Origin of the sequence: Roseobacter sp. OBYS 0001 (genome assembly GCF_019654895.1) — a bacterium.
Taxonomy (GTDB): domain Bacteria; phylum Pseudomonadota; class Alphaproteobacteria; order Rhodobacterales; family Rhodobacteraceae; genus Roseobacter; species Roseobacter litoralis.
The window spans coordinates 972,224-1,029,894 of record NZ_BPES01000001.1 but is presented as its reverse complement, the minus strand read 5'-3'; the positions used below and the strand labels follow the sequence as shown (position 1 = coordinate 1,029,894).

Sequence of the window (57,671 nt, the reverse complement as noted above, 5' to 3'; positions counted from 1 at the left end):
GTTGATTTGCTTGACCGCGAAGAAGTGAGCAAGATGATCGGCACGGACAAGTTTTATGGCGGGCTGCTGGATCAGCGCTGCGGCACGATCAATCCAATGGGGTATTGCCGTGGTCTTGCGCGCGCTGCCCTTGGGGTTGGTGCCAAGATCAGCACAGGCGTGCGCGCTACCAAACTGACCCGCGATGGTGATCTGTGGAAGGTCGAAACGAACCAAGGTGTGGTGACGGCCAAGGCGGTTGTGCTGGGCACAAACGCTTATACGGATGACCTGTGGCCGGATCTCAACCGCGTTTTCACGCCGATCCATTATTTCCAGCTGGCCACGAAACCATTAGGGCCAGAGGCAGATCATATCCTGCCCGGTAAACAGGGCCTTTGGGACACGGGCCAGATCATGTTCAACATCCGCCGTGATGCGTTCAACCGTTTGTTGGTTGGGTCTATGGGCAAGGTTATTGGCAGTAAGGATCGCGGGTTGTCACACCGTTGGGCGCGCAAACAGATTGCGCGGATTTTCCCGACACTTGGTCCTGTAGAATTCGAAGAGGCGTGGCACGGCCAGATCGCCATGACACCGGATCACCTACCGCGCATTTATGAACTTGCTACAAATCTGTTCACGCCCATCGGGTACAACGGGCGCGGCATCACCACGGGCACGATGTTCGGGGAAACCATGGCAGGTCTGTTGACCGGAATGGACCGCGCCGATCTGCCCCTGCCGATGACGGAATTCAGCACAGCTCCTTCTGCCCCGATCATGTCGCGGATTTATCAGTCTGCCTTTACTGCCAATCAAATCTGGAAAGCCATCTGAGCCATGACCCAATTGATGAACCGCGTCGGCGTTGATATTGGCGGCACCTTTACCGATGTTGCCTTGGCCCATGCTGGCGGGCTTGCGACCTGCAAGGTCTTGACCAATTACGCACTGCCCGAACAGGCCATTCTGGATGGAATACATATTGCGGCGGATAAGGCAGGGATCGCCATGGGCGACATCGGCCAAGTGATCCACGGCACGACGCTTGTCACCAACGCTCTGATCGAACGCCGTGGTGCAAAACTGGCGTTCATTACCACTGAAGGGTTTCGCGACGTCATTGAAATGCGGGCGGAAAACCGGTTTGAACAATACGATCTGAACCTGTCGTTGCCCGTCCCCATGGTCCCGCGCGAGGACCGTTTGACGCTGAATGAACGCATGGGCCCGAACGGCGAGATCCTTTTGGCGTTGGACCCTGCTGATGTTGATGCCATGGTGATAACCGTTCTGGCGGGCGACTATGAGGCCGTTGCGATTGGCCTGATGCATTCCTACGCCAACAACGCGCATGAAGTGCAGATGGCCGAGGCTTTACGTGCGGCGGCACCGGAAATGTCGATTTCATTGTCGTCCGTGATTTCACCGCAAATGCGGGAATTGCCACGGTTCAACACCGTGATCGCGAACGCCTATGTGCAACCGCAAGTGGCCGATTATCTGGGCCGTTTGGTCGACCGGCTGGGGGATGCTGGCGTCCGCGCGCCTGTGTTTATGCTGCATTCCGGTGGCGGTCTGATTTCTGTCGATGTGGCCGCAGAACAACCCGTGCGCCTGCTGGAATCCGGCCCCGCAGGTGGTGCGATTTTCGCCGCCGATTTCGCCCGCGGGCATGGGTTAGACAGCGTGTTGTCTTTTGATATGGGCGGCACTACCGCCAAGATTTGCCTGATCGAAGATGGCGCGCCCAAGACGGCAAACACATTCGAAATTGCGCGCACCTACCGGTTCAAAAAAGGGTCGGGCATGACGGTTTCGACCCCCGTGGTTGAAATGGTTGAAATCGGGGCTGGCGGCGGGTCCATTGCGTCGATTGACAGCTTGGGCCGCATTCAGGTCGGGCCGCGTTCTGCCGCGTCCGAACCGGGACCTGCGTGTTACGGACGTGGCGGTGAAAACCCGACGGTGACGGATGCGAACCTTGTGCTGGGCCGTCTTGATCCGGACAATTTCGCAGGCGGAGCGATTGCGTTGTCGGCGCAGGCCGCAAGTGACGCGATTGACGCAAAACTAGCGCAATCACTGGATATGGATGCATCCCAAGCCGCCTTTGGCGTGACTGAAATGGTCGATGAAAACATGGCCAACGCCGCACGTGTTCACACGGTCGAAAACGGGCGTGATATCGAACATTTCACTATGATCGGGTTTGGCGGTGGCGCGCCGCTGCATGCCTGTCGGTTGTGCGAAAAGCTTGGAATCAAAGAGCTGATCATTCCGCCGGGTGCCGGTGTCGGGTCGGCCATCGGGTTCCTTAAGGCGCCGTTCAGCTACGAGGCCACGCGCGGGTTGTTCCAGCGGCTTGATCAATTCAATGCCGCCGCCCTCAACACCGCCCTGAGCGAGCTTGAAGCCGAGGCCACAGCATTCGTCAGCACAGGCGCAAAAGACGCGGCGACCACAACCCGTTTGACAGCCTTCATGCGCTACGCAGGGCAGGGTTGGGAAATTCCCGTCGTGATGCCCTATAAGATATTTGTGGATGCCGATCAGGCCGAAATTCTGACAGCGTTTGAGGCGGCGTATCACACGCTGTTCGGGCGGGTCATTGACGGCCTTGGGATTGAAATCACCAACTGGTCGCTGGTTGTGGCGTCCGTTCTGCCCGACACCCCAACGGTGGATCGCCACGATACAGGCACCGCAGTTACCCCTTTGCGCATGCGTCAGTTCTTTGATGCGGCGTTGCGCAAAACCGTCGAGGCGCAAGAAGTTGGCCGCGCCGCGATTACCGCCGGACAAGCCGTAGAAGGCCCCGCGATCATCATTGAGAGCGAGACAACAACCATCGTCACATCCGGCTACCGCGCCGTGGGCCAAGGCGATGGCAGCCTGCGGTTGATCCGCAAAGGAGACAGCGCATGACCCCTTCAGCGATTGATTATCAGATCATGTGGAACCGCCTAATTGCGGTAGTCGAAGAACAGGCCACGACCCTGATCCGCACCGCGTTTTCGACGTCCGTGCGCGAAGCGGGCGATCTGTCCGCTGGATTGTTTGACCGGCAAGGCCGGATGATGGCGCAGGCCGTCACAGGTACGCCGGGGCATGTGAACGCGATGGCCGAAAGTGTCACGCATTTCGTGCGCGAAATTGGTGCTGACAACATTTTTGAGGGCGATGTGTTCATCACCAACGACCCGTGGATGGGGACGGGGCATTTGCATGACATCACCGTTGTGTCGCCCACATTTCGCGACGGTGTGCACATCGGATTTTTCGCATGTACCGCTCACGTAGTGGATATCGGTGGGCGTGGGTTCGGCCCTGATGCCAACGAAGTCTATGAAGAAGGCCTTTTGATCCCGATCATGAAATTTGCCGGGCGGGGCGATGTGTCCAAAGACCTCATCCGCATCGTGCGCGCCAATGTGCGCGAACCCGACCAGGTTGTGGGCGATCTGTATTCACTGGCCGCGTGCAACGACGCGGGCGATCGGCGTTTGCAAGTGATGATGGGCGAATTTGGCATTGCCGATCTACATGGCCTCGCGGATTTCGTGATTGAAACCAGTCGCAAAGCCACCCACGCCGCCATTGCCAAGGTGCCGGACGGGACGTTCAACCATACCATGCAGGTGGACGGATACGACGAACCCGTGTTGATGGCTGTTCAGCTCGACATCGCAGGTGACACAATCAAGGCCGATTTTGACGGCACATCCGGGATGAGCCGCTTTGGCGTCAACGTGCCCGAAGTCTACACCCGCGCCTACGCTTGTTACGGGCTGAAATGCGCGATTGCGCCGGACGTGCCCAACAACACCGGATCATTGGAGCCGTTCCAGATCACCGCACCCGAAGGCTGCATTTTGGCCGCGCGCCGCCCGGCACCTGTGTCTGTGCGTCATGTGCTGGGCCATTTGGTGCCCGATGTCGTGCTGGGTGCGTTGCATCAGGCGATGCCAAACACTGTTCCCGCCGAAGGGGCCAGTGCGCTTTGGAACATTCAAATTTCTGCGCGACCTTGTGATCCTGACGCCGGATTGCGCAATGCCGAAGTGTTGATGTTTAATTCTGGTGGCACTGGCGCGCGGCCAACGCTGGATGGATTGTCCGCCACCGCGTTCCCGTCTGGTGTATCCACCATGAGCGTTGAGGCCACCGAACATGTCGGCCTCATCACCGTCTGGCGCAAGGATTTGCGCGCTGGGTCTGGCGGTGCGGGTGCGTTGCGCGGTGGGCTTGGCCAAACCATCGAAATTGAACCGCGCGAGGGCTATGATTTCTACTTCAACGCCATGTTTGACCGCGTTGAAAACCCCGCCCGCGGGCGTGATGGCGGCGGCATGGGCGCTGCTGGTCGTGTTGAATTGACCGACGGCACGCAGTTGCGCAGCAAGGGGCGGCAGTTGATCAAAAACGGTCAACGCTTAAGGCTCGGCCTACCCGGGGGCGGCGGATATGGTGCGCCCAAAGATCGGGCACGCCATGACATCGCCGCGGATATGCGCGCCGGATTGATAACGGCCGAACAGGCCAAGACTGATTATGGATTTGAAGGATAACACATGACCGATAAACCACTCGCACTTGTCACGGGCGCCGCACAAGGCATCGGCCTTGCCTGCGCCGAAGCCTTGATGGAAGACGGCTACGATGTGATCCTGTCGGACATTAATACAGACGGGGTCAGCGCCGCTGCGCAAAAACTGGGTGCCACGGCCATTGCCTGTGACATGGGCGACCTTGCCCAGATCGAAGCGATGTTTGCCAAAATCGCCGCAGATTACGGCCCGATTAGTGCGCTGGTGAACAATGCAGGCGTCGCGATGCCCGGTGATTTTCTGTCCTACGATGTTGAAACATTCGACAAGGTCATCAACATTAACCTGCGCGGCGTATTCGTTGCGACCCAAATGGCGGCGCGTGTGATGGTCGAACACAAAATCGCGGGCGCCATCGTCAATATGTCTTCGATCAATGCACAAGTCGCCATCCCACAGATCCCTGCATATTGCGCATCAAAGGGCGGTGTCATGCAGTTGACCAAAGTCGTGGCACTGGCGCTGGCCAAAAACAACATTCGCGTCAACGCGGTTGGCCCCGGTTCCATCGATACCGAAATGATGGCGGGCGTGAATGCTAACCCCGAAGCCTTCAAAACGGCGATGTCGCGCACACCCATGGGTCGTGCAGGCAGCGCGCGTGAGATCGGTGATGTGGTGGCCTTCCTTTGCTCGAAGAAAGCCAGCTACATCACAGGCGAGACGATCTATGTCGACGGTGGCCGTCTTGGCCTGAATTACACCTGTTAGGGCTCCGCAATATGTCGCAATATCCTGAAGCCTACGCCGCGTGGCAGTCCGACCCCGTTGGGTTCTGGAATGAGGCTGGCAAGCAGATCGACTGGTTTACGCCGGCCACATCCGTGTTCAGCCCGGACAGCGGAGTCTATGGCCGTTGGTTTGACGGCGCGATATGCAACACCTGTTACAACTGCGTTGATCGCCACGTTGAAGCGGGGCATAGCGACCGTTTGGCGGTGATTTATGACAGCCCCGTCACGGGTGTCGTCGAGCGGTTTAGCTACGGCGAATTGCTTGCTCAAGTCAGCGCCTTGGCGTTCGTGTTGCGCGACCTTGGCGTGGCCAAGGGCGACCGCGTGGTCATCTATATGCCCATGGTCCCTCAGGCGATTTTTGCGATGCTGGCCTGTGCGCGGTTGGGGGCGGTGCATTCGGTCGTCTTTGGCGGTTTTGCCCCGCAAGAGTTGGTAACGCGGATTGATGATGCAGCGCCCAAGGCGATCATATCGGCGTCGTGCGGGATCGAACCGGGGCGGGTGATTGCCTACAAACCCCTGCTCGACGAAGCGATTAAGCTATCCTCCCACAAACCCGATGCCTGCGTGATCCTGCAACGCGACACGCTGACCTGCGATCTGACGGTGAGGCGTGACCATGACTACGCGCAGGTTGTCGACGCGGCGATGAACGCTGGAAATGGCACCGAATGTGTGCCCGTTCTGGCAACCGATCCGCTTTATATTTTGTACACTTCCGGCACCACGGGCCAACCCAAAGGCGTCGTGCGCGACAACGGCGGCCATATGGTCGCGTTGAAGTGGACAATGGACAATCACTACGGCGTCAACCCGGGTGAGGTGTTCTGGGCGGCGTCTGATGTGGGCTGGGTCGTTGGGCATTCCTATATTTGTTATGCGCCACTTCTGCACGGTGCTGCGACCGTCGTTTACGAAGGCAAACCGATTGGAACGCCGGATGCGGGTGCGTTCTGGCGCGTGATCCAAGACCACAGCGTTGTCGCGATGTTCACGGCCCCCACGGCGTTTCGAGCAATTAAAAAGGTGGATCCCACAGGGTCGCTGATTGCCGACTATGACCTCAGCAAATTTCGCACCTTGTTTCTGGCGGGCGAACGGTCTGATCCTGCGACGATTGAATGGGCGCAGGCCAAACTTGACCGACCCGTCATTGATCACTGGTGGCAAACCGAAACCGGTTGGCCGATGTCTGGTAATCCTGTGGGGCTGGGAACATTTCCGGTCAAGCTCGGCTCACCCGGGAAGCCGATGCCGGGATACGATATTCAGGTTCTTGATGAAGAAGGCCACGCGGTTCCTGCCGGAACGCTTGGCAGCATTGTGTGCAAATTACCGTTGCCGCCGTCGGGGTTTCCGACGCTTTGGAATGCACCGGATCGCTTCATCTCCTCCTATATGGCGGAATATCCGGGGTATTACGCAACCTCGGATGCGGGCATCCTCGACGATGACGGCTATCTTTTCATCATGGCCCGCACCGACGACATCATCAACGTCGCGGGGCACCGTTTGTCGACGGGCGCGATGGAAGAAGTGATCGGCAGCCATCCCGACATTGCCGAATGTGCTGTTGTCGGAAAGGCGGATGCGCTGAAGGGGCAAATGCCGCTCGGGTTCTTCGTGACCAATGACGGGGCCGAACGTGATGCTGCGGACCTTGAAGCCGAGCTGATCAAACTGGTCCGCGCCAAGATCGGGGCCGTCGCCGCATTCAAATGCGCGCTTGAAGTGAAACGTCTGCCCAAAACACGGTCCGGTAAAGTGCTGCGCGGCACGGTGCAAAAAATCGCCGATGGCGTGGAGTATAAGATGCCGGCCGCAATTGATGATCCTGCGATCCTTGATGAAATCTCGGTTGCTTTGCGCGCGCGAAACCTGATCGGAGAGGCAACATGATTAAGCGCCTCCACACTTCAGACCGGATGAGCAAAATCGTAAACCACAACGGCACGATCTATCTGTGTGGTCAGGTCGGCGCCGGCGATACGGTGGCAGAACAGACAGCAGATTGTTTGTCGCGGGTTGATGCTCTTTTGATCGAAGCAGGGTCTGATCGCGAAAATATGTTGCACGCAACCATCTGGCTGGCCGACATGGCCGATTTCGCTGAAATGAACGCGGTCTGGGATGCTTGGGTACCCCAAGGCCACTCACCTGCACGCGCCTGCGGCGAAGCAAAACTCGCCCGCGATGTCCTGAAAGTTGAAATTATCGTCACCGCCGCCCAAAAACCGTAACCCGACAGGAGAAAGCCATGACCCCCGCAGTTGAAATGAAGAACGTGAACAAGTTTTACGGTACTTTCCACGCATTGAAGGACGTGAACCTCACCGTCACCAAGGGCGAAAAAATCGTAGTGTGTGGTCCGTCCGGCTCAGGCAAATCCACGATGATCCGCACGATTAACCAACTTGAAGAACACCAGTCCGGCGACATCCTGATCAACGGCGAGATGATTAACGCAGATGCGCCCAACATCGAAGAAATGCGCCGCGAGGTGGGCATGTGTTTTCAGCATTTCAACTTGTTTCCGCATCTGAGTATTCTCGAAAACTGCACCCTTGCGCCGATGCTGGCTCGTAAAACGCCCCAAGCAGAAGCTGAGGACATCGCGATGGCGTTTTTGAACAAGGTGCAGATTGGCAATCAGGCCGAAAAATACCCCGGCCAACTATCTGGCGGGCAACAGCAGCGCGTGGCTATAGCCCGTGCGCTTTGCATGAAACCCGAGATTTTGCTGTTTGACGAACCCACATCGGCATTGGACCCCGAAATGATCGGCGAGGTGCTGGACGTCATGGTCACGCTGGCCGAAGAGGGCATGACGATGGTCTGCGTTACCCACGAAATGGGGTTCGCGCGGAAGGTTGCGGATCGCGTTCTGTTCATGGATGCTGGCGAAATAATCGAAGAAAATGATCCGGAGACATTCTTTACGTCGCCTTCCAACGAAAGAACACGAACGTTCCTTGATCAGGTTCTGACGCACTGACCCGTTGATCTCGACTCGAACACATCATGCATTCTTGCAGCGAAGCAAAAAGGCAAATTTGAAGACTAAGGGCAAAACGAAAAGCATGGATTACTGCGGTAACGATACTTTCCTGTTATCGTAACTACGCTGATCTTTTGTTGGTGCAGCTTCAATTTGGCAGGACGGCCATTGTGCCGCTGGCTATGGTGTTCTTTCAAAGTGCAGCGAAGGTTTGAATTTTTCAGGTCGGCAATGTGGTAATGACAAGTTTTCAAAAGGAGGCGTGACACATGAGAGTTTGTGGATGTGAAATTTCGGCGAGTGAAGTTCGGCTTGCCGTTGCCTACCATGATGATGAAGGCGGCGTGGAAATGATGCGCCTGAAGACGACACGGGTAGTGCTCGAGGATGACACATCCGAGGCCGATCTACGATCAGTATTGGCAGAACTTCAACAGTTTTCCCGAGATTACGAGATTGATGTGTTCGTGGTTAAAACTCGTGCCAAGAAAGGCCGTATGGCGGGCGGGGCGGTTTCCTTCAAGATTGAAACCTTGATCCAACTCGTCGAAGGAAGCAAAACCAAGTTCGTTAGTCCGGTGGCACTGTCTCACTACGCCAAGAAATACCTTGATGAATATCCCGAGAAGCTGCCTGTTTACTTGAAGAACGCATTTCTTTCCGGAGCTTATGCTTTGACGAAGCCGGGATTCTTAGCGTAGCCGAGATACTGAGATCCAGCCATGCCAATCCTATGTAGACGCAATCTGCACGAACGACCGGTATCGGTTTCTGGACATTCGCTGGGCTCTGCCTGAACTGACGCAACGCGGAACATTTCCGCCGTTGCCCTTCCGGCAGTTTGCTGACGCGGCATCCGCTCGCGGGCGCGGCACACTTCTGGCTGCATTGCAGCCGACGTCGCCAGAGCGGCCATTGAAAGCCGGTCTGAAGGGCGAAATTCAAACTGTCCTTTCGCCGCAACCGGGCCCGACCATCGAGGAGCGGACTTTACAGACCTTTGTCCTATGGACTTTAATGTCCGATAACCGGCAGTCAATTCTGTTTCTCCCCGGCGAAGTCGGGTACATACAGCCAGAACAACAGACCAAACTGAAGCAAGGGCCGCGTTTTGAAAAAGAACATTTTGATAGCCGGAGGCTCGTCAGGTGTCGGCAAAATACTGGCCGAACACTACGTTGCGGAGGGACACACGGTTTGCATCACGGGACGGAAGAACCCGAAATTGGCTGGTGCGCGCTTCCAACCTTTATCGGTGTCAGACCAATCGGGTGATTTGGCCCGAGACATTGACCATCTTGTCCAGGAGTTTCCGACCGTCAACACCTTGATTTATGCCGCTGGCTATCTTCAAAGGGGATTTATTGATGACCTCGATGACAAAGCGCTTCAAACAATGGTCAACGTTGGCCTTTTGGCTCCGATGATGTTGATTCAGAGGCTTAAGGCAAATACCAACACTCCTCTCAAAATTATGCTGATCACGTCAAGTTCCCAATATACACCCCGGGCACTCGAACCGGCCTATTGCGCAACAAAATCCGGGCTCGGAATGCTTGGGGCTTCGCTGGTTCGGGATAGCGATATTGGCAAAGTTCTAGTGGTTGCACCGTCAGGAATTGATACGCCTTTCTGGGCAGGCACCGACGAAGACACGTCAACGATGTTGGGTGCAGATTGGGTCGCGGAGCAGATTGTCAAATTGAGCAGCGGAGCATTCAAGTACAAATACGCCAAACTGCTTCGCTCCCCCGCGCGCTCCGAAATTGTGGAATGCATGGACAGCAATTTCCAGCCAATTTGATCGGTCGCGATACAACCAGACCTTCGAGCAAGGCGCAGCATCGGTTACTTCGGGCTCGCACTTCGCGCTCGCCGCTGCGAAGTCGTAGGTCTGTTCTAAACCGGCGAACGGCGAGTGCCGTCCGCCAACATGTCTCAGATGTCGATCTACTCAGCAATGCTCAGAGCATCTTCCAGCTCAACACCAAGGTAACGGACCGTGCTATCAACCTTTGTATGGCCGAGCAAAAGCTGCACAGCGCGAAGGTTGCCCGTTTTGCGGTAGATTTCCGCAGCCTTGGTTCGGCGAAGTGAATGTGTGCCATAGGCGCTCGGCTCTAACCCTATCGCTGTCACCCAATCTCGGACGAGCCGACCGTATTGCCGCGTTGAGATGTGTGCTCGATCGTGGAAACGGCTTGGAAACATGAACCGGCAAGCAAACATATCGGGTGATTTAACCCATGCCAGAACCGTATCTCGGGTATTTTCAGTCAGTTCGAACTGAACCGGTCGCTTGGTCTTGCTCTGGATTACCGAAACCCGTTCGCGAACGCGATCATCTTTGACCAGGTCTGTTACGGCGAGTTTGACCAGATCGCAGCCGCGAAGTTTGCTATCAATTGCAACGTTGAACAACGCAAGATCGCGGAGATAGCTCGCAAGCTCAAGGCGCACGCGGATCGCCCACACCTGTTTGGGAAGCCGCGGTCGCTTCTGGCCGATGATCCGGCCCTTGTTCCACGCTTTGCGTTTCGAGGGAACCGCAGGAAGTTGTACTCGTGGCATCATATTCCCTCCAATCCTCCCTCCAAACCCAGACATCAACACAGCGCTGACGTGGCGAGCATAACATCGGACTGAATAGCCGTTCTTGGGCCGCGCTTGCGGGCGGTATCTCTGCGCATGCATTCGGCAGCTCCGAGCCCAATTCGACGAATGCTGCGCAACGCACAAATGGCTGCCAAGCATCGATTGCGGATATTGGAGTTGGCAAAGACCCCCCTTAGCAAGCTTTGAGCGTGATCTTGGTATGCTGCCATTGCTCTCAGCTAGCCGGACATGGGCTCCGAGCACACAGCAGAACAGCGTTTGCGTTTATGTATCGTAAAATTCAGCCCAACTTGGCATCGACGAAACCAACCCATTTGGAGTACCGGGCGGATTTATAAGCGAAATACAGAAGCTGCGATCCTCGGTCAGAACTGTAGTCCCAAGAACATCACCGCCAGTGGAACAGGCGAGACGGCGATCAGGATCGTCAGGAACGTGGCGAACGGCGCGAATATCCCGCTTAATCCTGCGACGATCATGATCCCGCCACCGCCGCCAATCAGGGAGTTGCCCGGCATGTTTACCGCGACGGCCAGCGCGACATAGCGGTACTGCAAGGTCGTCGAAACAGCGCGCTTTGATTGCCCTTCCAGAAACATCGCCAGACGTTCGTCCTTTGATAGCGGGGCAGCGCGGGCCACAAGGTCAGCCGCCCGCCCTAAACGAAGGACCCGGAATAGCCTTTCCAGCATGCCGATTGGCAAGAATCTTCCAATCGTGAATGCCAGCATCATAGCTGTCACGGTGCAGACGTAGATCAAGGGAGCGATGGCGGCGCCGAACCCCGCAAGCAGCGCGACGCCGATCTCTGCACTAGGCACGAATGGCATGGAAAGAAACACGATGTAGGCACCCACGCCAATCATGATCGCTTTGTGAACCTGCTGTTCGTTGTCGGGGCGGATCTGAATATCCAAGGCGTCACGGATCATGTGAACGCCCCATGTCGCGAGAACAATCACAGCGATCAGGATACCAAAGCGCAGAACGAGGCCCGGCGGCGTCGAATTTTTTGACGACACCACCGTCATCTCAGCTCGCTAACTCCGGGGTCGAAGCCACCGCGCCAGTCGCTTGGATCTCGATCTGATTGGTCCAGTACCACCGGCGGGTTGTCCATGTGCCATCGATAACGACCTCGTCGCCCGTGACCCTGCCGTACCACACAACAGTGTGCGGGGCGTCTGGGCAAATTGCGGTGCTCGTGAAGTGAACAACGCCATCGATGGTTTTGGTTTGGTAATTGGACCAACCAAAGTTGCAATAGGTCTCGCAATCGGTCGATTGGAACGTGCCATCGCGAAAGACGATGTCATCTTCCAGCACGGCGCCGCTTGCCGGATCTTCGCCATATATTCGAAACGTCCTGCCATCGAGCACGCCGGTTGTGGCCCACGCGCCTTCTGGAACAGCAAAGTCGGGAATGTCCTCGTTCATGACCGACATCGTGGCAGCCCCGGTTCCGAGCGTCGCGATGGTGATGGCGGCGACCTGAAGAGTTTGCATCATCAGATTTTCCTTGTGAGAGAGGTTTGCGCAGCAGCGTTAAACAATCGCTGCGCGCGTTCACGGTTTCAGGGAAAGACTTGGGCCCGGATCATTTGCCATGCCGTCGGGTCCACTGCCGTATTCTACTCGACCCCGAAGACCTTTGACAGCATTGCAACGTAGGCCGGACGCGCGAGCGCCACCCCTTCTTCGAGTGCGGGATGCGGAGACAGGGTCGTTAGGTAGCCCAATTCAAGCATGGATAGGTACGCTTGATCGTCCTCTTCGTAGAACGCGATGTTGCCGCAAGGCATCATGGCCAGATTGTGCAGCCCGGCCTGAACCACATAGCCACGCATCTCATTGAAGCAGATTTTCATTCCGACGAAAGCGCCACCGGCCATGTCGAACTCACCGTTCAGAGACCATTCATCGCTCATGGCGATGAAATCGCGGAGCAGCGTGGCGGCCTCTTGCGGTGCCTGTTCCAACGGGTGGATGATGAAGTATTCGGACACCTCCGCTTGAGTGGCGGGCGCGGAGGTCAGGGCAGCAAGAGCGGCGACTGACAGGGTTTTTAGGATCGCGTTCATTTGTGTTTCTCCAATGAATTTTGGGTTTTATGTGGTGTTCACTTCGGCCGCATTGATATCGGCCCGAGGCACGGGCTAGGCGATTGCCTCAACCGCTTTGCCAGCCACGATGGATTCCATGAGGTCTGCCGCAGATGACGCACCGTCTAGGTTTCTAATGACCTTCGCCTGCTCTTCCGCGCTGCTTTTGAACGACGTATCACCCAGCACCCTACGTGCCGCCGGTGCAAGCTTGGCTGCATCGGCATCGCCGGGGAGGGCAAGCCCTACCCCCAGCTTTTCAACCAATGCGGCATTCGGCGCCTGGTCGTGCGGGAAACCGGGGATCAAAACCATCGGTACACCATGTTTGAGGGCGCGCATCATGGTGCCGTGCCCACCGTGGGTCACGCACAAGGCGGCGCGCGCAAGGATCGCGTTGTGATCGGCGTATTGAACAACATGGGCGTTGGCCGGGATCGTCAGTGCGGCGGGGTCAATTACCATGCTTGTGGTCACGACCACATGGGCCTCAAGCTCGGCGAGCCCGTCAAGCGCGGTCTGCACCTTAGCAGGGTCCTGCAATTCGGTCGTAGTGTAGCTGACCAGCACAAGCGGCATTGCATCATCTGCGGCCCAGGGCAGATCGATGGGCTGTGCAGGGGCTTCGTTGTCGAGGACGGGCCCGACATGGGTCACGTGATCCCAGCCCGGCAAGGGCGCATCATCGAGAGATGCGGAAGATGTGACAACCATCTGCGTTTGCGCCTTCCACAGCGTTTGCATGTCAGGCAGCGGCGCAAAACCGGCCGCCCCGCGCAACTCTGCCAGCTTGGTCATGATGCCCTGCCATTCATCCAGTTGACGCCACAGGAAGGTGTGACAGAACACAGATGTTGGCACGCCGAAAGAGGGCGCGATGTCCAATGCTGCCGGAAACATCGCATCGACCATGATCGCGTCTGGCTTTTCTGTGGCGACAATTTCTTTGATCTCGTCGGCTATGTCCGGCGAAGTCAGCGAACAGGCCACGCGGGTCATCGGCCCCATATCGGGGTATTTGTCGACTTGAGAATAGGCGTTCTTGAAGCCAATACCGCGAAACCCTTCGCGTTCTATGCGGGCGATCGTTTCAGGTTTGGTCGCGAACACAACCTCATGTCCGCGTTTTCGCAAGGCATGCGCTACACCAAGACTTGGGGGAAGGTTGCCGCCGCTGGAATGGCTGAGCCAAAGATATTTTTTCATGATTTCTTTTTCCTGAATGAGAGATTTGAGAGTAAAAGTTACCGTCGCGACGGCCTCGTCGAAGCTGAGAGCCTCATCCCGGCACAATATTTTCCAGACGTAGATATCGGTCGCAGCCATCAAGGCGCGGAACAGAACCGGGCGGTCTTTGGCCGGCCTGCGCTCGATGTAGGGTGCAAAGACTTGGGACACCCACTCGACGTGATACGACCGACCGAGATCAAGCGCCCCTTGAAACTGTGGTGAGCGATGCTCTTCCGCCAGTGCGTGGATCACCAGATCACCGATTTTGTCGTAGGCCGAGAACACGGTGCGCACGAAAGCGTCGAGATCTTCGATGTCGATGTTCGCGAAAGACGTAAAGTCGACTGCATCGGGGGCGACGCTCTCGAGCGTCGCGATCACCAGGCCATCTTTGCTGCCGAAGGCGCGCAGGATCGTCTGCACACTCACGCCAGCGGCCTGCGCAACATCCTCCAACCTGATCTCGTCAGTATTGGAATCAGCAAGGACCTCGGCCGTGCATTTCAGAATGAGCGCGCGGCGCGCCTCGGCCTGAGCCTTACGTTTTGAGCCGTCATATTTGCGCGTCTTTGATTTCATGTTTACTCAAGTGACATGAATTTTTTTTCGTGTCAATTTAATTCACATGAAATAGCTTTTGCGACCCCTGGGTCTTGCATGGTTGGCTTTTTGGGCGTGATGCTCGTTTAAACCCATTGCCACCTATAAGACGAGCGCTGCACACTTCGCGGCTCAGGGGTGATCTATGCCGTGACCGTGGAACACTGATCAGGTCATCGCAAATAGACATCCAAATCCAAGGTCCGCTTGGAGCCCAAAGTGCAAAATGCTGCGGAATGCATGAATGTCAGCTTTTTTCCAAAGCACCGCGCCTAACAGAAACGGTGTTCGCGATCATGGCGCGAAGCGGTGCGTTCCCTGAACCCATCCTAAAAACACCTCGCCCGGCGGCGGTGTTTCGCCGGAAATTGACCGCTCCAAGCCAGCCAAAGCAGGCGCGAAGCGCACTTGATACTCCATCGATTGATTGCCTGATATATTTTTGATGCGCTCGAATGCGGCACTCTGTTCCGCCGGGGACAACTCGGACAAGAACGCAATCATCTGCCGCCACGCATAAGCGGTGTTCTTTGTCATCTGCAATTTAGCGCGCCAATCGGTCAGCGGCGTCTGTTGGCGCCAGCAAATCCATTCGATGCATCGAAACGCCATTTCGTCAAATCTGAGGTCGCTCAGATCAAGTGCTAACAGAACCTGCGCCAAATTGTGGCTCGTGATGATTTGTTGTTGTTCGAGGATCATCCCATTCGATGCGACTGACCAGTTGCGTGTGTTCCTCAAGCCAGCACGTTGAGCGCAGGTTTCGGCAAGCCGCATGGGGTCTTGTTGATCTGGTAGGTCGAAGTAGCGCGCGTAGAGACTTCCCGCGTAGTAGGACAATCCAACCTCCGCCGCCCTCTCGAATTGCTTGGAGAAAGCCCCCATGAAGATGTCAGCCGCGATCTCATTGGTGAACGGAATATCTAAGTCTGCGAGTTTTGCTAACATCGAAAACTCCTGAATCAGGGGGTTGGGAAAGATCACGTGAGGGAAATGGGTCAAGGACAAGCGCACAAGCTCTGTCAGCGCTTGGCAAGCGCTTTCCACTGCGTCGTGCCCACCTTTCCGACGCCGCAAAAGAGCCTGTGCCCACGGGAGTTCCTCAAGCCTCACCTGCGACTCCAAATTCAACAGGAGGAGGGATCGGCGGTTGCTGAACGCACGGTAAAGGGCGCGGCAAACTCCAGTTTCGGCGTCCGTCGGAAGGTTCGATGCATAGATGCTCGACGTGATCTGGGGTAAAGCCTTGGCCAGCACCTCAGGTGCTCCGATCTGCCCGCCTTGAACAAGCTCGTCGATCGACGCCATCTTAGCCGATTGAATGCCACGTTCAAAACTTCGCGGAAGCTGGGCACCTGACGGACCACCGGCGACTTCTTCGTCCGATCCAATGGGACCGGTGACGCTGCTTGGATCGGCAATGCCTACATCGAGCGGTAACTTGCTTAGGCGCGCTGCCACGATCTTCGCGACAGCATCATGCCAGACTTTTACGTCCTGCTCTGCTTGATTTTGGCGGAACGTACGCCGCTCTTCCGCTGCACCATACTTTGACCGGTGTCGCTCAATGATTGTCTGCAAATTGTCTTTGAGATCGCCACCGGTCTTCAATGCGAGCAGTGCGCGCCTAGCCCTTTGGAACTGTCCGGTCTTCTTTTTCCAGCGTTGCGCTGTCGGTGCGTTAAGAGCCTGTTCGTAAACGGCACACCAATCATCTGCGCGCATATCCCATCCATCCGACCCGTGGTCCGCAAGAAGATCGATCAGGCGGTCGTACAGCGGAATCCAACGCGTAAGAGTGTTGTGTTGGACGACAATCTGTTCTCGAGGCACCTTTCCGCCAAGCTGGTCTCGAATATCTTGGACTGTGCGTACAAACGCTCCGTCCGTTTTTTGTGCCGCGCCAGGCGCAGGGTAGAATCTCAATCGATCAAAAAAGGGGGTGATCTCAGATAGGATCATCTCCGCAGCTTCCGGATCATGCTCCAATAGAAGACAGACCGTAAGCAGCGCCGTTTCTTCGGGCGTCTGGGCTACAAACTCGCCTGACATTGCTCGCTGATGAAGTTTTTTGAGGCCCTCGTCGGTCAGGTGCCAGTTGTTGAGCGCAAGGCGTGCGCGTGAGATGTCGGATGTTGAATGACCCAACTCTTCCAACATGGCAGTCTCGTGTGGTCTGAGTTTTCCACCGGCGGCGTATGCTGTAGTCGCAAACCCACCTCGAGCCACCTCGGGCGTCGCCCATTTCGGTATACCTGAAACAGGTGTGCGACTGCCGACAATGAGGTCGCCTGCCTTCATTGCGGCAAGAACATCGCGCCATTGTTGGATTTTCTTGCTGCTTCCAGCGCTAAGAGCTTTTGCAAGATTAAGAAATGCGTATTTTTCGCCCGGTTGCTCAGCCATTCGTATCTCTGTTGGGTCCGAGGGCGGGACTTGCACCCGCGCTCCCCGGGTTACGAGCCCGGTGCTTTGCTACTAAGCTACCTCGGATCAAAGCCAAAATTGGCATAGCCTTTTCTTTACGCTGAATTACTGGCTGCCCAAAGGAAATACTCAAAAGGAGAGACCAGTTGATTTCTTTGTGTGCCCCCAAAGCCGACATCCACTTTGAGAAATCCAATGGCAGCAAAGTCCGCACTGCCGACCTCGGGCAATGCCACAATCTCGCGGGAGCAGCGAATGGCAGGTTAGGTGAAGCTGCAGCGCGGCACTTGACTGCCTCGCCAAGGTCCGGAATGGGGCCGTCCTTGCCGGGACGGTGCTGCCTGGCAGGCGCACATGCTGCGACCGACCCAACGGCGGCACTGAGCCCATAGTCACCAATGCTGCGGTTTGAATGAACGTCCGACTACGCGACGACGATGACTGGATCGCCTGAAAACCTTACGTCTTTGTCGCAAGTGTGGTAGAATTTGCACAAAGCCAATGTCGCCGTGACAGAGGTCTAGGCCTCGGTTGCGGACCTGCGAGGCCCCCGCAATGACAACACCCAACCAAGTGACCGTCCAAGGAGAAACCGCACCGGAGTTTGCGTGCGTCAAAGCGGCATTTGAACAGAACTTCTCGCAACGGGGAGAATTGGGCGGCGCGTGTAGCGTCTATTATAAGGGCCGGAAAGTCGTCGATCTTTGGGGCGGCATCCGCGATGCCAAAAGCGGTGCACCTTGGGAACGCGATACGATGGTCATCGTCTTTTCCTTGACCAAAGGCATGTCAGCCATGACGTTGGCCCTTGCCCATTCCCGCGGGTGGCTCGACTACGATGCGCACGTGGCGGAGTATTGGCCGGAGTTCGCCCGGAACGGGAAGGCCGAGATCACTGTTCGGCAGTTGCTCTCGCATCAAGCCGGATTGCACGCGTTTCACGAAAAGATCAATCGCGACAGGATTGCCGATAAACACCAGCTTGAAGACATTCTGATGCGCGAGACCCCGCAATGGCCGTCAGGCACCCGGAACGCGTATCATTTCATGTCGTTGGGCTTCTATGAAAGCGCTTTGCTGCGCCGTGTTGATCCAGCGGGCCGCAATCTAGCACGGTTCTTTGCCGAGGAGATCGCCGCGCCGCTCGATTTGGACTTTCATATCGCTTTGCCTGAAGACGTGCCCAACGAACGCCTTGCCCCGCTTACGATGGCAGGCCTGTTCAAATCGATCCTCGGCTACCCGCTTCCGATGATCCTGACGATGCTGAACCCTTGGTCGGCGGGCTTTCGCGCCTGCATCGTCAACCCGGGCTCTGGCGTGGTGATGGACGAAGATCGGGTTTTTGCCCGTAATCTTGAGGTTCCATCGGGCGGTGGGGTTGGAACTGCGCGGGCCATTGCAAGGGCTTATGGCGTGTTCGCGACGGGCGGTGCGGAACTCGGGCTTTCGCCTGAGACGCTCGCCGAGTTGATTGCGCCTGCGATTGCCCCGACGAAAGGATTCTTCGATGAGGTCCTTCGAGATGACGCACATTATGCGCTCGGGTTCATGAAACCATTCGAAGGGCTCTCCTTCGGCCACCCCGGTGCGTTTGGCACACCTGGCGCAGGCGGTTCCCTCGGGTACGCCGATCCGGAGATTGGTCTTGGATACGGGTACGTCACGAACCGGATCGGCACGGGTGTTGATGCCGATCCACGCGATGTGGCATTGCGAGAAGCGATTGCATCGGTTACCGGCTAGGACTGATCTTTTCAGTGAACCGCATGATTGGCGCGCCATCAATTGGCAGCAACGCCCCACGATCCAAGTGCTGCGGGTGCAGGGGTCTTCGACCGATCCACATGAAAAAGCTGTCGTTCAATCGGGTGCGTCGAACGGCAACAAGAGCCCTGAGTTACGGATGCTGCAGAGCGGACAAGTGTCCGCTCTGCAGTTCCTGTGAATAATTGGCGAGCTGCTAAGAAGTGTTTGTCTGCTTAACGCCGAGAGCAAACGGCGCGCCGTCTGGATCACACAGGATGGGTTTATGGGCTTGAACTGCTTCATTCACATCCACAGAAGCTGGACGCGCCCCTTTGGTTTCAGCGGCACGGGAGGCATCGGAGACTGAAGCAACCTTGATGCACGGGACCCAAGCTGCGTTAGAACCGGTTGGCCACTTTGCGGCATGTTGGATTGCAACAAGATCGCCCCAAGGTCCGAACAGAGTGACGCAATCCTTGTCCCGCTCTGGAGAAACCTGCCATCCGAAGAGTTCGACGTAGAACGCCTGCGGGAAGTCATTCCCGTTGCTGACATACATTTCAGGGCCGAACTGCCGGCGCGGCACAGGGAAGTCGTGCCGAGACAGCGAAACCCCCACCAGAGCACCGAGCGGATCGCGGATGAGCGCATTGCGGCCTACACCTGGGACCTCGAACGGCTCCCGAACGACTTCGCCTCCGAGCGTCTCGACGCGCTTGACTGCCACGTCCACGTCTGGAACTTCGATGTAAGCGATCCAGCCATTTTCCTTCCCCAAAGGCGTCTCGGCCAACCCCGCGCCCACTTCGTCATCGGATAGCGCAAGGACGAAATTCTTCTCGCCGCCACCCCAGGCAAAATCCGTTGCTCTCTCGACTTCATACGTCCAGTTGGCGAGGTGCTGGTAAAATGCCATCGAACACGCCCTGGCCGAGGTGAAAAGGTCGTGCCATACGATTTGACCTGCTTTCGACTGAGTCATCGTCTCAACTCCTGACATTTTTGATTTTCTTAACGCCGCGCACCATTTTTCCGAATGCCTTTTCGCGCGACCTGCGTTCCGCAAGGCTCGCGGAGTTGAACGCGTCTTCAGCCATGAGCTTGCGCCATCTGCCAAGCCGTCTGGCATCGAGAACGCCCTCATCAATAGCCTTCAGCGTAGCGCATCCCGGCTCGGTCTCGTGTTGACAATCGTTGAATCGGCACAGCGCGGCCAACTCTTGAATGTCTGTAAAGAGGTCGTTGATCCCTTCCGCTGCATCAGTGAGCTGCAGTTCCCGCATGCCCGGAGTGTCCAGGATCAGACAGCCATTGGGCATCGCATGGAGCTCGCGCCGCGTTGTCGTATGCCGACCCTTTGCGTCGTCTTCCCGAATGGTCTGGGTCTCGATGGATTGGCTGTCGAGCAAGGCATTGGCCAGCGTCGATTTGCCAACGCCAGATGAGCCGAGGAACGCCACTGTCTTGCCAGGTGTGCACCAGGCGGCAAGTTCCGTTTTCGGGGCAGAACCGCGCGCGTCAAGTGCGACCACTTCAATCTTTTCTGAAACCGAGCGCGCTGCGTCGATGTAGACTTGCGCATCTGTCACTAGATCGGTTTTCGTGAGCACGATAACAGGCGTGACCCGTGCCTCGAAGGTCAGAGCGGCATAGCGTTCCAGCCGTGCCACTTTGAAGTCCTGATTGCAGGACGTCACGATAAAGACCGTATCAATGTTAGCCGCGATCAGTTGTTCCTGCCGGTCTGTGCCGGGCGCGCGCCGCTTGATGAGGCTTGTGCGTTCGAGAACCCGACTGGAACGCGGGTGCGAAGGATCCAGCATCAGCCAGTCCCCGACGGTCACATCCGCTCGGGGAGGAAGTACAGTATCAACGTCGTCTCCGAGGACATGCAGCCCATTGCGATGCACTTCGACAACGCGAATAGGAGGTTTTGCAGCCAAATCGTCCACACTGATTTGCTGGGCGAAGAAGGGTTGCCATCCCAGTGCCTGAAGAGGCCTGAGTTTGGCGTGTGATCCGGCGTCGCGTGCGCGACGCGGAAGGAAGTCTGAGTAATCCCTTGTCATAGGGTGTTCACTTTCATGTCTTTGGCCCAAGTCAGGTTTGGGCAACGGTGGAAGGAAATAGTTTCACATCAACTAGTTCCGTCAGCTTCGAGATGACGGACTTACCTTAGTCGTTGCATGTGCTACGGGAGGCGCGCTGCCTCCCTTCCTTACCGGGACATGAAATCTCCATTTCAGATAATGTGCCATAGGATGAACACGTGCACAACACAACCGTCGACCGCTGATTTAGAACTCTTCTTCAGTTGTCTGAAGCGGCCATTCAACAGGACAAAGGGTATGTCGGCAAAGTCCGCATCTTACCAGTTCATCCACTGTGCAGCGAACGGCGCGATTTCCCGAAGCGGTCTCTCGTGACCAGCGCGGCGAAAGAGGAAAAAGAGCCGATATTGTTGAAAAACTCGAAAATCCGACAGCCGCTTTTTTTCGCCAGAATCTGTTGCGACAGCCAAATTGAAACAGACCACCCAGTGGAGCCTCTGAGAGCTTCGGACATTGCAAACGATGGTCTTGGGCGACCCCCTCGACGAATTTTCACAGAGGCCTTCTATGGACAGGTTTTTCACCCATTTTCACGAAAACTGGAGTTTTTCAACAATATCAGCCCAACTTGTAATTTTGCTGCGTTGCCGCCAACGTCCGCCATAGCGAACACCGCCTTGCCGACTTTCAAATTGATCAAGCGAGTTAATTGCCATGATGGACAAAAATTTCGCACGAACGATGGCCCGGTATGACCGATGGCAAAACCAGTCACTAATCGCGGCTGCAGACAAATTGACCGACGAGGAACGATGGGAGGAGCGTGGCGCTTTCTTCGGTTCGATAGCCGAAACTCTCAATCATATTCTCTGGGATCATCATGTTTGGCTTGCTCGCCAACGAGGGGATAGCGCTTCAGCCAGCGAGATCGGTTCGCGCCACCCCTATACAGCTACGCCGCGCGGTTGGAATGAATACAAACGGGCGCGAGCCGCTTTGGACAACGAAATCAAAAAATGGTGCGGCACTCTGACGGAGTCCGATCTTTCCCGAGAGGTAGAATGGATGAGGGGCGGAAACCCAGTGAGAACTGCTTTTTGGTTCAACCTCTTTCACATGTTCAATCACGCGACGCACCACCGGGGCCAGGTTCACGCCATGCTCACAAGTGCTGGCATTGACCCCGGCTCAACGGACCTGCCGATGTTACCAAAAGATGTTTGAACCTACATCCCTTCCGTTGGGTCGATGGCGTTGAAGCCGACATTGGCAGGTTGCGTGCAAAAGGCAGCCAAGTCCCGCAACTTGTGAATTCGCGACTCGCGCAGCGATGGTCGCCTATCGCAAATTTGCGTCTAGCGCCGTAGGTCCGCTTCGGGCTGGCACCCGCCAACCGACCGAAACTGTCAGATGTCGGCTGTGGATGACATATCACAAGGATCATTTCGCTCAGTGAACGAAATAACAGAAAACCTGATGAGATGAAGTTGCGACCACTAAGCGTCTTTTACATCGTTGCTGCGTGCTATGGCGTCATTTGGCTTTCGGTTCGTGTGTTGGCGCTAAATGTTCATCCGTTCGACGGACATTGGGAAGACCAAGGCGAACATTATTCGACGCATGTATCCGTCAAAATGAAAACCAAGTATTGCTTGTGTGGCGCATACGAGTGCGAAACTGGATTCGAAGATAGTCTGTTGGCTAGGCGCACTGTCTTTGGGTGGCGACGGTTCAACTACTTTCGCGACCCGAAAACAATACCACTCCACTTGGAACAAAATTATAGGCCAATAAATGTGCGCGGCGGGAAAGAATTTTGTGTGACAAAAAAGCGAGGTGAAAGACTAAAAATTACACTGACACCGTACAGGTCGCGGCTATGGCTTGATATTGAATAACTTCGATGAGCAATCGTGTCGTCATAAGAGTGCATTTTTAAAACGATCAAATAACGGACGTTCAAATTTATGAAGCAGCCGTCCACTTTGTCCCGCTCTTCGTCAGTTCGCACAAGGCACAATGAATGGCGGCTTAAATTCTACCTTGATTATCTCGCCCTGAGTTCTGCAAGAAGAAGCTGGCATAGCCTTTCCATCCTATTTTTGTTGTCGCTTTTGTCTGCATAAACGGAAATTGGCACTTTTGTCAGTGCAGGCAGGTCAAAGTGTCCTCCCACGTCTACCATCGGGGGGACGATTGCAGTGCTTGGGAGGATGGTAACAGCCAATCCAGCATGCACCACAGCGCGCAATCCTATCGGGTCAGGATGCGTGGATAGGGATGTCGTTATAGTGCCAGCTTCATCAAGTGCGGCGTAAGCATGCCGTCGCAGATCCCGCGCATCATCCAGAAAGGCCAGCGGAAGTGGTGCGTTCACTGGCTGCACAAATTTGTCTGCTGCTGCCCAAACAAGGTTTGTCTCAATGGTTGCATGTCGCATCGGATGTGCGCCTTGATCAAAGACCAGTGCCGCATCGATCGCCCCCAGTTCGAGCAAGTTCATTAATTCGTGGCTCCGTGCGGTTTTCACAGACACAGGTGGTGCATCTTTCTGAAACGCGTACACAGACAAGGCGCGCGGAATGAGTGACAGGGCAAAGGTCACTGTCGTTCCAAGCCGCAAGGGTTCGCCACCTTCGTTGTGTCCTTGGGGATGTTGCATTTGATCTGCCAGTAGCAGCAGACGACGCGCCTGCACCAGAAACGCGGCACCTTCTGATGTGAGTGACACCGGCTGGCCGCGACCGCGTTGAACCAATGACCGTTTCACTTGCTGCTCTAACACTTTGATATGCGCGCTGATGGCGGATTGAACGGTGTTGGTGCGCTCTGCCGCGCTCGAGAAATTGAGTGTCTCTGCGACGGCTACAAAACTCTCTATCAATCTAAGATCAAATGACATGAAATCATGATAGCTGATTTTTTAGATCATAATAAACCGTTTCTATGATTATCGATGACATCGTATTTGAACGCCATGTCACTTGAAGCATATCTTGTCACAGCTTTCGCCGTTGTCCTCACAGGAATCTCAAAGAGCGGTTTTGCTGGCGGCCTCGGCATCCTCGGCGTTCCCCTTGTGGCGCTGACTATGTCACCGCAAGAAGCGGCAGTCCTTTTGCTCCCCATCCTCATCGGGATCGATATCCTATCAGTTTGGCGATACCGGAACGCTTGGCAGGGACGCATGATCGTCGCTCTCTTGCCCGGCGCGTTGGTGGGGATTTCGTTGGGTATGGTCAGCTTTACCGGGATCAATCCGGACATTTTGCGCATCGCGATTGGTCTGATGGCGCTAGGGTTCGTTGCCAACTACGTTTTGCTCAACTTAAGACCAACAGCAACCGAAGCAAAGATCAACTGGGCGTCCGTCTTTATCGCAAGCGCCTTGTCCGGTTTTGCTGGATTTGTAGCCCATGCGGGTGGCCCTCCAATCAAAGGGACATTGTTGCGCATGCAGCTCGACAAGACCGCGTTCGTCGGAACGAACGCCTTCTTTTTTTTCACGCTGAACATGGCAAAAGGAGTCGGATACGCTGCTTTGGGCTTGTTTTCGACTGATGGGCTGCTTGCTTCCGCCTCCCTTGTCCCGTTTTTGTTTCTGGGTGTGGGGCTTGGCTTCGCGTTACATGATCGCATCTCGCAAACGACTTTTGTCCGATTGGTCTATGTTCTCTTGGGGATCGCTGGCCTCAACTTGCTGTATATCGGTTTTGCTTCACTTTAGACGGGGAACCACGGGGACTGCCCGCAGCATAAGAAGCAGACATCCAGGATGCTCTGACGTAGGTCTGTTTTGTCCCGCAGTGCGGACCTAGCTCTCAACAAAACCAACGGCAGCTCTGAGTCAGCAGGGAGTGTAGTCTTTTGAAAGGGTGGGTGGAGTTTTACCACTTGGTCAAAATCGCATAAGGTTCAATATGTTTTATGGAAGTTTACCCCAACTCGGCAACTTGTGCTGAACACTCGGAGCTCGGCTAAACGCCTCTGTCTGAGCGGCGTTTCCGAGGAAATTGGCCATTCCGGACCAATTTAAGTGCGTTGTCCCGTTTCGTGACTTCGGCCAACCAAGTCCAATCAGCGTATTTGTCGCCAGTCTTACGTAGATGTGTATAGCGCTTCAGCGAAGTCCACGACCGATGGCCTGAGTTGGCGGCAACGTACGGAATATTGAGGCCGAGCTCGAACAGGCGTGAAACACCGTCATGCCGGAGATCGTGAAAGTGAAGTCCCTTTATTTCCAGAAGCTTGCAGGCGCGAGTGAATGCAGCGCTGATGGCATCAGTCGAGTAGGGGAATATCTCGTCTTCTATCAATGGCATGGCCTCGATGATCGCCAGAGCCTGTTCCTGCAGATCACACCAGACATCGTTGCCGATTTTTTCGCCGGGGTTCTTCATGTCCCGGACCAACATGCGTTTGCCTTCCACGTTGAGGTCTTTCCAGCGGATGCGGACGATCTCTTCCTGCCGTCGGGTGGAGAAGATGGCAAAGGCGATGATCCTATGCATGGGGATGGACGTGGGGCGACGTCGGGAGCGGTCCAGAAAGTGCTGCATGAGTTGATCTAGTTCATCGAGCGTGGGACGCCGATCCCGTTCACGGCTCTTGCCTGTGATACCCAGTTTGTCCGCCACTTTCCGGGCGTCCTCCATAGCCTGCGCGTTTAGTGGAAAGCCCCATGCGGGTCTGCCGATGGAGAAAACAGCGCCGAGATGGGCGAGGTAGTTGGCCACGGTCTGAGGCTGAACGCCGCCATTGAGCTTTTCTTGCGCAAATTCGACGATGTCAGCGCTGGTTATCGCGTCACAGTGTTTGGCCGCGATATCAAACGTCTTGATGCTCTTCAGAACCTGGGTCTTGGTCCGGCCGATCTGTTTGTTGCTTTCTTGGACATACCTGTCGATGGCATCGCTCAAGGTCGGTGTCTTCTTTCTTTTCGGTTGAGTTTTGAGCGCATCAAGGGCACCGGGTCGTACCAGACTTTCTTCGCGGTTTTAAATCCACGCCGCAGCGGTTGATCTGCGCTCGAATGTCTGACTTTCGCGAAGTAAGACTTTACCTTGCCGCATCACTGAGATTTGAGCGAGCCAAGCGATGGTGCCATTCTTGCGACGACGCTTTATGATGGTTCACATGATTTACACATGGCCTTTCATTTTACAACACGTGTTGTAAATGTAGCAGATAATGGGCCTAAATGGCAAGATATCGAACATAGACGAACTTGAACACTCGGAGCTAAGTATTGAAAAAGGCGGTAAAATCGCAGATTGGCGTAAGTAGCAGATTATCCGTGGCTCCGATGATGGATTGGACCGACCGCCATTGCCGCATGCTGCACCGCCAATTGACGCGTCAAACGTTGCTTTACACGGAAATGGTGACATCTGCGGCTTTGGTGCGGGGGGGGGCTTTGCACTTACTGGAGTTTTCGCCGGATGAGCATCCGGTCGCGCTTCAGCTGGGGGGATCTGACCCAAAGGAACTTGCTCAGGCTGCCGTGCTTGGGCAAACCGCTGGCTATGATGAGATCAATCTTAACGTAGGCTGCCCGTCTGATCGGGTTCAATCGGGCTGTTTTGGCGCGGTACTCATGGAAAACCCGGCGCTGGTTGCAGATTGCGTTGCAGCCATGCGCAACGCGGTCGAGGTGCCGGTCACCGTAAAATGCCGCATCGGTGTTGATGACCAAAACCCCGAAGAGGTCTTGCCAGAGTTTCTCGCGCGCATCGTTGCCGCGGGGTGCGAACGGGTCGCGATCCATGCGCGCAAAGCCTGGCTGCAAGGACTAAGCCCAAAGGAAAACCGGGATATTCCCCCGTTGGATTACTCTTTGGTATTGCGGATGAAAGAGTATTTTCCAAATCTTCATATTTCGGTCAATGGAGGGATCACATCGCTGGACGAGGCGCGCGCTTTTCTTGAGGCCGGGCTTGATGGCGTGATGATCGGACGCGCAGCATACCATACGCCGACGGACATTTTGGCCGCCGCCGATCCTGTCATCTTTGGCACAGGCGAAGTTGTGGCCGCCGAAGATGCCGTTCATGCGATGCTGCCCTACATCGAAGGGCATGTCACCGGCGGCGGTCGGTTGGCGCAGATCACACGCCACATGCTGGGCCTGTTTGCGGGGCGTCCGGGTGCGCGGGTGTGGCGACGCATGTTATCAGAAGGTGCGCATCTACCAAATGCGGGGCCCTCGCTGGTGTTGGAGGCCTTGACGCAGGTGGCGCAGCAGCAGGAAATGGCGCGACAATGTGAGTAACAAATCGTGCGGGGTGATGCTTTTTGTACCGTCGTTGCGTCTGCATTCGCCTTTACTGCACCGTTGCGGTCTTGAGAATCTCAGCGTCTGCAATACTGTCAGGCAGCGCGCAAAGTGCGTTTGGTGGGTCAGGTCATGAATACTGAGTTCTTTGAAAAAGGCTGGGCGGTTTTTGCCCCCGAAGCCGCGACACTTGAGTGGGCTCAAGACGCCCTGACGGACGCCATACATGCGCTGAAAAACCCGGCTTACAGTCAGTGGTATCAATGTGAAAACACGTGGTTTGTCGGGCTTGACGTGCTGAACAACGACGCGCTTGGCTGTATTTCCGGATCGGCGCAGCTTTCAGGTGCTGCCGTGGATTTCATCACACAGACCTGCGGTGGCTGGCCTGCATTGCACAGGGGCCAGCTTTCAGGGGTTTTTCCCGGCTATCCCCGTCCGCGCGCGGGCGAAACGGAGGCAGGGTTCAGGTACCGCGCACGTCGTGATGCAGCACACGTGGATGGTGTTCTGGGCGTTGGAACGCCCAAGCGTCGGTTTGTGCAAGAGCCACATGCTTTTATCCTTGGGCTGCCGCTGACCCGGGCCGACCCGGGTGCAGCCCCGCTTGTGGTGTGGGAGGGCAGCCACGAGATCATGAAGGACGCATTTCGCATCGCATTTGCACAGACGCAGACGACAGATATGCCCCGCACAGACGTCACTGAGGTCTATCAGGCGGCCCGGCGCGAAGTGTTTGAGACCTGTCCGCGCGTTGTTGTGCATGCTCCACCGGGGGCGGCCATCGTCGTACACCGTCTGGCGCTGCACGGTGTTGCCCCTTGGTCGGATGGGGCCACGGCTGATCCCGAAGGCAGGTTGATTGCGTATTTCCGACCGCCAATCGCGGGTGGCGTGCGGGCGTGGATCGACATGCCTTAGGGTCAGAACGAAGATATGGAAACGAATGCAGCGACGGCGCGCAAAGTCCTCTTGGCAAGAGGGCGATCTGCAACTATACGCGCATCCTTATCTCCCGAAGGAACAAGAACATGGTTGGCAGCGCAAATCTCAATATCATGATGAAAGCCGCGCGGCGGGCGGGTCGATCATTGGTCAAGGACTTCCGCGAGGTGGAAAACCTTCAGGTGTCCATGAAAGGTGCGGGCGATTTCGTCAGCCGCGCTGATCTCAATTCCGAGAAAGTCCTCAAAGAAGACCTGATGGGCGCGCGTCCGACATATGGTTGGCTCGCTGAGGAGAGTGGCGAGGAAGAGGGGCAGGACCCGACCCGCCGCTGGATTGTTGATCCGCTCGATGGCTCGACGAATTTTCTGCACGGGCTCCCGCATTGGGCTGTTTCAATCGCGCTTGAGCACAAAGGTCAGGTGGTCGCTGGCGTTGTCTATGATCCGGCCAAGGATGAATTGTTCTTTGCTGAAAAAGGGGCAGGGGCGTGGATGAACGACAGCCGGTTGCGCGTGTCAGGGCGCAGCCAGATGATCGAAAGCATTTTCGCAACCGGGCTTCCTTTTGGAGGCAGCACGGATCTGCCTGACACGCTGCGCGATCTGGGCCGTGTTTTGCCCGGATGCGCCGGAGTGCGGCGGTGGGGGGCGGCGTCCCTTGATCTGTCTTATGTCGCAGCGGGCAGATATGATGGCTTTTGGGAGCGTCGCCTCAAGGCGTGGGATATTGCAGCTGGTTTGATCATCGTGCGTGAGGCAGGCGGGTTTTTGGAACCCTTCGATCCACGCGGTGATATTCTGGGATCGGGCTCGCTGATTTGCACGAATGAAAAGCTGTTTTCACCCTTTGCCAAATTGGTACGCGGCTAACGGTTCCCTTTTCGCCAGGCTTGCGCGCTCTGCCTAGCGCCGCGTTACTTTGGGAATGCGGCTCGGGGCGATGCGATAGGTGGCCTCCGGATGGGGCGGGTGGCCATCTGTGCGTTGCCAGAACGCCGGGCCGCCCTGCCGCAACCAGAACGGAAGCAACAGGATCAAACCTGCGATAAACCCACCCGCATGCGCCCAATAGGCCACGCCCGCTTCGTCTGAGCTTGAGCCGATGCCGCCAATAACCTGCATGCCCAGCCAAAGCATCAGCATAATCCACGACGGAATGGGTAGAATGCGGAAGATCACAATCAGGATGATCAGAATATCCACCTTTGCCTTGGGAAAAAGCAGCAAATAGCCCCCCATCACACCGGCAATGGCCCCGGATGCACCCACCGTCGGGATCATCGCCATCGGGTCAACGGCGTATTGCGCGAGGGAGGCGATGACCCCGCAGCACAGATAGAACAAAATGAACTTGCCATGCCCCAACTCGTCTTCAATATTGTCGCCGAAAATCCATAAAAACAGCATGTTTCCTGCCAGGTGGAAAAAGCCGCCATGCAAAAACATGGATGAAATCAGCGTGTAATACCCATCCCCTTGCGACAGCCGGGCAGGGATCATGGCCCATTGCAGCCAGAATGCATTCATCGCGCGCACGTCTTCCATAATCCCGAAATAACTCAGGAAAATGCCGATGTTGGCGGCCATCAGCATATAGGTCACATAGGGGATGCGCCCGGAGGGATTGTGATCTCGGATTGGAAACATGGCGATAAGCTGTGCGATTGTACCGCACAGGTCAAGGCGTTGTTTTTGCCCAGTGTTAACGCATTATGTTACGCCGCCGCCCCCAGAAGAGCAGCATTCCCGCCCGAAGCCGTCGTATCCACGCAGACGTGCCGTTCTGCCAGCACCCGCGCAACATCCGGTGCGCCGGGTATCAGGGGGATGATGGGACCTGTGCGCGTGGCGAGCGCGACCTCAATGGCACGCCCGGTCGCCGCATCTCCCCACCACAGGACGCCACCATATTCGGGCCCATGGCTCAAAGCGGCGGGGGCAATCTGACCTTGCGCCTCGATTGCAATGCCTCCGAATGCGCGGACGAGACGTGCCTGCTCTCGGCTTGCCTCCGTACCGGGGCCCATGCACAACAGGGCCGGGCGCGGCAGCGTGCTGAGGCGATTGGATTCCCCTGTTGGGCCCGGCAAGCTCAGCGAGCTTCGGGGCGCGTCCAAGGGCGGGGGCGCAAGCGGCGCCAGCGTTTCCTGTGGCTTTGGCCATTGTGCTGTGACCTGTTGGCGATCAGGTTGTGAAAAGCGCGTCATGTAATGCGGCCCGCCCGCTTTGGGTCCGGTCCCTGACAGCCCTTCGCCGCCAAAGGGCTGACTGCCGACAATAGCACCAATCTGATTGCGGTTGATATAGACGTTGCCCGCTGCAATGCGTTCGCAGACATGTTGAACGCGATCATCGATACGCGTGTGCAGGCCAAAGGTCAGACCGTAACCTGTCGCGTTTATGTCATCGATCACCGCATCAAGCTGATGCGCCTTGAAGGTGGCTAAATGCAGCACCGGGCCAAAGATTTCCCGCTCCAACGCAGCAATGCCGGGGACGGAAATAAGGGTCGGGGCGATAAATGTGCCAGTTGTAGGCGCGGTGGTTTCGGCAATGACGCGCCCCTCGGCGCGCGCCTGCGCGATGTGTTGTGCGATGCCGTCGCGGGCCGCCTCGTCGATCACCGGACCGACGTCGGTTGACAGGTGCCACGGGTCCGCCACGCTCAGGCATTGCATGGCGCCCAACAGCATTTTGGTGAATTCGGGCGCGATATCCTCCTGAACGTACAGGCATCGCAGGGCAGAACACCGCTGCCCCGCAGATTGAAAGGCGCTTTCGACAATTGCCTGAACGGCTTGTTCGGGCAGGGCGGTACTGTCCACGATCATCGCGTTCAAACCCCCCGTTTCCGCGATCAGCGGCGTGCCGGGGCGGCAATTTTCAGCCATGGCGCTGCGGATGCGCAGGGCGGTTGCGGTCGAGCCGGTAAAGGCCACGCCGCCAACCCGAGCATCGCCGGTCACAAGCGCCCCGATATCTCCCGCGCCCGGCAACAGCTGCACCGCGCCGCGCGGCACCCCTGCTTTGTACATGAGACTGATCGCGCGGTGAGCGATCAAAGGTGTCTGCTGGGCTGGCTTGGCCAGAACGGCGTTCCCTGCGGCCAACGCTGCGCTGATCTGCCCCAGAAAGATCGCCAGCGGAAAGTTCCACGGGGAAATACATATAAAGATGCCCGCGGGCGGCGTATCTGTGGCGCGGTTTGCGTAATAGCGCAGAAAATCCACCGCCTCCCGCAGTTCTGCGACGCAGTCGGGCAGGCTTTTACCCGCTTCACGCGTGAGGAGGGTAAAGAGTTGCGCATAATCAGCTTCCAACAGATCAGCCGCATGCAACAGGATGCGGCATCGTTCCGTATAGGGGGCTGCCCATGGCGCTGCGCTGCTGAAAGCGCTTTCGACATCGCCGGGCGTGGCCCAAACGACTGCGCCAACCGTATCTGACGGATCGGCCGGGTTGGTTATAACGGCGCGCGGCGCGTCATCGGCTGCAGTACTGGCGCTCAGCAGCGGTGCGGCCTGCCACTGATGTTTGGCAAAGGCATCACGGGCGTCGAACAACGCCTCCAGCGTTTGGCTATGCGTCAGATCGAACCCGCGCGCATTGACGCGTTCCGGCGCAAAGAGTTCCGGGCCGGTCGGGATCTGTGTCGCAGGGTCTGTCAGCACCTTTTCAAAAGGGTCAGCGGCGACCACCTCAGCCGGGACATCCTCATCCACGATCTGATTCACAAAGCTTGAATTGGCCCCGTTTTCCAACAGCCTGCGCACCAGATAGGCCAAGAGGTCGCGATGCGCACCGACAGGGGCATAAATCCTGCATCGTGTCTTGTTTTGCTGCAAAACCAACGTGTGCAGCGTTTCGCCCATCCCATGCAGACGCTGGAACTCATAGGCCTGCGGGTCATCTGCCATATGTAGGATGGCCGCGACTGTATGCGCGTTATGGGTCGCGAATTGCGGATAGATGCGATCTGTCATGCCGAGCAGTTTGCGGGCGTTACAAATGTAGGACACATCGGTCTGTGCTTTTTGCGTGAAAACCGGAAAGCCCTCGACGCCTTCGACCTGTGCGCGTTTGATCTCGGTGTCCCAATAGGCCCCTTTGACGAGGCGGACCATGATTTTACGGTCGTGCCGTTCGGCCATTTCATAAAGGGTATCAATCACTCTGCCTGCGCGCGGTCCAAAGGCCTGTACCACAATGCCAAACCCATCCCACCCCCTGAGCGCGGGGTCCGCCATGACGCAGTCAATGACATCGAGCGACAGGCCAAGTCTATCTGCTTCCTCGGCGTCTATGTTGAGGCCCATGCCTGCGGATTTCGCCAACAGCGCGAGCGCACGCAGTCGCGGGACAAGGTCCGACATCACGGCCTCTTGCTGCGCGACTTCATAGCGTGGGTGCAGTGCTGACAGTTTGACGGATATGCCGGGGTTTTTGCGAATGTCATCTTCGGTGCAGGCCGTGGCGATCGCCGAAATCGCCCGGCTGTAGCTCAGATGATAGCGTTTTGCATCGGCTTCGGTGCGGGCGGCTTCCCCCAGCATGTCATAGGAATAGGTAAACCCCTTTTTCTCCATGCCTGCAGCACGTTCCATGGCGGCGTTAATGTTCTCCCCCAGAACAAACTGGCGCCCCATTTCTTTCATGGCGCGGCTGACGGCGGTGCGGATCACAGGTTCGCCCAGACGTTTGAGTGCCGCGCGCAACTGGCGCACGGGCCCCGGATGGCTGTCATCCAGAACCCGCCCTGTCAGCATCAATGCCCATGTGGATGCATTGACCAGACTGGAGGCAGAGTGCCCCAGATGACGCCCCCAATCGGAGGGCGCAATCTTGTCTTCAATCAGCGCATCAATTGTTTCGGGATCAGGCACGCGCAATAATGCTTCAGCCAGACACATCAGGGCGACCCCCTCGTCGGTGGACAAGCCATATTCCGCCAGAAAAACCTCCATCAGACCGGGGCTGGTCGTATTTCTGATGTCATGCACGAGTTTGGCAGCGCAGGCGCTGATATGCTCACGGTCGGATTTGGACAGGGCCGCGTCCTTTATCATCTGCTGGATGATACTGTCAGGGTCGGCATAAGTCCGTTCGTCAACGCTGTGGCGCAATGCAGAAATCATGAGGCGAACCTATTCATGTAGGGGGTGCGTATTTTCACTAGATTACCATCCTTTGATAAGTCATATTGCCTTTTCAGATGGTCAGTATGAGAAAAAAGATGGAATTTTTGCCAAGTGACGGGACAAACGAGCAGATGGATATCGACCGCTTTGACCGTGCGATCCTGTCTGTATTAGCCGAAGACGGCCGGATCAGCATCACGGACCTGTCCAAGCGGATCGGGTTGTCCAAATCGCCCACGCAAGCGCGTCTGCGGCGGCTTGAGCAAAGCGGTGTTGTGATTGGCTATCGGGCGCTGCTGGACCCGATCCGTTTGGGGCTGGATCATGTCGCCTTTGTTGAGGTGCGGTTGAGCGATACACGCGAGGCCGCGTTGAACGCATTCAATCTGGCGATTGCACGCGTGCCTCAGATCGAGCAAGCCCATATGATTGCTGGGAATTTTGACTATTTGCTCAAGGTGCGCACGCGCGACATGTCAGATTACCGCCGTTTTCTGGGGGAGACGATCTCGGAACTGCCGCATGTCGAAAACACCTCTACCTATGTGGCAATGCAGGCCGTGAAAGAGACAATGTTGGCGGAAAAGGGTTGACCCCGGGCAGCGTCAGGCCATTCTGAAGGGCATGAGACTGAAAATTATCGCCTTTTGCTTGTTCACCGTACCCGCTTACGCACAATGTCCGCCGTCAGCGGATATCACCGCGCGTCTTGACCAGCTGGTGTCCGAGGCCCGTGCCGCGCAGACCGAAATGGCAGGGCGTGAAGTCTCCGATAAGATGTGGCAGCTGTGGCTTGTCGCACCTGATGAGCCAGCGCAGGAATTGTTGGACACCGGCATGCGTGCCCGCACCAGCTATGACTTCCTCGCAGCGACGGATACCTTCTCAAAACTGATCGACTACTGCCCTGATTACGCGGAAGGCTACAATCAAAGGGCCTTCATTCAGTTTTTGCGGCAGGATTATGAAGCAGCCTTGGTGGATCTGGATGCGGCATTGGCGCGGTCTTCGAAACATGTGGGTGCGCAATCCGGGCGGGCGCTGACGCTTATGAACCTTGGTCGAATTGACGAAGCGCGCGTGCAACTACGCGAAGCGCTGGAAAACAATCCCTGGCTGTCCGAGCGTGCCTTGCTCAACAAGGGGGCACCGCTTGCACCGCGTGGTCAAGATATCTGACACCCTGCCATGGTGCGGCATCTGCAGACAGAGGCTTTACCATAAGCCTCCGGAAATTTTTCCTTGGATGCGCCTGAAAGCGCGTTGTTTTTGATGTCATGGGGCGCTACGAAGATGTCGCGCGCCTGATCAGGCCGCGCGGCGCCATGCGGGCGTGATGGAATGGTAGACATATCAGACTTAAAATCTGAAGGGCGTATGCCCGTGTGGGTTCGAGTCCCACCGCCCGCACCAAAGCCTTGGAATTGCTTCTGAAAACGCATGAACTGTGACGTGTACTATCCGTTGTCTCTATGGTGAGCGGCCGCTCTGCATATGGAAGAACGTCGAGTGACGTTCATGTTGGGGATGGTGCGCCCGAAAACACGTTGTTTATCACAGCTTCATTGTTTTTCACTGCGGTAGGCTACACCCTGTTGCCGTCCCGCGTGGGCTTTCAAAAGCGTCACGAGATACCTAAAAATCATTGCGCTGTTCCTGTGTGATTTAGCGGATTGTTTCAGCGTCTGAGCGATTTTGAATTCTGACGTTCGCGCAGCTCAGTTTCCCGTCCCTGTTAAGTGCTCTGTAACACCTGTGATGTAATTGTTTCTCGAAAGGGACAGAGGGTGAACACCTCTGCTGTTCGGTACACTGCTTTTACTGGGGTTGCATAATGCCATTTATTAAACGTCTGAATACCCACGGAAATCCACTTAATACTCTGTTTGTCAAATGTACGTTCATGGTCATTTTATGCGTTTTGGGGGTGGTTGCCACCATCTCCGTGAATGAAGCGCGAAGCAAGACAAAGCTGACCGAAAAAGCGTTGGGCGAACGGGCTTCCGAAGTCACGGGTTTGATGTCCACACAATTGGGCGGTGCAATCAAATTCGGCAATTCCGACGCGATCAGCGAAATTGTAACGGGTGTTATCGAAGCTGCCAGCCCCGATGCAACAGGCGCCCGCGTCGTTACGGCCAACGGGGATGTGCTCTACGACAGTTTGCCAGGCACGCATGATGCAGCAATGATAGAAGTCCTGATGTCTCAGGTCATTGCCGAGGGTGAGCGCGTGGCCTCGCCGGATGGTTTTACCAAAGCGGTTCCGGTATTTTTCGGTGACGATAACGCTCTGGCGGGTGTAGTTGTCACCCATTGGGACGAGACACATCAGTTGGCTCTTCTGCGTTTGACACAGAATAAGAATCTTATGCTGGGATCTGTGGCAATGCTTGTCGGTTTGATCTTGTCCGGCTTGTTTTTGCGCACGCAAATGTCAAACCCACTCTCTCGGATTGAGGGCGCGATGACCAATATCGCCGATGGAAATTATGACGATGAGGTGCCTTTTACCAGACGCGGAGATGAGATTGGCAAGATTTCACGTCGCTTGGACAGCTTTCGCATGTCGCTTTCAGAGGCGAAGGCGGCAGAACTAGAAAGCGCCTTCAAAAGTGCTGCTTTCGGTGGATCGAGTGCGCCGATGATGATGGCGGACGACAAGCTATCGGTGATCTTTATCAATCCGAGCTGCGAAGCGTTGCTTGACGTATTGGATGCGGACCTTTCAAAGGTCTGGACTGGTTTCAGTGCTGGCGCGGCACTTGGATCGAATTTGACAGATTTTGCACCTCTCAAGCCAATTACTGATCAGGTTATGGCATCCGGACGATCGGCATTTCCCTTGTCGGAAATTGTAAAAATTGGCGATCATCTGGTGGAATTGTCCCTCAATGCTGCCCTTGATGAGCAAGGCAATATGATTGGTGCCGTTATCCAATGGAGCGACCGCACGACAGCCGTCCGGAATGCAGCAGTTCTTGATGCGATCGACGGAAACCAGCTTCGCGTGGAATTCAACGCCAAGGGCCAGGTTGTGGGTGCAAATGCAAACGTCGAGACCCTTGTTGGGGCAAATGCTGACGCGCTGATGCACAAAGCGTTTGGTGAGTTCTTTGCGTCTGATGCCGAGGCTTCTCTGACTGGCGCACAAATGCTTGAGGTCGTTTTGCGAGGAGAGTCGCTCTTTGGGCAATTCAAGCTATCGGCGTCCGGGGGCGAACCGGACAAGCAGGTGGATGGCAGCTTTGCAGCAGTTTTGAACCCCGAAGGCTCTGTTGAGCGGGTTATTTTTCTGGGAACGGATGTTTCGGAAAACGCTGCTTTGATCCGTGAAGCTGAAGAAGAACGTCTGCGGATTTCAGAACAGCAAGCGGACGTCGTGGACGCTTTGGGTGTCGCGCTGAAGGGTTTGGCTGACGGTGATCTGTCAAAGGAGATTACTGCTACGTTCCCACCAGATTATGAGAGCCTTCGCCGAGATTTCAACTTGGCCGTGGAGTCGCTGCGCAGTGCCGTAGCAGCCGTCACACAAAACGCCGACTCGATCAGAAATGAAGCTCAGGAAATTACAAGCGCAGCGGATGATCTATCCCGCCGAACAGAAAAGCAGGCCGCAACCCTTGAAGAAACGGCAGCCGCGCTTGACGAACTTACAAGCTCTGTGCGCTCTGCTGCTCAAGGCGCTGATGAAGCATCAAGGATGTCTGCCGAAGCTCAAACAAACGCAGAAACTGGAGGCGAAATATCGCGCCAAACCGTTATCGCCATGAACGGTATCAAAAATTCGTCAGAAGAGATTTCCAAAATCACTTCGGTTATTGATGATATTGCCTTCCAGACAAATCTTTTGGCCCTCAATGCCGGCGTGGAGGCCGCGCGCGCGGGGGAAGCGGGACGGGGTTTTGCGGTCGTTGCAACTGAGGTTCGTGCGCTTGCTCAAAGGTCTTCTGACGCCGCTCGTGAGATCAACACTTTAATCACGGACTCAGGTGAGCAAGTAAAGCTGGGTGTCGATCTCGTTGATAAAACTGGCGATGCTTTGGGCGCAATTGTCAGTTCCGTAGCAGAGATTTCGCAGCGGGTATCCGGAATTGCTTCATCGTCAAAAGAACAGTCTGTTGGATTGAATGAAATCAATTCCGCGGTCAATGACTTGGACCACGTGACCCAGCAGAATGCAGCAATGTTCGAAGAGACAACGGCTGCCAGCCACGCTCTGACCAGTGAAGCAGACGCACTTGTCTCTGCAGTCACCAAATTTGAACTTGGCAACAACAGCCAACCAGTACAAGGAAACGCGGAGCCAAAACCAGCGAAGGTAGAGCGCGCTGCACAATCAAGACCCATGTCGGACGGCAATGCGGCCTTGGCTGTTGATCAGAATCCGATGCAGGAACTTGATAAAGGTTGGGAAGAGTTTTGATGGAGTCGATGAGCATCTGTCATTGAACTAGTAGACATTGAGCCGAACCCCATGATCCTTATTTTAAGAACGGCGATCATGGGGTCATGTTGATGTATCATGTCCACCTGCCAGTGCCGCATTGTCGTGAGTATTGTTGCGGTTAATCTTGAACAGTTGAAGTGCAAAGCTTGCATCGTTCAAACTGATGCTGCCGGATGTGCGCAGGATGACGCACTTGCAGCCTCAGTTAAACGAACGGTAAGCCATCTTCGCGTGGCTTAGCTGCGCAGGATTCTGTTCACCGTTGTCAATTCAATGTGGTTCTGATGGCTTTTTCAGTTTCTCTTGCCTGAAAATTGCTCACTATATCGCGCGCAGTCTTCATCCGTTATCTTTGCAAAGAGCACTTCGGGAACCTCGAATGCTTCACCTGCTGTCAAGTTGATGAGGAAGTCCTCACATTTGTTCGGCCAAGGCGCGGCGGGGTGCCCAAGGCAGTTCAGTATTTTCTCAGACGCCTCGGGCACGAATGGCGAGGATAAAACGCCAAACAACAGAGCCAGATTTAGTCCCAATCTGGTTTGCATTGCTGCGGTTTCAGGGTCCGTTTTGAAAACTGTCCAAGGGGCAACCGTTTGCAGGTATTCGTTTCCGCTGGCCCATATGGCGCGAAGCTCCTGTGCCGATTTTCGAACTTCCATAGCGCTCATGTTGTCTTGGTAGCGGGCCAGGCTCTCATCAAGCCTGTTCAGCAGGTCCAATTCCGTCGGCCCGTAATGACCGCCAGCAGGAACCTGATCTCCGAATTTGGCAGAACAGAACTTTGTGATCCGGCTCACGAAATTGCCCAAAACGTCCGCGAGATCCTTGTTTACGGATGTTTGGAAGTTTTCCCAGGTAAACTCCGCGTCGCTGTTTTCCGGCGCGTGGCTGAGCAGCCACCAGCGCCAATAATCAGCCGGCAAAATGTCCAAAGCCTGATCCATGAAAATGCCGCGGCCCTGCGAGGTCGAAAACTGTCCACCGTCATAATTCAGATAATTGAAAGACTTGAGGTGATCGACCATTTTCCATGGCTCGCCTGAGCCAAGAAGGGTCGCAGGAAAGCTCAACGTATGAAAGGGCACATTGTCTTTGCCCATAAATTGCGTATAGCGCACGTCTTCGGCGCCTTTGTCCGTGCGCCACCACCTTTCCCAATCTGACGGTTCGAGGCTATTTGCCTCAGCCCATTCCGACGCACAGGCTATATATTCGATCGGCGCATCAAACCAAACATAGAACACTTTGCCTTCCATGCCCGGCCAGTCCTGCGTGCCCTTCTTGACGGGGATGCCCCAATCAAGGTCTCTTGTGATGCCACGGTCGCGCAAACCATCGCCGTCATGGAGCCATTTTTTCGCTATCGAAGTCGTGAGAATCGGCCAATCCGTTTTGCTGTCAATCCAGGCATCCAGCTGGTCTTTGAGAACCGACTGCTTGAGATAAAGGTGCTTTGTTTCACGCACTTCGAGGTCTGTAGATCCCGATATGGCCGAGCGTGGTTCTATCAGATCAGTTGGGTCCAATTGTTTGGTGCAATTCTCACATTGATCACCGCGCGCCTTATCATAACCACAGTTGGGGCAGGTTCCCTCGATATAGCGGTCCGGTAAAAACCGACCATCAGCATGTGAATACACCTGCTTTTCGATTACCTCATCGATCAGGTTTGCAGCATCGAGCTTGCCTGCGAAATGTTGTGTCAACGCGTGGTTTTGCGGGCTTGAGGAGCGTCCGAAATGATCGAACGACAGCTGGAACCCCTTGGCGATCTCAGATTGAATAGCATGCATTTCCGCGCAGTATTGGTCCACAGGCTTGCCAGCTTTGGCCGCTGCCAATTCGGCAGGCGTGCCGTGTTCGTCGGTTGCACATAGGAATAGAACCTCGTGCCCACGTGCGCGCAGATACCGTGCATATAGGTCAGCAGGCAGCTGGCTGCCAACCAGATTTCCCAAGTGTTTGATACCATTGATATAAGGAATCGCGGAAGTGATGAGGTGACGTTCCAAAACATGGCTCCGTAGGCTGATTTCTGGCACCCGGTCTACCTCAGGTGATCCGCGAGGGCTACGGCGAAATTAACTGTCTTTGTCACGTTTGCGGCTTTTCCCGGTGAGCCTGCCGATCAAGAACGATGTCCGCGGTGCGTAGGTATAACGGGTTCTGTCCAAGGGGGATGGGCGTGCGCGCATGCGGGTCAGACCGAACACGACAAGCAAAACATGCCCGGCAGCGATCATCATGAACAGCGCGCCGGGCCCATAGCTTTCGATCAGCAGGGAGGCGAGATAGGGGGCCGCAATTGCGCCGAGGGCAAAGTAAAACATCAAGGCAGCGGACAGTTCCACCCGTTCATCGTCAGTTGCAAAATCATGCGCATGTGCAGCGGCAACGGAGTATATCGGAAATGTTGTCAATCCAAACAAACCCGCCGCGAGCATAATGCCGATGGTGCCGAGACCGGCAGAGCTGATGGTGACGGCAGAGCTGGCAATGGCGGCGATGGAAAGCCAGATCAGGACCCAGCGCCGGTCATATTTATCGGCCAGCCAACCCATAGGATATTGCGCCAAAGCGCCGCCAAGCACAAAGGCTGAAAGAAAGTAGGCGATTTGTTCAGTGTTTAAGCCAACTTGTTGTCCATAAACGGGACCGACCATTCGAAACGAGGCGCTGGACAAGGCCGCGACGATGACGGCTGCTGCCGCCAGGGGGGATCGATCCCACGCAAGTCTGGGGCGCAACCGGGGGGAGCCGGGTGTCTCGGGCTGCTTTACGGTGGACAGGGTGATGGGCAAAAGGGCGGCACAGCAAATGATCGCCAGAATATTGTAAGAGACATAGGATGCAGGCTCCAGCACGCTGATGACCATCTGGGCGGCGAGCGATCCTGTCATATCGACAATGCGGTAGACGCCCATTGCGCGCCCGCGGGTTTGGTTGGTGACCTTCGCTTGCAGCCATGCTTCGATTACGGTGTAGCATCCGGCGACACACATGCCCGAGGCGATGCGCATCAAGGCCCAGGCATAGGGATCGACCACAAGCATATGGCTCATCAGGCCAATGGCACCCGCAGCCGTGAAGGCGGCGAAAGCGCGGGAATGACCGACGCTGCCCATCAGACGCGGGGCCCACCAGCATCCGATAAAGAAACCCAGAAAATGAGCGGACCCCAGCAAACCAATCTGCTGTTTCGAAAAGTCGAGGGTCAACCCTGAGAGCGCGTCAAGCGGCCCAACACCGCCGGACGAAAGCTGCAGCAGGAGTACGGACAGAAACAGAGCGGCAAAAGAAATCAGGAGGCGCATAACACCTGCAACTTACGCTCTTGCGCGATGCCACCTTGCGCTTATTCGACAAATGGCGTCGTTTTTATGCACGGGCACGGATTTCTGCGCGGATGTCCAGCCGCACAATGTCATCTGCGAGATCGGGGTATCCGCTGGCGCCATAAGCCGAGCGGCTAAGCTGTCCGTCTAGTTGAATAAAGAGCACGGAGAGATCATCAGGGGGCGTTCCTGCGGGGCGGCTTAAGACGGCGTCCAGAGTTATCGGTCGCGTGACACCGCGCAGCGTAAGCTGGCCTTCAATCTGCGCACCTTCGGAAATGCGACCCTTGGCGCCTAGTCGGATGCGCGTCGATTCGAAGGTCACCAGAGGATGGGTGGCGGCATCCAGTAATTCACGGCTTTTTATCGCCTGCGTGATGAACACAAGCCCCGAGCGGATCTCGCGAATGTCAGCAGTCACCCGCGCTGTGGAATTGGAGAGATCTCGACGGTCGACCAATATGTCTGCCTGTTGAACGGGAACGGTGCCGGATTGGCTCGCGCCATTGGCCGTAAAGATGAAGGCAACGCGGGAGCCTTGCGCAACCAGTTCATAGCTCTGGCTGCTGGTGTGCCCCACGGTTGCAAAAGCGCTCAGCGCACTGGCGATCAGCAATCGTCGTGTAATTGGTGAGGTCATACGGCGCTGCTCCTGTTGGTATATGAGATAGGGCAGTTTGCTCAGCTGTCTCGAAATTCACGGTCTCTTGATAGAGAGCGTTCCTGCGTCTTTCGATTTACGGACCGTCCAGTCTTTGGGAGGGGCCGCGCGGGCCCGTAGCCTTTCCAGCCGCCAGCATTCATACTCGCTTGCGTGCTGCGGGTTCAGATGCCAGCGTGTTTCAACACCCGCTGCACCACCTTGTCCCGGAGTCATCAGCAGCCCGGATGAAGATCCCGTAGCAATTTTGCTGCCTGTTTCTGCGGCCAGATGCATACGTCTGACCTGCGTCAGATTGGGCAGGTCGGGCAGATCCACAATGCTCAAGGTGACAGCGCCCGAGCGCAAAACCTCCTCCATCGTCCACAGCAGGTCTTCTGTGCGTTTTGGGGATACAAAAATAAGGCGTGCAGGGTTTATCCAGGCACAAACACCATCACTGTTCAACTTTTCCTGACCCCAGGCCGGGGCGATCCAAAGCACCGGGCCCTCTGTTTGCGCGGCCAGCCACATCGCAAAACTGCGTCGCGCAGGGCCACTGACCTCATGCACGCGCCCCTGCACCAGAGCCATTTCCGGTGCATCGGGGATAAACGCTAACGCCGGGGCTGTATATGCCGGACGGCGCGCCAGAAGAGGATGAGAGATCGCCATACCAAAATGTATAGTGTTCTATTTTTGTTCTCAACGCTAAATTTGCCAAAACGCAAGAAACCCGGCTCATTTAGAGACCTTGTAAACCTACTTGCGGTAATCGCAGCCCTGATTACTGTGAGGCGAGCAGGAAAAGGAAATACACGATGAAGATGAAGTCACTGGGGCACTCCAGAATTGAAGTATCGGAATTTTGTTTGGGGTCCATGACTTGGGGGACGCAAACCAACACAAACGAGGCGCATGACCAGATTGACCGTGCGTTGGACGCGGGCATCAATTTTATCGACACTGCCGAAATGTACCCGGTGAACCCGGTCTCGGAAGAGACAATCGGGCGGACGGAACGCATCATCGGATTGTGGTTTGAACGCGATGAGCGGCGCGAGGATGTGATCCTTGCCACCAAACACTCGGGCGAGGGGTTGGCAGCTGTTCGGGACGGCGCGCCCATTTCATCCGCGACAATTGCCGAAGCGATTGAGGGGGCGCTGCGCCGCCTGAAAACCGATTACATTGATCTCTACCAGTTTCACTGGCCGAACCGTGGCAGCTATATGTTTCGCAAGAACTGGACCTATGACCCTTCGTCGCAATTGATGCTGGACACCAAACACCACATGGAAGACGCATTGGAGGCGCTGCAAAAGCAGGTCAAACGCGGCACGATCCGCGCCTTTGGGCTCAGCAACGAAAGTGCGTGGGGCACCACGAAATGGATCGAGGCGGCGGAACGTGTTGGCGGACCACGGGTTGCATCCGTACAAAACGAATATTCCTTGCTGTGCCGTTTGTATGACACCGACATGGCCGAGATGTCGCTTCAGGAAGATGTGCCGCTGCTGGCGTTTTCTCCCTTGGCTGCAGGATTGCTGACCGGGAAATATCAGGATGGCGCAGTGCCTGCGCACTCGCGCATGTCGCTGAGCAGTAATCTTGGTGGGCGCAAGACAGATCGCGCGTTTGACGCGGTTCAGGCCTATCTTGAGATCGCGCAGAAACACGACCTTGATCCCACACAGATGGCATTGGCATGGTGCAAAACCAGACCTTTCATGGGCTCCATCATTTTTGGCGCGACCACAATGGAGCAGCTGGAGGTTTGTCTCGGCGCGATTGATCTGGAACTATCAGCAGAGGTTGTGGCGGATATTGACGCGGCCCATCGGGCGCATCCTATGCCCTACTAGCCTTACATTTATGCGGTATCCTTTGCGGCAGAATCGGATTATCCCGGCTTTGCCGGGCACTTCATTTGTCCGTGTTGTGCGTTAGAAAGGGATGAAAGATGCCGCTGGCCATGAACAAAGACGTTTTTATCACTTGTGCTGTGACCGGTTCAGGGGCCACGCAAGACCGCAGCGCGAAAGTGCCAAGATCACCACAAAGCATTGCCGAAAGCGCCATTGACGCGGCCAAAGCAGGGGCCGCCATTGTTCATTGCCATGTGCGCGATCCGGAAACTGGCGCGCCAAGCCGTGACCTGGCCTATTACCGCGAGGTGACGGACCGCATTCGGGATGCTGAGGTTGATGTGATCCTGAACCTCACGGCCGGTATGGGGGGCGATATGGTTTTTGGGGGCACGGAAAGCCCGTTGCCCCTGAGCGATGCCGGAACTGACATGATCGGCGCGACCGAGCGGGTGGCACATGTCGCTGCCTGTCTGCCGGAGATATGTACTCTGGATTGCGGCACGATGAACTTTGCTGAATCTGATTACGTCATGACAAACACACCGGGTATGCTCACGGCGATGGGTCGCATGATGACCGAGATGGGCGTCAAACCAGAGATCGAAGCCTTTGACACCGGGCATCTTTGGTATGCAAAACAACTGGTTGCGGATGGTGTTCTGGATAGTCCGGCGTTGGTTCAGCTTTGCATGGGCGTGCCTTGGGGCGCGCCGGATGATCTGAACACATTCATGGCGATGGTGAATAACGTACCACCCGATTGGACGTTTTCGGCCTTTGGTCTTGGGCGCAATCAAATGGCCTATGTCGCCGCAGCCGTGCTGGCTGGTGGAAATGTGCGGGTTGGACTGGAAGACAACCTCTGGCTTGAAAAAGGGGTGCTGGCCGAGAACTGGCAACTGGTGGAACGTGCGCACAGCATTATTGAAAATATGGGGGCGCGCGTCATCGGCCCTGCCGACGTGCGCGCACAACTTGGTCTCGAAAAACGCGCGCCACGCGAATGATCTTTGCGCGCAAGGTCCTGTTGGCGCTGATTGCATCCCCCTTGCTTGCGTCCTGCGCGGTTCAATCCGAGGGACCGTACCGGGACACCACAGCCCCGATTGGGGTGACAGCGCGCTTTGACGCTGCACTTTTTTCCGGATCATGGACCCTTTGGGAAGCTTTTGGTCCGGCACAGGCGGGCACTGTCGTCTTTGAACAAGTGGACGGATCGCTGCGCATGTCGGGATCTGCTGCACAGGCTCTGGCCGGAGACTATAGCCCCGGCGTACAGGGCGAATTGATCCCTGACAGCACCGCGCGCGAAACACTTGTGGTTATGTGGGTGGATGAAGACTTTGAAACGGCGGCCATCGGAACGGTTTCAGGCAGCTTTGGCGCGATACTTGATCGGGACGGTATCGTGCCGCCTGATCGTGCAAAGGCCGCGCGCGATATTTTGTCGTTTTACGGATGGGACGTCAGCGCATTGGAAAGGACAGCTTTGTGACACATACAGCAGCCATCATCGGTGGTGGTGTGATTGGCGGCGGTTGGGCCGCGCGCTTTTTGTTGAACGGCTGGGATGTCCATGTGTTTGATCCGGACCCTGAGGCGGAGCGCAAACTAGGACAAGTGCTTGCCAATGCCCGGCGCAGCCTGCCGGGGCTTACGGATGTGGCGCTTCCAGCGGAAGGACGTTTGCAATTCTGTACCACGCTTCAAGGCGCTGTAGAGCACGCAGACTGGATACAGGAAAGCGTGCCTGAACGGCTTGAAATCAAACATAAAACAATGGCGGCAATACAGCAGGTATGCCGCCCAGAGGCCGTTATCGGCTCGTCGACATCAGGATTTAAACCCTCCGAGTTGCAAGCAGGAGCCGCACGACCAGAGCAGATCATGGTCTGCCATCCGTTCAACCCGGTGTATCTTTTGCCCTTGGTCGAAGTCGTCACGACGCCGCAAAACGGCTCCGAACGAATTGATGTCGTCAAAACTCTTTTACAGGGTGTGGGTATGTATCCGCTGCATCTGAAAAAAGAAATTGACGCGCATGTGGCAGATCGTTTTCTGGAAGCGGTCTGGCGCGAGGCACTCTGGCTGGTGAAAGACGGGATCGCCACGACCGAGGAAATTGACGACGCGATCCGCTACGGGTTTGGGATACGCTGGGCGCAGATGGGACTGTTCGAAACCTATAGGGTTGCCGGCGGCGAGGCTGGTATGAAGCACTTCATGGCCCAGTTCGGACCCGCGCTTAAATGGCCCTGGACCAAGCTGATGGATGTGCCGGACTTCGACGATGATCTCGTTGATCTTATCGCCGGGCAGTCTGATGATCAGTCCGGCGCTTACACGATCACTGAGCTGGAACAGATCAGGGACAACAATTTGGTTGCTATGATGCGCGCGCTCAAAACCCAAGATTGGGGTGTCGGCGCGTTGCTGACGAAACACGAAGATCATTTGCGCGAGTCTGGTACAGAGGCGCAGCCTGTGGATCACACGGCACCCGTTGTGACCGGAAACCGCGTGGTGCCGCTGGACTGGACCGACTACAACGGGCACATGAACGAGGCGCGGTATTTGCAGGCATTTGCGGATGCGACGGATCAGTTCATGGCCATAATTGGGTGTGATGCCGCCTATATTGCAGCAGGTGGCAGCTATTTCACCGCGGAGACGCATATTCGACATCTGGATGAGGTCAATGCAGGCCAGATCATTCGGATTGAGACAACTGCGTTAGGCGGTGGCGGCAAGAAACTGCATTTGTGGCATGAGATGTATGTGGCCGAGAAGATGATCGCCACGGGGGAGCATTTTCTGTTGCATGTGGATCTCAAGACGCGAAAACCTTCGCCTGCAAGTCCCGCCGTGGATAGCGCGTTGAAAGAATGGGTTGAGGCACATGGCGAGCGGCCACGTCCGGAAGGGGCGGGGCGCGCAATTGTTTCATCACCGCCGCGCTGAAACAAAGCGCTGTGATCCGGCGGAGCGAGCTGGCGCTCGCATTACATTTTTTTTCTGCATCGCGGCTGAGTTGGGAGACAGGGTTTTGAGGGATGAGGCAGCATGAACCTGTTCCAATCCGAATTGTGGATTTTGGTCTCTTTCGCCGCGGCGGGATTTCAGACGGTGCGGTTCTTGCTGCAAAAGGTTCTTTCGACAGCACTACTCACCCCGACAGGGGCCACTTTTGCGCGCTTTGTCTACTCAGCGCCAATCATTGTTGTTGCGATGGCGGGGTATGTAAAAGTCAGCGGTGCGCAGGTTGCGTTTCCGTCCGTCGATTTCTGGGCTTATTCGGTCATGGGCGGCTTGGCGCAAGTGCTTGCAACGATCTGCGTTGTGACACTGTTTAAAACACGGAACTTTGCGGTCGGAATCACTTTCAAGAAGACCGAGGTCATCTTGTCCGTCGCTGTGGGGCTGATTTTGCTGGGGGAAGGTGTCAGCCTAGCGGCCTTTGGGGCCATTGCCCTCGGCCTTGTCGGGGTGCTGCTGTTGTCCAAACCACCGGATGTTGCCGGGTGGGGTTTGGGACAGATGTGGAACAAAGGCGTGGCTTTGGGGCTGAGTGCCGGTGCGTTGTTTGCGGTTTCTGCGGTAAGTTATCGGGGTGCGTCCCTTGAGATCGCGGTGGCAGACCCGATTGTTCGCGCCGGTGTCACCCTTGGTGCTGTGACGACGATGCAGATGATTGGCATGGGGATGTGGCTTTGGTGGCAGGACAGAGCACAGATTTCCGCCGTTTGGCGGGTCCGTCGGGTCGCGGTTTGGATTGGATTGTTATCCTTGGGCGGTTCATTTTGCTGGTTTTTGGCCTTTACGCTGCAAACTGCAGCTTATGTCAAAGCCGTCGGTCAGGTGGAACTGGTTCTGAGCCTGCTGGTGTCCATTCTTTTCTTTTCCGAGCGTGTTTCCTGGCGTGAACTGACCGGGATCGCCGTGCTTTGCGCGTCTATCGTCTTGTTGATCCTGGTCACCTAGGCTGCGTTATCGCATCCCTGTTGCCTTGCAGGCGCAGAAACAGGCTCTCTTCATCGTTGTTTTTGAAAAAGGGAACGCTGTCCGGCGGGGAAGGTTGGTCCACGCGCGCTTGTATCTCAGACAGAACGACTTCAGTTATGAACGGCATGTCAAAGCTGCGCGCGTCTTCAAGGCTCACCCATTGCAGGTGAGACAATTCATCGGATGCGGCGGAAAAATCGTCCAGGTCGCTGACAACTGACGCCGCATCGACGAGAAAAAAACGCGCATCAAAACGTCGGGGCCGTCCCGGGGGCGTGATCGCACGAAATACGAACTGCAGCGCGCGCGCGTCAGGTATAAAACCTGTGGCCGCGAAATCCCGCCAATCCTCATGTGGTGTCGATGCCCATGTGCCGGGCGTGCCGAGCACAAGCCCGGTTTCTTCCCATAGCTCACGGATGGCGGCTACGGCCAAGGCATGCGCCAACCCGGCGGGTGCGTCATCTTGCAGTCGATCAAGGCAGGGGCTTGGAGGTCGCGCTTTCAGGTGGATATCGCCATCAGTGTGATCCACGGCCCCCCCGGGAAAGACAAACTTGTTCGGCATGAATGCGGCTTTTGCCCCGCGTTGCCCCATCAGCACGCGCGGCGTCGTTTCGCGGTCGCGTAAAACGATAACCGTTGAAGCGTTGCGCACGGCTGTTTTGTCTATGGGCGGGTGTTCAGTCACTGAGCGTGCCCCCTTGTTGACGATCGTCGGCGTTCAGAAACGGCCTAGGCGCCAAAGCCACCCATACCACGGGCCCATTGGTACCCGACAATGGCACCTTTCAGCCGGGGTAACAAATACAGCGACAGCGCCACACATCCAACCGCGAATATGGTAAAAAGCGTCAGAGGTTCGGGGCGCCATGTCACAAAGGCAACGTGCAAAAGCGGTGCCATCAGGTGGCCCACGAATAGGATCGTAAGGTAGGCCGGGCCATCATCTGCGCGATGGTGGTAGAGTTCCTCACGGCAGACGGAACACACATCATTTACTTTGAGGTACGATTTCATCAGTGGACCACTGCCACAGTGGGGACATTTACGGCGCCACCCGCGCAGCATGGAGCGCTTTGTGTCGCGTTCCTGTTCAGGCGCGGCATCGCTGTTTTCGAAACTTGCGTGTTGATCTGTCACTCTGTTCATATCGTTCATCGACGTGCCTGCGGGTTTTACAAGTTCTGACTTGTGCGCCCTCAATGTGTCGATTGAAAGATGGTCTACGGTCACTGCGGCGGGATGTCGCGAAAAAGAATGTAAATTTGCGACGGAAACATGCAGGTGCTGCGTTTGAGTAAGTGTCGGTACAAAAAAAGAGCGCTGACGCGTCGAAAATAAACAGGAGATGACAATGAAACGACTCACATCTACAGCAGGTGTTGCGCTGTGCGCGATTGTTCTGGCGTCTGGCATGGCAGTGGCAAAATCTGGGCATGATCGCAGCCCGGTGACTTTTGAAAGCCTTGATGCAGACCAAAACGGTGAGATATCACGCGCAGAGATGCAGGCGAGCCGTGCTTCTCATTTGTTGCGTGCAGATACGAATGGGGATGGGCAGCTCAGTCTTGAGGAGCTGGAAGCACAAGGAGCGGAGCGCGCAAAAGCACGCGCAGAACGCATGATGTCACAGTTAGACACAAATGAGGATGGCGCATTGTCGCAAGAAGAAATGCTGGGTGGACAACGTGCGACGCGTCGTTTTGACAGAGTTGACCGTGACGGTGATGGTGTGATTTCGCAAAGCGAGTTTGAAGCCGCGCAAGACCGGATGGTCAAACGGCGCCCTGTGGACGAATGATGGGCCTTTGGCGGTCATCATGATCGTCAGCAAGTAGTGCGCCGCACCCAGTGTCCGGTGTGGCGCATTACTTCAATTGCATGGATGTAACCTTGAGTGATCACTCAAATACCGAGGCCGAACAGTTGCTGCGCCGCTATGCAGACGGTGATCCGTTGGCGGCTCAGGCGCTGACGAAACGGTTTCTGCCACAGGTGTACGGACACGCAAAGCGGCTCTTGAATGATGAAGCAGAGGCGCAGGACGTCGCGCAAGAAGCGATGTTGCGGCTTTGGAAAATTGCGGCCGTCTGGCGCAGTGGTGAGGCACAGGTATCGACGTGGCTGTATCGCGTGACCGCAAACCTGTGTACGGATGTTTTGCGAAGGCGGCGTTCCGTGGGCTTGGATGAAATTGCCGAACCTGCTGATGCACGGGCCAGTGCTACGCATCAAATCCAGCAAAAGACACGGACAGAGGCGTTGCAGTCTGCATTGAACCAGTTGCCAGCCCGTCAACGCGAGGCCGTCGTGTTGCGCCATCTTGAAGGACTGGGAAATACAGAGATTGCACAGATCATGGAGATCAGCCCACGCGCGGTTGAAAGTTTGACCGCGCGTGGAAAACGGGAACTAACGGTGCGCCTGAGGGGGCACCGTGCAGAACTTGGGTATGTCGATGACCAGGAATGACGAACAGAGGATGAAAGAAGTTGACCAACTTCTGGCTGCCGCACAATCCGAAGAGCATACGCCGCCGCATGCGTTGATGGCACGCGTGTTGTTGGATGCAGACCGTATTCAGCAGGCACGCACAAAGCCTGCAAGGAGAGGTTTTTTCCGGCAATTGTCGGATGATCTCAATTTATGGCCTATGCTGGGCGGCCTGGCCGTTGCCTGCAGTCTTGGTTTCTGGGTTGGCATTGATCCACCCGTGGGCCTGTTTGACCCGATCGAAACAGTTTTCTGGAATGACAGTTTTACCGAGCTGGAAGAGGCTGCCGAATTGTCCGGATTCGGTTGGGACCTTGGGGAGATTTAGCGCGTGGATAAAGATAAGGCGGAAACCAAAATGGGTAACACAGCATGGCTGAAAATCTTGCTCGGCGTGTCGCTGGCATTAAACCTCGCCGTCGCGGGTTTTTTTGTCGGCGCGTTTTTGCGTGATGGCACGGAAGGGGTAAAGGGGCAAAGAGGTCCCGGTCTGGGGGCCTTCGGGGCGCCTTACATGATGGCTTTGCCGCGTGAGGACCGCCGCGATATCCGTCGTGAAATGAAGGAATCACACGATGCATCCGTCCCGTCCCGCGTTGAGCGCCGCGCCTTGTTTGATGCGGTTCTGGCCACGTTACGGGCATCACCCTTTGATGTAGCAGCTTTGCAGGACGCCGCATCCCAACAAGCTGAGATCACGGTTTTGGTTCAGCAGCGCGCACAGGCGGCCTGGATTTCAGCAGTAAGCAGGATGACGGATGCCGAGCGGATAGCCTATGCGGCAGCGGTCGAAGATATTCTGAACCACGGTCCTAAAAAGCGCAAACCTTGAGAGTATTTACGCAGCGGGGCGGGCAAGATTGACCTGATTTCGCCCCTGCAGCTTGGCCTCGTAGAGTGCTTTATCCGCAGCATCGAGCAGTTCATTCGCGTCTGGCGCCGGGCCTTGCACGCCACGCATCTTTCGGACGCCGCCCATTGTCACGCCGATGGAAATTGTCACTTGAACGAGCTCATTTGAGCCCGGTATCTTGAAGCCTTGCCCGCCGATTTTCCGGCACAGCCTGCTGGCAGAGACGCGGGCTTCGCTGAACGGCGTTGCGGGCATGACGATCAGGAATTCTTCGCCACCGATACGCGCCAGCAGATCCACGCCGCGCAGGTTCTCGCGCAGGCGCCGCGCCGCTTCCACCAACACAGCATCGCCTGATGCATGGCCATAAACGTCATTGATCTGCTTGAAGTGATCCAAGTCCGCGACCATGACAGCGAAACTGCGTCCGGTGGCTGCCGAATGTTCGGCAACGCGCGACAGATGGGGCAGGGCGTAGCGGCGGTTGTGTAAACCCGTCAGCGGGTCCGAAACGGCGGCCTTTAATCCGGTGCGCACAGTTGCGCGCAACTGATCTGCGATGCGCTTGCGCCGCATCAACGCCTTGATACGCAACACCAGTTCTTCTTTGTCAAACCCGTCGGTCATCAGATCATCCGCACCAAGATCGAGCGCATAAGCGCCAAGCCCGGGGTCGGGGCGCGGTTGTATCACCAGGATACCTGCATGGCGGGTAATCGCGGTTGCCCGCACCGCCGCGAGCAGGCGCAGGATCTCTCCGCTGACTTTATCTCCATCATCGAGAACCAGAATGAAGACATCGGGAATGCGCCCCGGCGTCAGATCGCGCAACGCCGTTTCTGGTGAGGCTTGTGTCAAAGACGACCTTAGATGCGGGCGCAACTGTTGGATCCAGCTTTGTGCCGTTTTCAGACCAGAGCACACCATGACGGTACGTCCCGCCGGGCCGAAGTCGGTGGAATCTTCGGCAAAACCAAGGGCTCTGGATGTATCATCGCGCATTTGCCACTCCGCAGCAGTGTTGTGGGCCCTGATCAAGCTGCGCACCCGTGCGAGCAGCAATGTGTCATCAATGGGTTTGACCATGACGTCTTGCACGCCAGCCTCCAACGCTGCCAGCCGGCTTTGCGTGTCGGGTCGGCACGCCACAACCATCATGGGAATGGATCGTGTTTGCGGGTTTCTGTTCAATCTGCCGCACAGGTCGGCTGCATCACCGTCGGGCAAAGCCATGGCTGAGATGATGAGGTCAGGTGCATGTCTCAGAGCAGCAACACAAGCTTCATCCGCGGTTGAGGCTTGCAGGACTTCGTAGAAAGCAGACGCAAGTTTTACCTTTAAAACAATGCGATTAGTGGATATCGCATCTACTATGAGAATTTTGCCCTGCACGCTGATTGCGACCTTTCTTAAGGAAATTCGGGTAGGCGACTTTGATCGCAGATTGGTTAACAAACCGTTTCAAATAGTTTTAAAATTAGAGGTGTCGCATGTCCTATACGCAAGAGTCCGCCGAAGTCATCGCCCTGCAGGCGTTGGGGTGGCTGGCGGGTGATGAGGAATTATTGCCGGTATTTCAGGGCTCTAGCGGGGCCTCTGAAGCTGACCTGCGGGCGGGGGCCAGCGACGCCGTTTTTCTGGCGTCCGTTTTGGATTTCATCATGATGGATGATGCATGGGTGGTTCGGTGTTGTGACCATCTGAAAATTGAATATGCAAGTTTGATGATGGCCCGTCAGTGTTTACCCGGTGGTGCGCAGGTGAATTGGACATGAAAGCGCTAAAAGCCGTTATTTTTGACAAGGATGGCACCTTGTTTGATTTCTCCACGACGTGGGAGGCATGGGCCGCGGCATTCCTGCGGCGAATCGCGGAAAGCGATGCGCAGGCAGAATTGCTGGGGCGCCGGGTCGGTTTTGACATCGGGCGGCAAAAATTCGCGCCCGACAGCGTCGTGATCGCGGGCACGCCAATGGAAGTGGCTTTGGCGTTAGCTTCGGAGTTGCCAGAGTTGACGGTTGACGAATTGGTAGACGTATTGAACGAAGAGGCCGCCTCTGCACCACAGGCCGAAGTTCTGCCCCTGTCGCCCTTTCTGAGCCTGTTGCGGGGCATGGATTTGAAGCTCGGGGTGGTGACAAATGACGCAGAGGCACCGGCGCGCGCGCATCTCGCGGCTGCAAACGTCGAAGACGGCTTTGATTTCATCGCGGGTTTCGACAGTGGCTTTGGGGCAAAACCAGCGCCGGGCCAGTTGCTGGCCTGCGCGCAGGCCATGAACATCGCGCCTGAGCAAATTGTAATGGTCGGTGACAGCACGCATGATCTGCTTGCCGCACAGCGTGCGGGAATGCGCGCCGTTGGCGTTCTGACCGGTCTTGCAGGTCATGAAACCCTTGCGCCCTACGCAGATAAAGTCCTGCCCGATATATCCGCGCTGCCCGATTGGATATCATCGCAGTAAAACGGCAAAGAGCCGAAAACGACGAAAGTCGTCGCGAATAAGACGGTCTGAGCCGTAGCTCTCTGTGTTCTTTAAGGAGCAGGAGAGCGGAGAAGGAACACGTCAATGTCTGATCGCGCAACTAAACGGCGGTCCCGCACGGGGGGCCGCGCAGGGGCTGCTACTCGGCGTGGCACGGCTGTTATCGAACAAATGCCGTGGAAGCCGCCGGTGAATATGGATCGCCCGACGGAGCCTCTTTCAGAGGAGGGTGTTGCGGCGATCCACGATGGTGCGATGCGCATTCTGGAAGAGATCGGCATCGAGTTCCTCAATCACGAGGCATTGGGTGTTCTGAAAAAGGCAGGGTGCACGGTCTCGGGTGAAAATGTGCGCATGGGGCGCGAATTTGTGATGGAGTGGATCGCCAAAGCACCGTCCGAATTCACGCTGACCCCGCGAAACACGGATCGCAAGATCACCATCGGCGGTAAAAACCTCGTCTTCGGCAATGTGTCTTCGCCACCGAATTACTGGGATATGGCGCTTGGCACGAAAGTGCCGGGAACACGCGAGATGTGCCGCAACCTGCTCAAACTCACACAATATTTCAATTGCATTCACTTTGCAGGCGGATACCCGGTTGAGCCGGTGGACGTGCATGCCTCCGTCCGCCATCTGGACGTGCTGTTCGATAAACTCACTCTGACGGATAAGGTCATGCATGCCTATTCGCTTGGCAAAGAACGTGTCGAAGATGTGATGGAAATGGTACGTATCGCCGGGGGCCTGTCACATGAAGAGTTTGACGCAAGTCCACGAATGTACACGAATATCAATTCTACCTCACCGCTTAAGCATGACATTCCGATGCTCGATGGCTGGATGCGTCTGGCGCGCCGGGGACAGGGGCTGGTGGTAACACCATTTACGCTCGCGGGCGCGATGGCTCCCGTCACCATGGCCGGGGCTGTCGCGCAATCGCTGGCCGAAGCATTGTGTGCCGTTGTGCTGGCACAGATCATCCGCCCAGGATGTCCGGTGGCGATTGGCACGTTCACGTCCAATGTTGATATGAAGTCCGGTGCGCCGGCCTTTGGCACACCTGAATATATGCGTGCCACGCAGATGACAGGGCAGCTTTGTCGGTTCTACAATCTGCCGATGCGCTCTTCCGGTGTGTGCGCGGCGAATGTGCCGGACGGGCAGGCCATGTGGGAAACGTCCAACAGCCTTTGGGCGGCGGTCCAATCCGGGACAAATATGGTCTATCACGCGGCGGGCTGGCTGGAAGGTGGTTTGATCGCGAGCCCCGAAAAATTCATCATGGATTGTGAGGTGTTGCAGCACATTCAGCGGTATATGGAACCTGAGATTGTGGCAACTGGACCTGATGAGATCGCGATTGAAGCGATTAAGTCTGTCGGAAATGCGGGGCATTTCTTTGGCATTCAACATACACAGGATCGCTATGCGACCGCCTTTTATCAGCCCTTTTTGAGTGATTGGAAAAACTATGAGGGTTGGGAGGCTGCTGGTGGTGTTTGGACACCGGAGCGCGCACATGTAATGTTCAAGGAGATTATCGCCAGCTTTGAAGAGCCGCATATGGATCCTGACATCCGCGCGGAATTGGCGGCTTTTGTGGAGCGGCGCAAACAGGAGGGCGGTGCGCCCACCGATTTTTGAGCGGCGCTGAAATTAACCGTTAAAATTTGAGCTGTTGGACAATTATTAACTGCTCTGAGGCATGTTAACGCCATGCACGGTTTAATTAATTGCGGAATTCAACGATTCGTCATCGATAGTTATGGTGACGCGAAATGGCGTGAGGTCACACACCACGCCAGGTTGCCATTTACCGATTTCGAAGCGATGTGGATCTATGATGATGAATTGACGCCGCGCGTTTTGGCGTCTGTTTGTCAGGTTTTGGACCGCCCCCAAGACGATTTGTTGGAAGACATCGGCACGTATCTCGTTTCCCACACCAATGTGCAGGCTTTGCGACGTTTGCTGCGGTTTGGTGGCGTCACCTTTGTGGAGTTTTTACATTCGCTGGACTATTTGCCGGATCGCGCGCGTCTGGCCGTTTCAAATCTTGAATTGCCACGATTGGAACTTTTTGAAGAAACTGACGAGCGATATAGTCTGCACTGTTACAGCGTGAATGCGGGATGGGGTTTTTTGTTCATGGGCGTCCTGCGCGCCATGGCGGATGATTACGGTGTTCTGGCCTATCTTGAGCACAAGGGCGTTCAGGACGGCTGCGAAGTTGTCGAGATCACGCTGCTGGAAACTGAGTTTGCCGCCGGGCGCGATTTCGACTTGGGGGCAAAGCGGGCATGAGCGGGAATTTGTGTCATGAAATGCTGAACGTGCTCTGCCCGATGCATATTGTGTTCAATCGCAACGGCGAAATAACGTCTTGTGGTCCAACAGCGCAAAAGATTTTCCCTCAGGGGCTGATCGGGCGCCGCTTTCTGGACGTGTTTAGCATTAAGAGGCCCAGAAAAATATCTACTCTGGACGCGTTGACAGCAAATACCGGTGTGCGCCTGAAACTGCAGTTTCAAGATATGCCTGACAGCCAGTTGCAAGGGGTGGTCATGCCGGGCCCTGATGCCGGGCAGATGGTGGTAAACCTGTCTCTCGGGATTTCTATCATCGATGCGGTAAGTGATCATAACCTGACGGCCGCCGATTTTGCAGCGACGGATTTGACGGTTGAAATGCTATATCTGGTGGAAGCCAAATCCGCAGCGATGGAGGCATCACGGCGTCTGAACGAAAGGCTACAAGTTGCACGTGTCGAGGCTGAAGAACTGGCACTGACCGACACGCTCACTGGCCTCAAAAACCGGCGTGCGGTCGATCAGGAACTCTCCACGGTTTTGAACCTTGGCACTCCTTTTGCCTTGATGCATATTGATCTGGATTTTTTCAAGGCTGTGAATGATACCCTTGGCCACGCGGCGGGCGACTATGTACTTCAACGTGTGGCTGGCATCATGAACAATGAAACGCGCAAAGTGGACGTGGTCGCACGTGTGGGTGGCGATGAATTTGTTATTCTGATCAAGGGCACGGAGGAGCACGCGCATATTGAGCGTATTGCTGATCGGATCATTACAAAATTGCAGAGTCCGATTTTCTTTGAAAACGAGGTCTGTCAGATATCAGGAAGTATCGGGACGGTCGTCGCGGGCGATTACAGTGAACCAACCGCTGACGTGCTCCTGGGTGATGCGGATGCGGCACTTTATGCGGCAAAGCATGCTGGCCGGGGGTGTCACCTGTTCTTCTCACCAATGATGCGAGACATGCCGCAAACCGCTTGAGGCGTGCAGATCGCAAACCATCTGCTTGACCGAAACCGCAAACTGCTGACGGGACGAAGGGGATGGCCGACCAAATTCGGCCTGCGACACGCATTGTCGTGCAACGCAAAGCGGATCAGTTGGCTGGCGCATCCTTTCGTTTGAATGTCCCTTTGACCTTCTCCCGCAACGACTGCAGCAGAACATATAGCACTGGCACAACAATGACGCCGATCACCGTTGCGGCCAACATGCCACCGAAGACGGCGATACCGATCGCTTTTTGGCTCGCAGCACCTGCGCCGGATGCCACCAGAAGCGGTACAACCCCCAAAAGGAAGGACAGGGCGGTCATCATAACAGCGCGGAACCGCTGGCGCGCGGCTTGCAGGGCTGCTTCGCGGATGCTGGCGCCAGCCGCGCGTTGCTCCATTGCAAACTCCACGATCAGGATAGCATTCTTGGACGCGAGCCCAATCAGCATGATCATCCCGATCTGCGTATAAAGATTGACGTCGCCTGCCGTCACAAGAACGGCTGCGAGTGCGCCAAACAACGCAACAGTAACCGATAGCAGAATGCCCAGCGGCATTGTCCAGCTTTCATATTGAGCAACCAAAAACAGATACCCGAATATGATCGCAGCGGCCAAAACAAGAATAACGGTGCCGCCTGCATCGAGTTGTTGCTGCGCAGTCCCGGTCCACTCATAAGCGTAGCCGGGCGGCAGCGCTGTGAGGGCTTCTTCTTGCAGCACAGCGATGGCATCCCCTGTCGAATAGCCCGCCGCGGGAACAGCG

The 57,671-nt window shown here is 56.0% G+C and carries 53 protein-coding genes, 2 tRNA genes and 1 pseudogene (2 of these 56 running past the window's edge); 35 read left to right on the top strand and 21 right to left on the bottom strand.

Features of this window, described 5'->3' with window-relative positions; genetic code table 11:
- From K5Q35_RS04980 to K5Q35_RS04940, 9 genes are all read left to right on the top strand, one after another.
- Positions 1–819: the 3' portion of an FAD-binding oxidoreductase gene (locus K5Q35_RS04980; RefSeq protein WP_220798649.1), read on the top strand. 456 nt of this gene lie to the left of the window's left edge; 819 of the gene's 1,275 nt are visible here — the last part of the coding sequence; the start codon falls outside the window, past its left edge; the stop codon is at positions 817–819.
- Between the two features lie 3 nt (positions 820–822).
- On the top strand, positions 823–2,910 hold the full coding sequence (locus K5Q35_RS04975) for a hydantoinase/oxoprolinase family protein (RefSeq protein ID WP_220798648.1): 2,088 nt from the start codon (positions 823–825) through the stop codon (positions 2,908–2,910).
- Positions 2,907–4,553, top strand: a complete 1,647-nt coding sequence (locus tag K5Q35_RS04970) for a hydantoinase B/oxoprolinase family protein (protein WP_220798647.1) — start codon at positions 2,907–2,909, stop codon at positions 4,551–4,553. The genes K5Q35_RS04975 and K5Q35_RS04970 overlap by 4 nt, the downstream gene beginning before the upstream one ends.
- 3 nt (positions 4,554–4,556) lie before the next feature.
- Positions 4,557–5,303, top strand: coding sequence for an SDR family NAD(P)-dependent oxidoreductase (locus tag K5Q35_RS04965; RefSeq protein WP_220798646.1), 747 nt, complete (start codon positions 4,557–4,559; stop codon positions 5,301–5,303).
- Between the two features lie 11 nt (positions 5,304–5,314).
- Entirely contained in the window at positions 5,315–7,228 is a 1,914-nt protein-coding gene (locus K5Q35_RS04960) for a propionyl-CoA synthetase (RefSeq protein ID WP_220798645.1), read from the top strand.
- Positions 7,225–7,569: a RidA family protein gene (locus tag K5Q35_RS04955; protein ID WP_220798644.1), complete on the top strand. Its 345-nt coding sequence runs from the start codon at positions 7,225–7,227 to the stop codon at positions 7,567–7,569. The genes K5Q35_RS04960 and K5Q35_RS04955 overlap by 4 nt, the downstream gene beginning before the upstream one ends.
- A gap of 17 nt (positions 7,570–7,586) precedes the next feature.
- Positions 7,587–8,324, top strand: a complete 738-nt coding sequence (locus K5Q35_RS04950) for an amino acid ABC transporter ATP-binding protein (RefSeq protein ID WP_220798643.1) — start codon at positions 7,587–7,589, stop codon at positions 8,322–8,324.
- 272 nt (positions 8,325–8,596) lie between these two features.
- Complete coding sequence (locus K5Q35_RS04945; protein ID WP_220798642.1) at positions 8,597–9,028, top strand: DUF3010 family protein; 432 nt, start codon at positions 8,597–8,599, stop codon at positions 9,026–9,028.
- Between the two features lie 410 nt (positions 9,029–9,438).
- On the top strand, positions 9,439–10,131 hold the full coding sequence (locus K5Q35_RS04940) for an SDR family oxidoreductase (protein WP_220798641.1): 693 nt from the start codon (positions 9,439–9,441) through the stop codon (positions 10,129–10,131).
- 146 nt (positions 10,132–10,277) lie between these two features.
- Here the strand turns inward: K5Q35_RS04940 and K5Q35_RS04935 are convergent, their stop codons facing one another.
- The 7 genes from K5Q35_RS04935 to K5Q35_RS04905 all read right to left on the bottom strand — a co-directional run bounded on the left by K5Q35_RS04935 (position 10,278) and on the right by K5Q35_RS04905 (position 17,368).
- Positions 10,278–10,898, bottom strand: a complete 621-nt coding sequence (locus K5Q35_RS04935; RefSeq protein ID WP_220798764.1) for a tyrosine-type recombinase/integrase — start codon at positions 10,896–10,898, stop codon at positions 10,278–10,280.
- Between the two features lie 410 nt (positions 10,899–11,308).
- Positions 11,309–11,974 carry a hypothetical protein gene (locus K5Q35_RS04930; RefSeq protein WP_220798640.1) on the bottom strand — a complete coding sequence of 222 codons (666 nt, stop codon included), beginning with the start codon at positions 11,972–11,974 and terminating at the stop codon, positions 11,309–11,311.
- Between the two features lies 1 nt (position 11,975).
- Positions 11,976–12,452: a hypothetical protein gene (locus K5Q35_RS04925; RefSeq protein ID WP_220798639.1), complete on the bottom strand. Its 477-nt coding sequence runs from the start codon at positions 12,450–12,452 to the stop codon at positions 11,976–11,978.
- 122 nt (positions 12,453–12,574) lie between these two features.
- Complete coding sequence (locus K5Q35_RS04920; RefSeq protein ID WP_220798638.1) at positions 12,575–13,024, bottom strand: hypothetical protein; 450 nt, start codon at positions 13,022–13,024, stop codon at positions 12,575–12,577.
- 75 nt (positions 13,025–13,099) lie between these two features.
- Positions 13,100–14,854 (bottom strand): nucleotide disphospho-sugar-binding domain-containing protein, encoded by a 1,755-nt coding sequence (locus tag K5Q35_RS04915; protein ID WP_220798637.1) that lies wholly within the window; start codon positions 14,852–14,854, stop codon positions 13,100–13,102.
- 315 nt (positions 14,855–15,169) lie between these two features.
- Positions 15,170–17,281, bottom strand: a complete 2,112-nt coding sequence (locus K5Q35_RS04910; RefSeq protein WP_220798636.1) for a hypothetical protein — start codon at positions 17,279–17,281, stop codon at positions 15,170–15,172.
- Between the two features lie 12 nt (positions 17,282–17,293).
- A tRNA-Thr gene (locus tag K5Q35_RS04905) sits at positions 17,294–17,368 on the bottom strand.
- A 489-nt stretch (positions 17,369–17,857) separates the two neighbouring features.
- Here K5Q35_RS04905 and K5Q35_RS04900 point away from each other — a divergent pair.
- A complete protein-coding gene (locus K5Q35_RS04900; protein WP_220798635.1) occupies positions 17,858–19,048 on the top strand; it encodes a serine hydrolase in 1,191 nt (396 codons plus the stop codon).
- Between the two features lie 217 nt (positions 19,049–19,265).
- On the opposite strand, the gene K5Q35_RS04895 is transcribed toward K5Q35_RS04900, so the two are convergent.
- A complete protein-coding gene (locus tag K5Q35_RS04895; protein ID WP_259650460.1) occupies positions 19,266–20,033 on the bottom strand; it encodes a VOC family protein in 768 nt (255 codons plus the stop codon).
- A 4-nt stretch (positions 20,034–20,037) separates the two neighbouring features.
- The gene (rsgA, locus tag K5Q35_RS04890) at positions 20,038–21,120 is read right to left on the bottom strand and encodes a ribosome small subunit-dependent GTPase A (RefSeq protein WP_220798633.1); all 1,083 of its coding nucleotides are present in this window, start codon (positions 21,118–21,120) and stop codon (positions 20,038–20,040) included.
- 245 nt (positions 21,121–21,365) lie between these two features.
- Here rsgA and K5Q35_RS04885 point away from each other — a divergent pair, with 245 nt between their 5' ends.
- Together K5Q35_RS04885 and K5Q35_RS04880 are read left to right on the top strand one after the other, a co-directional pair.
- Positions 21,366–21,857 (top strand): hypothetical protein, encoded by a 492-nt coding sequence (locus tag K5Q35_RS04885; RefSeq protein WP_220798632.1) that lies wholly within the window; start codon positions 21,366–21,368, stop codon positions 21,855–21,857.
- Positions 21,817–22,326 (top strand): DinB family protein, encoded by a 510-nt coding sequence (locus tag K5Q35_RS04880; RefSeq protein WP_220798631.1) that lies wholly within the window; start codon positions 21,817–21,819, stop codon positions 22,324–22,326. Before K5Q35_RS04885 ends, K5Q35_RS04880 begins: the two co-directional genes overlap by 41 nt.
- A gap of 823 nt (positions 22,327–23,149) precedes the next feature.
- On the opposite strand, the gene K5Q35_RS04875 is transcribed toward K5Q35_RS04880, so the two are convergent.
- Entirely contained in the window at positions 23,150–24,004 is an 855-nt protein-coding gene (locus K5Q35_RS04875) for a LysR family transcriptional regulator (RefSeq protein WP_220798630.1), read from the bottom strand.
- Between the two features lie 54 nt (positions 24,005–24,058).
- On the opposite strand from K5Q35_RS04875, the gene K5Q35_RS04870 reads away from it, so the two are divergent.
- Complete coding sequence (locus K5Q35_RS04870) at positions 24,059–24,829, top strand: sulfite exporter TauE/SafE family protein (RefSeq protein ID WP_220798629.1); 771 nt, start codon at positions 24,059–24,061, stop codon at positions 24,827–24,829.
- Positions 24,830–25,079: 250 nt separating this feature from the next.
- Here the strand turns inward: K5Q35_RS04870 and K5Q35_RS04865 are convergent, their stop codons facing one another.
- Positions 25,080–26,021 (bottom strand): site-specific integrase, encoded by a 942-nt coding sequence (locus K5Q35_RS04865; protein WP_259650459.1) that lies wholly within the window; start codon positions 26,019–26,021, stop codon positions 25,080–25,082.
- 329 nt (positions 26,022–26,350) lie between these two features.
- Here K5Q35_RS04865 and dusA point away from each other — a divergent pair, with 329 nt between their 5' ends.
- From dusA to K5Q35_RS04850, 3 genes are all read left to right on the top strand, one after another.
- A complete protein-coding gene (dusA, locus tag K5Q35_RS04860; protein ID WP_220798628.1) occupies positions 26,351–27,373 on the top strand; it encodes a tRNA dihydrouridine(20/20a) synthase DusA in 1,023 nt (340 codons plus the stop codon).
- Between the two features lie 135 nt (positions 27,374–27,508).
- Positions 27,509–28,297, top strand: coding sequence for a hypothetical protein (locus K5Q35_RS04855; protein ID WP_220798627.1), 789 nt, complete (start codon positions 27,509–27,511; stop codon positions 28,295–28,297).
- Between the two features lie 110 nt (positions 28,298–28,407).
- Entirely contained in the window at positions 28,408–29,193 is a 786-nt protein-coding gene (locus K5Q35_RS04850) for an inositol monophosphatase family protein (protein ID WP_013961957.1), read from the top strand.
- 33 nt (positions 29,194–29,226) lie between these two features.
- On the opposite strand, the gene K5Q35_RS04845 is transcribed toward K5Q35_RS04850, so the two are convergent.
- The gene (locus K5Q35_RS04845) at positions 29,227–29,970 is read right to left on the bottom strand and encodes a rhomboid family intramembrane serine protease (protein WP_013961956.1); all 744 of its coding nucleotides are present in this window, start codon (positions 29,968–29,970) and stop codon (positions 29,227–29,229) included.
- Between the two features lie 68 nt (positions 29,971–30,038).
- A complete protein-coding gene (putA, locus tag K5Q35_RS04840; protein WP_220798626.1) occupies positions 30,039–33,458 on the bottom strand; it encodes a bifunctional proline dehydrogenase/L-glutamate gamma-semialdehyde dehydrogenase PutA in 3,420 nt (1,139 codons plus the stop codon).
- 98 nt (positions 33,459–33,556) lie between these two features.
- Here putA and K5Q35_RS04835 point away from each other — a divergent pair, with 98 nt between their 5' ends.
- The 4 genes from K5Q35_RS04835 (at position 33,557) to K5Q35_RS04820 (ending at position 37,887) form a co-directional block, all read left to right on the top strand.
- A complete protein-coding gene (locus K5Q35_RS04835; RefSeq protein ID WP_044025292.1) occupies positions 33,557–34,054 on the top strand; it encodes an Lrp/AsnC family transcriptional regulator in 498 nt (165 codons plus the stop codon).
- Between the two features lie 31 nt (positions 34,055–34,085).
- The gene (locus K5Q35_RS04830) at positions 34,086–34,640 is read left to right on the top strand and encodes a tetratricopeptide repeat protein (protein WP_220798625.1); all 555 of its coding nucleotides are present in this window, start codon (positions 34,086–34,088) and stop codon (positions 34,638–34,640) included.
- Between the two features lie 148 nt (positions 34,641–34,788).
- A tRNA-Leu gene (locus K5Q35_RS04825) sits at positions 34,789–34,874 on the top strand.
- A gap of 421 nt (positions 34,875–35,295) precedes the next feature.
- Positions 35,296–37,887 carry a methyl-accepting chemotaxis protein gene (locus K5Q35_RS04820; protein WP_220798624.1) on the top strand — a complete coding sequence of 864 codons (2,592 nt, stop codon included), beginning with the start codon at positions 35,296–35,298 and terminating at the stop codon, positions 37,885–37,887.
- Between the two features lie 317 nt (positions 37,888–38,204).
- Here K5Q35_RS04820 and metG read toward each other — a convergent pair whose 3' ends face one another.
- From metG to K5Q35_RS04800, 4 genes are all read right to left on the bottom strand, one after another.
- Positions 38,205–39,923 carry a methionine--tRNA ligase gene (gene metG / locus K5Q35_RS04815; RefSeq protein ID WP_220798623.1) on the bottom strand — a complete coding sequence of 573 codons (1,719 nt, stop codon included), beginning with the start codon at positions 39,921–39,923 and terminating at the stop codon, positions 38,205–38,207.
- 69 nt (positions 39,924–39,992) lie between these two features.
- Positions 39,993–41,225, bottom strand: coding sequence for an MFS transporter (locus tag K5Q35_RS04810; protein WP_013961951.1), 1,233 nt, complete (start codon positions 41,223–41,225; stop codon positions 39,993–39,995).
- A gap of 64 nt (positions 41,226–41,289) precedes the next feature.
- Positions 41,290–41,886 carry a YceI family protein gene (locus K5Q35_RS04805; RefSeq protein WP_220798622.1) on the bottom strand — a complete coding sequence of 199 codons (597 nt, stop codon included), beginning with the start codon at positions 41,884–41,886 and terminating at the stop codon, positions 41,290–41,292.
- A gap of 57 nt (positions 41,887–41,943) precedes the next feature.
- Complete coding sequence (locus tag K5Q35_RS04800) at positions 41,944–42,561, bottom strand: ImuA family protein (RefSeq protein WP_013961949.1); 618 nt, start codon at positions 42,559–42,561, stop codon at positions 41,944–41,946.
- 146 nt (positions 42,562–42,707) lie between these two features.
- Here K5Q35_RS04800 and K5Q35_RS04795 point away from each other — a divergent pair, with 146 nt between their 5' ends.
- The 5 genes from K5Q35_RS04795 to K5Q35_RS04775 all read left to right on the top strand — a co-directional run bounded on the left by K5Q35_RS04795 (position 42,708) and on the right by K5Q35_RS04775 (position 47,738).
- A complete protein-coding gene (locus tag K5Q35_RS04795; protein WP_220798621.1) occupies positions 42,708–43,751 on the top strand; it encodes an aldo/keto reductase in 1,044 nt (347 codons plus the stop codon).
- Between the two features lie 98 nt (positions 43,752–43,849).
- Positions 43,850–44,764: a 3-keto-5-aminohexanoate cleavage protein gene (locus K5Q35_RS04790; RefSeq protein WP_220798620.1), complete on the top strand. Its 915-nt coding sequence runs from the start codon at positions 43,850–43,852 to the stop codon at positions 44,762–44,764.
- Positions 44,761–45,252, top strand: coding sequence for a lipocalin family protein (locus K5Q35_RS04785; RefSeq protein ID WP_220798619.1), 492 nt, complete (start codon positions 44,761–44,763; stop codon positions 45,250–45,252). Before K5Q35_RS04790 ends, K5Q35_RS04785 begins: the two co-directional genes overlap by 4 nt.
- Positions 45,249–46,718, top strand: a complete 1,470-nt coding sequence (locus tag K5Q35_RS04780; protein WP_220798618.1) for a carnitine 3-dehydrogenase — start codon at positions 45,249–45,251, stop codon at positions 46,716–46,718. The genes K5Q35_RS04785 and K5Q35_RS04780 overlap by 4 nt, the downstream gene beginning before the upstream one ends.
- Positions 46,719–46,820: 102 nt before the next feature.
- On the top strand, positions 46,821–47,738 hold the full coding sequence (locus K5Q35_RS04775; protein WP_220798617.1) for an EamA family transporter: 918 nt from the start codon (positions 46,821–46,823) through the stop codon (positions 47,736–47,738).
- On the opposite strand, the gene K5Q35_RS04770 is transcribed toward K5Q35_RS04775, so the two are convergent.
- A complete protein-coding gene (locus K5Q35_RS04770; RefSeq protein ID WP_220798616.1) occupies positions 47,731–48,450 on the bottom strand; it encodes an NUDIX hydrolase in 720 nt (239 codons plus the stop codon). The genes K5Q35_RS04775 and K5Q35_RS04770 overlap by 8 nt on opposite strands.
- A 44-nt stretch (positions 48,451–48,494) precedes the next feature.
- Positions 48,495–48,911 carry a DUF983 domain-containing protein gene (locus K5Q35_RS04765; RefSeq protein ID WP_220798763.1) on the bottom strand — a complete coding sequence of 139 codons (417 nt, stop codon included), beginning with the start codon at positions 48,909–48,911 and terminating at the stop codon, positions 48,495–48,497.
- A gap of 205 nt (positions 48,912–49,116) precedes the next feature.
- On the opposite strand from K5Q35_RS04765, the gene K5Q35_RS04760 reads away from it, so the two are divergent.
- The 4 genes from K5Q35_RS04760 (at position 49,117) to K5Q35_RS04745 (ending at position 51,087) form a co-directional block, all read left to right on the top strand.
- A complete protein-coding gene (locus tag K5Q35_RS04760; protein WP_220798615.1) occupies positions 49,117–49,563 on the top strand; it encodes an EF-hand domain-containing protein in 447 nt (148 codons plus the stop codon).
- A gap of 80 nt (positions 49,564–49,643) precedes the next feature.
- The gene (locus tag K5Q35_RS04755; RefSeq protein ID WP_220798614.1) at positions 49,644–50,234 is read left to right on the top strand and encodes a sigma-70 family RNA polymerase sigma factor; all 591 of its coding nucleotides are present in this window, start codon (positions 49,644–49,646) and stop codon (positions 50,232–50,234) included.
- 10 nt (positions 50,235–50,244) lie between these two features.
- On the top strand, positions 50,245–50,583 hold the full coding sequence (locus tag K5Q35_RS04750) for a hypothetical protein (RefSeq protein ID WP_220798613.1): 339 nt from the start codon (positions 50,245–50,247) through the stop codon (positions 50,581–50,583).
- A 3-nt stretch (positions 50,584–50,586) separates the two neighbouring features.
- Complete coding sequence (locus K5Q35_RS04745; RefSeq protein ID WP_220798612.1) at positions 50,587–51,087, top strand: periplasmic heavy metal sensor; 501 nt, start codon at positions 50,587–50,589, stop codon at positions 51,085–51,087.
- 6 nt (positions 51,088–51,093) lie between these two features.
- Here the strand turns inward: K5Q35_RS04745 and K5Q35_RS04740 are convergent, their stop codons facing one another.
- Positions 51,094–52,500 (bottom strand): diguanylate cyclase, encoded by a 1,407-nt coding sequence (locus K5Q35_RS04740; protein WP_259650458.1) that lies wholly within the window; start codon positions 52,498–52,500, stop codon positions 51,094–51,096.
- A 98-nt stretch (positions 52,501–52,598) separates the two neighbouring features.
- On the opposite strand from K5Q35_RS04740, the gene K5Q35_RS04735 reads away from it, so the two are divergent.
- The 6 genes and pseudogenes from K5Q35_RS04735 (at position 52,599) to K5Q35_RS04715 (ending at position 56,892) form a co-directional block, all read left to right on the top strand.
- Positions 52,599–52,883, top strand: coding sequence for a DUF3572 domain-containing protein (locus tag K5Q35_RS04735; protein WP_013961937.1), 285 nt, complete (start codon positions 52,599–52,601; stop codon positions 52,881–52,883).
- Complete coding sequence (locus K5Q35_RS04730; RefSeq protein WP_220798610.1) at positions 52,880–53,572, top strand: HAD family hydrolase; 693 nt, start codon at positions 52,880–52,882, stop codon at positions 53,570–53,572. The genes K5Q35_RS04735 and K5Q35_RS04730 overlap by 4 nt, the downstream gene beginning before the upstream one ends.
- 105 nt (positions 53,573–53,677) lie before the next feature.
- Positions 53,678–55,240, top strand: a complete 1,563-nt coding sequence (locus K5Q35_RS04725) for a trimethylamine methyltransferase family protein (protein ID WP_220798609.1) — start codon at positions 53,678–53,680, stop codon at positions 55,238–55,240.
- A 72-nt stretch (positions 55,241–55,312) separates the two neighbouring features.
- The gene (locus K5Q35_RS04720) at positions 55,313–55,900 is read left to right on the top strand and encodes a heme NO-binding domain-containing protein (protein WP_013961934.1); all 588 of its coding nucleotides are present in this window, start codon (positions 55,313–55,315) and stop codon (positions 55,898–55,900) included.
- Positions 55,897–56,106, top strand: a pseudogene (locus tag K5Q35_RS22845) (GGDEF domain-containing protein); the annotation flags it as partial. The gene K5Q35_RS04720 and the pseudogene K5Q35_RS22845, both read left to right, overlap by 4 nt.
- Before the next feature lie 54 nt (positions 56,107–56,160).
- The gene (locus K5Q35_RS04715; protein ID WP_308443341.1) at positions 56,161–56,892 is read left to right on the top strand and encodes a GGDEF domain-containing protein; all 732 of its coding nucleotides are present in this window, start codon (positions 56,161–56,163) and stop codon (positions 56,890–56,892) included.
- Between the two features lie 115 nt (positions 56,893–57,007).
- Here the strand turns inward: K5Q35_RS04715 and K5Q35_RS04710 are convergent, their stop codons facing one another.
- A protein-coding gene (locus K5Q35_RS04710) for an efflux RND transporter permease subunit (protein WP_220798607.1) crosses the window boundary here: on the bottom strand, positions 57,008–57,671 show its 3' portion. 2,468 nt of this gene lie beyond the right edge of the window; the window shows 664 of its 3,132 coding nt (coding positions 2,469–3,132); its start codon lies off the right edge, out of view; it ends in the stop codon at positions 57,008–57,010.

Bases quoted from the DNA above. Each gene is read 5' to 3' on its own strand.
- K5Q35_RS04795 (WP_220798621.1), top strand. From the start codon at position 42,708: ATGAAGATGAAGTCACTGGGGCACTCCAGAATTGAAGTATCGGAATTT.
- K5Q35_RS04755 (WP_220798614.1), top strand. From the start codon at position 49,644: ATGGATGTAACCTTGAGTGATCACTCAAATACCGAGGCCGAACAGTTG.
- K5Q35_RS04820 (WP_220798624.1), top strand. From the start codon at position 35,296: ATGCCATTTATTAAACGTCTGAATACCCACGGAAATCCACTTAATACT.
- K5Q35_RS04875 (WP_220798630.1), bottom strand. From the start codon at position 24,004: ATGTCATTTGATCTTAGATTGATAGAGAGTTTTGTAGCCGTCGCAGAG.
- K5Q35_RS04835 (WP_044025292.1), top strand. From the start codon at position 33,557: ATGGAATTTTTGCCAAGTGACGGGACAAACGAGCAGATGGATATCGAC.
- K5Q35_RS04790 (WP_220798620.1), top strand. From the start codon at position 43,850: ATGCCGCTGGCCATGAACAAAGACGTTTTTATCACTTGTGCTGTGACC.
- K5Q35_RS04955 (WP_220798644.1), top strand. From the start codon at position 7,225: ATGATTAAGCGCCTCCACACTTCAGACCGGATGAGCAAAATCGTAAAC.
- K5Q35_RS04850 (WP_013961957.1), top strand. From the start codon at position 28,408: ATGGTTGGCAGCGCAAATCTCAATATCATGATGAAAGCCGCGCGGCGG.
- K5Q35_RS04855 (WP_220798627.1), top strand. From the start codon at position 27,509: ATGAATACTGAGTTCTTTGAAAAAGGCTGGGCGGTTTTTGCCCCCGAA.
- K5Q35_RS04950 (WP_220798643.1), top strand. From the start codon at position 7,587: ATGACCCCCGCAGTTGAAATGAAGAACGTGAACAAGTTTTACGGTACT.
- K5Q35_RS04895 (WP_259650460.1), bottom strand. From the start codon at position 20,033: ATGACTCAGTCGAAAGCAGGTCAAATCGTATGGCACGACCTTTTCACC.
- K5Q35_RS04880 (WP_220798631.1), top strand. From the start codon at position 21,817: ATGATGGACAAAAATTTCGCACGAACGATGGCCCGGTATGACCGATGG.
- K5Q35_RS04945 (WP_220798642.1), top strand. From the start codon at position 8,597: ATGAGAGTTTGTGGATGTGAAATTTCGGCGAGTGAAGTTCGGCTTGCC.
- K5Q35_RS04915 (WP_220798637.1), bottom strand. From the start codon at position 14,854: ATGAAATCAAAGACGCGCAAATATGACGGCTCAAAACGTAAGGCTCAG.
- K5Q35_RS04925 (WP_220798639.1), bottom strand. From the start codon at position 12,452: ATGATGCAAACTCTTCAGGTCGCCGCCATCACCATCGCGACGCTCGGA.
- K5Q35_RS04810 (WP_013961951.1), bottom strand. From the start codon at position 41,225: ATGCGCCTCCTGATTTCTTTTGCCGCTCTGTTTCTGTCCGTACTCCTG.
- K5Q35_RS04830 (WP_220798625.1), top strand. From the start codon at position 34,086: ATGAGACTGAAAATTATCGCCTTTTGCTTGTTCACCGTACCCGCTTAC.
- K5Q35_RS04975 (WP_220798648.1), top strand. From the start codon at position 823: ATGACCCAATTGATGAACCGCGTCGGCGTTGATATTGGCGGCACCTTT.
- K5Q35_RS04760 (WP_220798615.1), top strand. From the start codon at position 49,117: ATGAAACGACTCACATCTACAGCAGGTGTTGCGCTGTGCGCGATTGTT.
- K5Q35_RS04870 (WP_220798629.1), top strand. From the start codon at position 24,059: ATGACATCGTATTTGAACGCCATGTCACTTGAAGCATATCTTGTCACA.
- K5Q35_RS04960 (WP_220798645.1), top strand. From the start codon at position 5,315: ATGTCGCAATATCCTGAAGCCTACGCCGCGTGGCAGTCCGACCCCGTT.
- K5Q35_RS04900 (WP_220798635.1), top strand. From the start codon at position 17,858: ATGACAACACCCAACCAAGTGACCGTCCAAGGAGAAACCGCACCGGAG.
- K5Q35_RS04845 (WP_013961956.1), bottom strand. From the start codon at position 29,970: ATGTTTCCAATCCGAGATCACAATCCCTCCGGGCGCATCCCCTATGTG.
- K5Q35_RS04785 (WP_220798619.1), top strand. From the start codon at position 44,761: ATGATCTTTGCGCGCAAGGTCCTGTTGGCGCTGATTGCATCCCCCTTG.
- K5Q35_RS04715 (WP_308443341.1), top strand. From the start codon at position 56,161: ATGCCGGGCCCTGATGCCGGGCAGATGGTGGTAAACCTGTCTCTCGGG.
- putA (WP_220798626.1), bottom strand. From the start codon at position 33,458: ATGATTTCTGCATTGCGCCACAGCGTTGACGAACGGACTTATGCCGAC.
- K5Q35_RS04800 (WP_013961949.1), bottom strand. From the start codon at position 42,561: ATGGCGATCTCTCATCCTCTTCTGGCGCGCCGTCCGGCATATACAGCC.
- K5Q35_RS04725 (WP_220798609.1), top strand. From the start codon at position 53,678: ATGTCTGATCGCGCAACTAAACGGCGGTCCCGCACGGGGGGCCGCGCA.
- K5Q35_RS04910 (WP_220798636.1), bottom strand. From the start codon at position 17,281: ATGGCTGAGCAACCGGGCGAAAAATACGCATTTCTTAATCTTGCAAAA.
- K5Q35_RS04730 (WP_220798610.1), top strand. From the start codon at position 52,880: ATGAAAGCGCTAAAAGCCGTTATTTTTGACAAGGATGGCACCTTGTTT.
- K5Q35_RS04765 (WP_220798763.1), bottom strand. From the start codon at position 48,911: ATGAACAGAGTGACAGATCAACACGCAAGTTTCGAAAACAGCGATGCC.
- K5Q35_RS04720 (WP_013961934.1), top strand. From the start codon at position 55,313: ATGCACGGTTTAATTAATTGCGGAATTCAACGATTCGTCATCGATAGT.
- K5Q35_RS04735 (WP_013961937.1), top strand. From the start codon at position 52,599: ATGTCCTATACGCAAGAGTCCGCCGAAGTCATCGCCCTGCAGGCGTTG.
- K5Q35_RS04930 (WP_220798640.1), bottom strand. From the start codon at position 11,974: ATGACGGTGGTGTCGTCAAAAAATTCGACGCCGCCGGGCCTCGTTCTG.
- K5Q35_RS04750 (WP_220798613.1), top strand. From the start codon at position 50,245: ATGAAAGAAGTTGACCAACTTCTGGCTGCCGCACAATCCGAAGAGCAT.
- rsgA (WP_220798633.1), bottom strand. From the start codon at position 21,120: ATGACAAGGGATTACTCAGACTTCCTTCCGCGTCGCGCACGCGACGCC.
- K5Q35_RS04935 (WP_220798764.1), bottom strand. From the start codon at position 10,898: ATGCCACGAGTACAACTTCCTGCGGTTCCCTCGAAACGCAAAGCGTGG.
- K5Q35_RS04965 (WP_220798646.1), top strand. From the start codon at position 4,557: ATGACCGATAAACCACTCGCACTTGTCACGGGCGCCGCACAAGGCATC.
- K5Q35_RS04805 (WP_220798622.1), bottom strand. From the start codon at position 41,886: ATGACCTCACCAATTACACGACGATTGCTGATCGCCAGTGCGCTGAGC.
- K5Q35_RS04775 (WP_220798617.1), top strand. From the start codon at position 46,821: ATGAACCTGTTCCAATCCGAATTGTGGATTTTGGTCTCTTTCGCCGCG.
- K5Q35_RS04970 (WP_220798647.1), top strand. From the start codon at position 2,907: ATGACCCCTTCAGCGATTGATTATCAGATCATGTGGAACCGCCTAATT.
- K5Q35_RS04920 (WP_220798638.1), bottom strand. From the start codon at position 13,024: ATGAACGCGATCCTAAAAACCCTGTCAGTCGCCGCTCTTGCTGCCCTG.